The sequence below is a fragment of the Priestia sp. 10L35 genome (assembly GCF_056395685.1).
The window spans coordinates 115,344-157,936 of record NZ_JBFTKA010000008.1 but is presented as its reverse complement, the minus strand read 5'-3'; the positions used below and the strand labels follow the sequence as shown (position 1 = coordinate 157,936).

At 39.1% G+C, this 42,593-nt stretch carries 37 protein-coding genes, 1 rRNA gene and 1 riboswitch (1 of these 39 only partly in view); of the genes, 34 read left to right on the top strand and 4 right to left on the bottom strand.

What is annotated here, in order from left to right; all coding sequences use genetic code 11:
• Positions 1–33: 33 nt before the first annotated feature.
• The 14 genes from rrf (at position 34) to purD (ending at position 13,645) form a co-directional block, all read left to right on the top strand.
• Positions 34–149 (top strand): 5S ribosomal RNA (gene rrf / locus AC1DEF_RS24075).
• A gap of 166 nt (positions 150–315) precedes the next feature.
• Positions 316–516, top strand: a complete 201-nt coding sequence (locus AC1DEF_RS24070; RefSeq protein WP_014461942.1) for an NETI motif-containing protein — start codon at positions 316–318, stop codon at positions 514–516.
• Between the two features lie 84 nt (positions 517–600).
• Positions 601–702: riboswitch (purine riboswitch) on the top strand.
• A gap of 128 nt (positions 703–830) precedes the next feature.
• On the top strand, positions 831–1,319 hold the full coding sequence (gene purE, locus AC1DEF_RS24065; protein ID WP_097824730.1) for a 5-(carboxyamino)imidazole ribonucleotide mutase: 489 nt from the start codon (positions 831–833) through the stop codon (positions 1,317–1,319).
• Positions 1,312–2,457 carry a 5-(carboxyamino)imidazole ribonucleotide synthase gene (gene purK, locus AC1DEF_RS24060; RefSeq protein WP_013081438.1) on the top strand — a complete coding sequence of 382 codons (1,146 nt, stop codon included), beginning with the start codon at positions 1,312–1,314 and terminating at the stop codon, positions 2,455–2,457. The genes purE and purK overlap by 8 nt, the downstream gene beginning before the upstream one ends.
• Positions 2,454–3,746 carry an adenylosuccinate lyase gene (gene purB / locus AC1DEF_RS24055; protein ID WP_013055036.1) on the top strand — a complete coding sequence of 431 codons (1,293 nt, stop codon included), beginning with the start codon at positions 2,454–2,456 and terminating at the stop codon, positions 3,744–3,746. Before purK ends, purB begins: the two co-directional genes overlap by 4 nt.
• A 74-nt stretch (positions 3,747–3,820) precedes the next feature.
• Positions 3,821–4,528 (top strand): phosphoribosylaminoimidazolesuccinocarboxamide synthase, encoded by a 708-nt coding sequence (purC, locus tag AC1DEF_RS24050; RefSeq protein ID WP_013055037.1) that lies wholly within the window; start codon positions 3,821–3,823, stop codon positions 4,526–4,528.
• Positions 4,529–4,535: 7 nt separating this feature from the next.
• Positions 4,536–4,787: a phosphoribosylformylglycinamidine synthase subunit PurS gene (gene purS / locus AC1DEF_RS24045; RefSeq protein WP_013055038.1), complete on the top strand. Its 252-nt coding sequence runs from the start codon at positions 4,536–4,538 to the stop codon at positions 4,785–4,787.
• Positions 4,784–5,470 (top strand): phosphoribosylformylglycinamidine synthase subunit PurQ, encoded by a 687-nt coding sequence (gene purQ / locus AC1DEF_RS24040; RefSeq protein WP_013055039.1) that lies wholly within the window; start codon positions 4,784–4,786, stop codon positions 5,468–5,470. Before purS ends, purQ begins: the two co-directional genes overlap by 4 nt.
• Positions 5,454–7,685: a phosphoribosylformylglycinamidine synthase subunit PurL gene (purL, locus tag AC1DEF_RS24035; RefSeq protein ID WP_013055040.1), complete on the top strand. Its 2,232-nt coding sequence runs from the start codon at positions 5,454–5,456 to the stop codon at positions 7,683–7,685. The genes purQ and purL overlap by 17 nt, the downstream gene beginning before the upstream one ends.
• Positions 7,661–9,076: an amidophosphoribosyltransferase gene (gene purF, locus AC1DEF_RS24030; RefSeq protein WP_013055041.1), complete on the top strand. Its 1,416-nt coding sequence runs from the start codon at positions 7,661–7,663 to the stop codon at positions 9,074–9,076. Before purL ends, purF begins: the two co-directional genes overlap by 25 nt.
• Before the next feature lie 26 nt (positions 9,077–9,102).
• Positions 9,103–10,140 (top strand): phosphoribosylformylglycinamidine cyclo-ligase, encoded by a 1,038-nt coding sequence (gene purM / locus AC1DEF_RS24025; RefSeq protein ID WP_013081441.1) that lies wholly within the window; start codon positions 9,103–9,105, stop codon positions 10,138–10,140.
• Positions 10,137–10,715, top strand: coding sequence for a phosphoribosylglycinamide formyltransferase (gene purN / locus AC1DEF_RS24020; protein ID WP_014461934.1), 579 nt, complete (start codon positions 10,137–10,139; stop codon positions 10,713–10,715). Before purM ends, purN begins: the two co-directional genes overlap by 4 nt.
• A gap of 103 nt (positions 10,716–10,818) precedes the next feature.
• Positions 10,819–12,357 carry a bifunctional phosphoribosylaminoimidazolecarboxamide formyltransferase/IMP cyclohydrolase gene (gene purH, locus AC1DEF_RS24015; RefSeq protein ID WP_013081443.1) on the top strand — a complete coding sequence of 513 codons (1,539 nt, stop codon included), beginning with the start codon at positions 10,819–10,821 and terminating at the stop codon, positions 12,355–12,357.
• 13 nt (positions 12,358–12,370) lie between these two features.
• Entirely contained in the window at positions 12,371–13,645 is a 1,275-nt protein-coding gene (purD, locus tag AC1DEF_RS24010; RefSeq protein ID WP_477727569.1) for a phosphoribosylamine--glycine ligase, read from the top strand.
• A gap of 30 nt (positions 13,646–13,675) precedes the next feature.
• Here the strand turns inward: purD and AC1DEF_RS24005 are convergent, their stop codons facing one another.
• A complete protein-coding gene (locus AC1DEF_RS24005) occupies positions 13,676–13,933 on the bottom strand; it encodes a YgaP family membrane protein (RefSeq protein ID WP_016762773.1) in 258 nt (85 codons plus the stop codon).
• A 102-nt stretch (positions 13,934–14,035) separates the two neighbouring features.
• Between AC1DEF_RS24005 and AC1DEF_RS24000 the strand changes: the two genes are divergently transcribed.
• Positions 14,036–15,784 carry an adenine deaminase C-terminal domain-containing protein gene (locus AC1DEF_RS24000; protein WP_025752917.1) on the top strand — a complete coding sequence of 583 codons (1,749 nt, stop codon included), beginning with the start codon at positions 14,036–14,038 and terminating at the stop codon, positions 15,782–15,784.
• A 147-nt stretch (positions 15,785–15,931) separates the two neighbouring features.
• Entirely contained in the window at positions 15,932–16,237 is a 306-nt protein-coding gene (locus tag AC1DEF_RS23995) for a YerC/YecD family TrpR-related protein (RefSeq protein WP_013081447.1), read from the top strand.
• A gap of 37 nt (positions 16,238–16,274) precedes the next feature.
• On the opposite strand, the gene AC1DEF_RS23990 is transcribed toward AC1DEF_RS23995, so the two are convergent.
• Complete coding sequence (locus tag AC1DEF_RS23990; protein WP_013055049.1) at positions 16,275–17,657, bottom strand: glycine--tRNA ligase; 1,383 nt, start codon at positions 17,655–17,657, stop codon at positions 16,275–16,277.
• Between the two features lie 512 nt (positions 17,658–18,169).
• Between AC1DEF_RS23990 and pcrB the strand changes: the two genes are divergently transcribed.
• Genes pcrB through AC1DEF_RS23970 form a run of 4 tightly spaced genes read left to right on the top strand, consistent with a single transcriptional unit; the run spans position 18,170 to position 24,380 of the window.
• Positions 18,170–18,868 (top strand): heptaprenylglyceryl phosphate synthase, encoded by a 699-nt coding sequence (pcrB, locus tag AC1DEF_RS23985; RefSeq protein WP_097824731.1) that lies wholly within the window; start codon positions 18,170–18,172, stop codon positions 18,866–18,868.
• 28 nt (positions 18,869–18,896) lie between these two features.
• Positions 18,897–21,146 (top strand): DNA helicase PcrA, encoded by a 2,250-nt coding sequence (gene pcrA / locus AC1DEF_RS23980; RefSeq protein ID WP_013081449.1) that lies wholly within the window; start codon positions 18,897–18,899, stop codon positions 21,144–21,146.
• Between the two features lie 20 nt (positions 21,147–21,166).
• A complete protein-coding gene (gene ligA / locus AC1DEF_RS23975; RefSeq protein WP_097824732.1) occupies positions 21,167–23,173 on the top strand; it encodes an NAD-dependent DNA ligase LigA in 2,007 nt (668 codons plus the stop codon).
• Positions 23,174–23,186: 13 nt separating this feature from the next.
• On the top strand, positions 23,187–24,380 hold the full coding sequence (locus tag AC1DEF_RS23970) for a CamS family sex pheromone protein (RefSeq protein WP_014461929.1): 1,194 nt from the start codon (positions 23,187–23,189) through the stop codon (positions 24,378–24,380).
• Between the two features lie 55 nt (positions 24,381–24,435).
• Here AC1DEF_RS23970 and AC1DEF_RS23965 read toward each other — a convergent pair whose 3' ends face one another.
• Complete coding sequence (locus AC1DEF_RS23965) at positions 24,436–24,921, bottom strand: DUF3920 family protein (RefSeq protein ID WP_043975804.1); 486 nt, start codon at positions 24,919–24,921, stop codon at positions 24,436–24,438.
• Positions 24,922–25,286: 365 nt separating this feature from the next.
• On the opposite strand from AC1DEF_RS23965, the gene gatC reads away from it, so the two are divergent.
• From gatC to AC1DEF_RS23910, 11 genes are all read left to right on the top strand, one after another.
• Positions 25,287–25,577 carry an Asp-tRNA(Asn)/Glu-tRNA(Gln) amidotransferase subunit GatC gene (gatC, locus tag AC1DEF_RS23960; RefSeq protein ID WP_013055055.1) on the top strand — a complete coding sequence of 97 codons (291 nt, stop codon included), beginning with the start codon at positions 25,287–25,289 and terminating at the stop codon, positions 25,575–25,577.
• Positions 25,578–25,593: 16 nt separating this feature from the next.
• A complete protein-coding gene (gatA, locus tag AC1DEF_RS23955) occupies positions 25,594–27,051 on the top strand; it encodes an Asp-tRNA(Asn)/Glu-tRNA(Gln) amidotransferase subunit GatA (protein ID WP_013055056.1) in 1,458 nt (485 codons plus the stop codon).
• A 14-nt stretch (positions 27,052–27,065) separates the two neighbouring features.
• Positions 27,066–28,496: an Asp-tRNA(Asn)/Glu-tRNA(Gln) amidotransferase subunit GatB gene (gene gatB / locus AC1DEF_RS23950; RefSeq protein ID WP_013055057.1), complete on the top strand. Its 1,431-nt coding sequence runs from the start codon at positions 27,066–27,068 to the stop codon at positions 28,494–28,496.
• A 234-nt stretch (positions 28,497–28,730) separates the two neighbouring features.
• The gene (locus AC1DEF_RS23945) at positions 28,731–29,663 is read left to right on the top strand and encodes a diacylglycerol kinase (RefSeq protein WP_016762783.1); all 933 of its coding nucleotides are present in this window, start codon (positions 28,731–28,733) and stop codon (positions 29,661–29,663) included.
• Positions 29,664–29,758: 95 nt separating this feature from the next.
• Positions 29,759–31,132: a 23S rRNA (uracil(1939)-C(5))-methyltransferase RlmD gene (rlmD, locus tag AC1DEF_RS23940; RefSeq protein WP_097824733.1), complete on the top strand. Its 1,374-nt coding sequence runs from the start codon at positions 29,759–29,761 to the stop codon at positions 31,130–31,132.
• Between the two features lie 46 nt (positions 31,133–31,178).
• Positions 31,179–31,370 (top strand): hypothetical protein, encoded by a 192-nt coding sequence (locus AC1DEF_RS23935; protein ID WP_141425883.1) that lies wholly within the window; start codon positions 31,179–31,181, stop codon positions 31,368–31,370.
• Positions 31,371–31,410: 40 nt separating this feature from the next.
• A complete protein-coding gene (locus tag AC1DEF_RS23930; protein WP_013055060.1) occupies positions 31,411–32,226 on the top strand; it encodes a YitT family protein in 816 nt (271 codons plus the stop codon).
• A gap of 195 nt (positions 32,227–32,421) precedes the next feature.
• Positions 32,422–35,160, top strand: coding sequence for a GTPase domain-containing protein (locus tag AC1DEF_RS23925; RefSeq protein ID WP_097824734.1), 2,739 nt, complete (start codon positions 32,422–32,424; stop codon positions 35,158–35,160).
• Between the two features lie 13 nt (positions 35,161–35,173).
• Entirely contained in the window at positions 35,174–35,404 is a 231-nt protein-coding gene (locus AC1DEF_RS23920) for a helix-turn-helix domain-containing protein (protein ID WP_013055062.1), read from the top strand.
• A 172-nt stretch (positions 35,405–35,576) separates the two neighbouring features.
• On the top strand, positions 35,577–36,560 hold the full coding sequence (locus AC1DEF_RS23915; RefSeq protein WP_097824735.1) for a BMP family ABC transporter substrate-binding protein: 984 nt from the start codon (positions 35,577–35,579) through the stop codon (positions 36,558–36,560).
• A 23-nt stretch (positions 36,561–36,583) separates the two neighbouring features.
• Complete coding sequence (locus tag AC1DEF_RS23910) at positions 36,584–38,389, top strand: ATP-binding protein (RefSeq protein WP_097824736.1); 1,806 nt, start codon at positions 36,584–36,586, stop codon at positions 38,387–38,389.
• Positions 38,390–38,416: 27 nt separating this feature from the next.
• Here AC1DEF_RS23910 and map read toward each other — a convergent pair whose 3' ends face one another.
• Positions 38,417–39,163 carry a type I methionyl aminopeptidase gene (gene map, locus AC1DEF_RS23905; RefSeq protein WP_025752900.1) on the bottom strand — a complete coding sequence of 249 codons (747 nt, stop codon included), beginning with the start codon at positions 39,161–39,163 and terminating at the stop codon, positions 38,417–38,419.
• Between the two features lie 333 nt (positions 39,164–39,496).
• On the opposite strand from map, the gene AC1DEF_RS23900 reads away from it, so the two are divergent.
• The 3 genes from AC1DEF_RS23900 to AC1DEF_RS23890 form a co-directional block, all read left to right on the top strand.
• Complete coding sequence (locus AC1DEF_RS23900) at positions 39,497–40,561, top strand: lactonase family protein (protein ID WP_025752899.1); 1,065 nt, start codon at positions 39,497–39,499, stop codon at positions 40,559–40,561.
• Between the two features lie 251 nt (positions 40,562–40,812).
• A complete protein-coding gene (locus AC1DEF_RS23895; protein WP_097824737.1) occupies positions 40,813–41,826 on the top strand; it encodes a nitronate monooxygenase in 1,014 nt (337 codons plus the stop codon).
• Positions 41,827–41,889: 63 nt separating this feature from the next.
• A protein-coding gene (locus AC1DEF_RS23890; protein ID WP_097824738.1) for a MerR family transcriptional regulator crosses the window boundary here: on the top strand, positions 41,890–42,593 show its 5' portion. 118 nt of this gene lie beyond the right edge of the window; 704 of the gene's 822 nt are visible here — the first part of the coding sequence; its start codon is at positions 41,890–41,892; its stop codon lies beyond the right edge, outside the window.

Genomic DNA, 42,593 nt, shown 5'->3' with positions numbered 1-42,593 from the left:
ACTGTTATCTAGTTTTGAGAGAGCAATCTCTTGTCTGGTGGCGATAGCGAAGAGGTCACACCCGTTCCCATACCGAACACGGAAGTTAAGCTCTTTAGCGCCAATGGTAGTTGGGACTTTGTCCCTGTGAGAGTAGGACGTTGCCAGGCCAATAAAAAGACTAGTCATTCAATGACTAGTCTTTTTTGTTTCTAAAAATTACAGAGTGAATTTAACTTTTAAATTATGTTACACTATAGTGGATTCATTTAATTTTTTATTATAAAAGTTCTTTTTGACGTTGTAAGAAACTTCTTTCAAACTGGAGGCTGCATTTTGGGTAAGAAATCAAAAAAAGTACTATACGAATTACAGGAAAATGAAACAATCGCAAGTTGTTTAGATCGAATGAAAAAAGATGGGTATATGCCCGTTCGACGCATGGAAAAGCCTATCTTTGAAGAAAAAGAAATAAATGGTAAAAAAGAGTATGTTCCGGTAAAGCAACAGATTGTTTTCGAAGGGAAAAGTCTCTAAATACGAACATTTTAATGATAAAAATAGTAAATATTCGATTTTTGGGTTGACTTTTTTCTGGTTTGGCTGTTATTATTAAGTTGTCAATTGAGATATCCGAAACCTCATATAATAGTGGGAATATGGCCCACGAGTTTCTACCCGATGACCGTAAATCATTGGACTATGAGGAGAGTACAATTACTAAATAGGTAAACATGATTCCTTTTCAAAAGGAATGTTGATACATGAAACCTAGGGTAGTTGTGGCTTTCCTTTAGTGAGCCATAACGTACCCTAGGTTTTTTTATAACGTGAAAAAGGAGCTTTTATTCATGAATGTAAAAGTTGCTGTTGTAATGGGCAGTCAGTCAGACTGGAGCACTATGAAATATGTGTGTGACATTTTAGATGAATTAAATATTGTATATGAAAAGAAAGTTGTATCAGCACATCGAACGCCGGATTATATGTTTGAGTACGCTGAAACTGCTAAAGAACGAGGGATTAAAGTTATTATTGCTGGCGCTGGTGGCGCTGCTCACTTACCTGGTATGATTGCTGCAAAAACAATTTTACCTGTAATAGGTGTACCGGTTAAATCAAGTAACTTAAACGGTTTAGATTCACTTTTATCGATTGTTCAAATGCCGGGCGGCGTACCGGTAGCTACAGTAGCTATTGGAAAAGCTGGTTCTACGAACGCTGGCCTGCTAGCAGCACAAATCTTAGCAACACAGGATCCAACATTAAGTGATCAACTTGAAAATCGTAGAGAGTCTATTAAATCATCCGTGTTAGAAAGTAGTGATCAACTTGTCTAATTTACTTATACCTCCTGGTAAAACAATTGGAATCGTAGGCGGTGGACAGCTAGGAAGAATGATTGCACTATCTGCTAAAGAAATGGGTTATTACATTGCAGTGCTTGAACCAACAGAAGATTCTCCTTGCGGTCAAGTAGCAGATATTAAAGTCATTGGCAACTATGATGATAGAAAAGCGGTTGAACAGCTTGCTGAAGTGTCAGATGTCATCACCTATGAATTTGAAAACGTTGATGTTGAGATGATGAAATGGCTAGAAACAAAATGCTACGTGCCACAAGGCAGTCATTTACTAGCCGTTACACAAAATCGTCGTTTAGAAAAAGAAATGATTACAAAGCTTAATCTAGACGTTCCTGATTACGCAATCGTTACGACTGAAGAAGAACTTTTAAAAGCTGTCGAAACAATTGGTTATCCATGTGTCGTAAAAACTTGCCGAGGCGGATATGACGGTAAAGGGCAAGTTCTAGTGAAAAATGAGAATAATATTCGTGAAGCAGCTGAGCTATTAGCACAGTCGGAATGCATTGTAGAACAGTGGATGAACTTAGATAAAGAAGTATCAGTTATTGTACACCGCAATGCAAAAGGCGAAACGGTATGTTTACCAGTAGCTGAGAACATTCATAAGCATCATATTTTGCACCAAACGATTGTTCCGGCACGTATTACAGCAGATCAAGAAGCGAAAGCTCTTCAATATGCGCAAGAAATAGCAAAAGGATTAGATTTAGTTGGTACATTAGCAGTTGAGATGTTCCTAACTGAAGAAGGTCAGCTTTATATAAATGAAATGGCACCTAGACCTCATAATTCAGGTCATTATTCAATCAATGCTTGTGATCTTTCTCAATTTCAGCAGCATGTAAGAGCCATTTGTAACTGGACCCTAGCACAGCCGACTTTATTAAAACCTGCTGTTATGGTTAACCTATTAGGGGAACATATTGAGAACACAATGGCAAAAATCGAATGTTTAGATGATATGCACTTGCATTTGTACGGAAAAAAAGTTGCAAAAGAGAAGAGAAAAATGGGACATATCACGGTATTAGCTGATAAGATAGATGAGGCGATAGAAAAAGCCGAATCTCTAGGAATTTGGGAAAGAACGGAGGAAGTAACAACATGATTGAACGTTATACAAGACCAGAAATGGCAGCTATTTGGACAGAAGAAAATAAATTTAAAGCTTGGTTAGAAGTTGAAATTCTAGCTTGCGAAGCATGGTCAGAATTAGGACATATTCCGAAAGAAGATGTGAAGTTAATTCGTCAAAATGCATCCTTTGATATTAACCGCATCAATGAAATTGAATTAGAAACGCGTCATGACGTAGTAGCTTTCACTCGTGCAGTATCTGAAACGCTTGGTGAAGAGCGCAAGTGGGTACACTACGGTTTGACTTCAACTGACGTAGTTGATACAGCTCTATCTTATTTATTAAAGCAAGCTAATGAAATCTTGCTAAGTGACGTAGAGCGCTTTGTAGAAGTACTAAAGGAAAAAGCTCAAGAACATAAGTATACGGTTATGATGGGACGTACGCACGGTGTACACGCTGAGCCAACGACATTTGGTTTGAAAATGGGATTATGGTACGAAGAAATGAAGCGTAACCTAGAGCGTTTAAAACGTGCTGCAGCTGAAGTGGAATTCGGTAAAATGTCAGGAGCAGTTGGAACGTTCGCTAACATCGATCCTTTTGTTGAAAAATACGTATGTGAGAAGTTAGGAATTTCACCAGCACCAATCTCTACGCAAACATTACAGCGTGACCGTCATGCACACTATATGTCAGTACTAGCGTTAATTGCGACATCTATTGAGAAATTTGCAGTAGAAGTTCGCGGTCTTCAAAAGAGTGAAACACGTGAGGTTGAAGAGTACTTTGCAAAAGGTCAAAAAGGATCATCTGCAATGCCTCATAAACGTAATCCAATCGGTTCTGAGAACGTAACGGGACTTGCTCGCTTAATTCGCGGCTATATGGTTACAGCTTATGATAATGTACCGCTTTGGCATGAGCGTGACATCTCTCATTCATCGGCAGAGCGTGTCATCTTACCTGATGCAACGATTGCTTTAAATTACATGTTAAATCGTTTTGCAAACATTGTTAAAAACTTAACAGTATTCCCTGACAATATGAAGCGCAACATGGATCGTACACTAGGATTAATTTACTCACAGCGTGTACTGTTAACACTAATCAATAAAGGCATGGTACGCGAAGAAGCATACGACTTAGTACAGCCAAAAGCAATGGAAGCATGGGAAACGCAAGTTCCTTTCCGTTCTTTAATTGAAGGCGAAGAGCGCATTACTCGCCACTTATCACCAGAAGAGATTGAAGATTGCTTCGATCATAAGCACCATTTAAAAAATGTAGATATGATCTTTGAACGTTTAGGTCTTTAATAAAAAAGGCAAGGCACGTCCTTGCCTTTATCTAAGAAAGTGTATCTGAATATTCTGTATGTAGAGGTGACAGCATGGAAAAGCAAGAGTTACTTTATGAAGGAAAAGCGAAAAAAATTTACGCTACTGATGAGCAAGATGTATTGTGGGTTGCTTATAAAAATGAAGCTACAGCATTCAACGGTCAGAAAAAAGCGGAGATTAGCGGAAAAGCACAGTTGAACAATCAAATTAGTAGTTTACTATTTTCAATGTTACATGAGCAAGGGATTACAACTCACTTTGTGAAGCAGCTTTCAGATCATGAACAAGCGGTTAAGAAAGTAGAAATTGTCCCGCTTGAAGTTGTTGTACGAAATGCTACAGCAGGAAGCCTTGCGAAGCGAATTGGCGTAGAAGAAGGTATTCGTTTTGAACAGCCAATCGTTGAACTTTATTACAAAGACGATGCGCTTGGTGATCCATTAATTCTTGCAGAACATGCGATTTTCCTTAAGGCTGCAACTCAAGAAGAGATTGATAGTTTAAAGGCACAAGCACTTCAAATCAACGAAATATTATCGAAATTTTTCAAAGATAAAGATATTTTCTTAGTAGATTTTAAATTAGAATTCGGCCGTACTTCTCAAGGCGACATTATTTTAGCGGATGAAATTTCACCTGACACTTGCCGCTTCTGGGATGTTCATACGAACGAAAAATTAGATAAAGATGTATTCCGCAGAGATTTAGGCGGTTTAACAGAAGCATACGAAAAAATCTTACAGCGAATCGGAGGATAACCCAACCATGTATAAAGTAAAAGTATTTGTCACATTAAGAGAAAGTGTATTAGACCCTCAAGGAGTAGCCGTTAAAAATTCATTGCACCGTATGTCTTATGAAGAAGTAGAAGAAGTACGCATAGGTAAATTTTTAGAGCTAACAATCGACAGCACAGATTCATTAGATGAACGCGTAAAAGAAATGTGTGAAAAGCTTTTAGTTAATACAGTAATTGAAGATTACCGTTACGAGGTTGAGGAGGTTGTCGTACAGTGAAATTTGCTGTAATTGTTTTTCCAGGATCAAACTGTGACGTCGATATGTATCATGCTATCAAAGATGAGCTTGGTGAAGAAGTAGATTACGTTTGGCACGATACAGAATCATTAGATCAATATGATGGTATCTTGCTTCCAGGTGGTTTCTCATATGGAGATTACCTTCGTTCAGGTGCTATCGCTCGTTTCTCAAATGTAATGGACGCTGTAAAAAAAGCAGCAAGCCAAGGAAAGCCAGTACTAGGTGTATGTAATGGATTCCAAATTTTATTAGAAGCAGGATTACTGCCAGGTGCTATGCGCCGTAATGAAAACTTAAAATTCATCTGTAAAACAGTGAATTTGAAAGTAGCTAATAACGAAACAATGTTTACAAATGCTTATGGCAAAGATGAAGTAATTGCTATTCCAGTGGCACACGGTGAAGGCAACTACTATTGTGATGAACACACGTTACAAAAATTGATTGAAAACAACCAGATTCTTTTCCAATACGCAGGTGATAATCCAAACGGAAGTCTTCAAGATATTGCAGGGATTACGAACGAAACAGGCAACGTATTAGGAATGATGCCTCACCCAGAAAGAGCGGTAAGCGATCTTTTAGGAAGCGCGGACGGACTTAAATTATTTCAATCAATCGTAAAGCAGTGGAGGGAACAAAATGTCGTTACTTCTTGAACCAAATGTAGAGCAAATTAAAGAACAAAAGTTATATCGAGACATGGGATTAACAGACGAAGAGTTTGCGAATGTAGAGCAACTGCTTGGTCGTACTCCTAATTATACAGAAACAGGCTTATTCTCTGTTATGTGGTCAGAGCACTGCAGTTATAAAAACTCTAAGCCTGTACTGAAAAAATTCCCTATCACGGGTGAAAAAGTATTACAAGGTCCTGGTGAAGGAGCTGGTATCGTTGATATTGGTGACAACCAAGCCGTTGTATTTAAAATCGAAAGTCATAACCATCCATCAGCGATTGAACCTTATCAAGGAGCAGCAACTGGTGTAGGTGGTATCATTCGTGACGTCTTTTCAATGGGAGCAAGACCGATTGCACTTTTAAACTCTTTGCGTTTTGGTGAATTAACATCTCCAAAGGTTCGTCATTTGTTTGAGGAAGTAGTAGCGGGAATCGCAGGTTACGGTAACTGTGTAGGAATCCCAACAGTAGGCGGAGAAATTCAGTTTGAAGCTTCATATGAAGGAAATCCGCTTGTTAACGCTATGTGTGTGGGTTTAATTAATCACGAAGACATTCAAAAAGGTCAAGCTAAAGGCGTTGGCAACACGGTTATGTACGTAGGAGCAAAAACAGGCCGCGACGGCATCCACGGCGCAACATTTGCTTCTGAAGAACTATCTGATCAGTCAGATGAAAAACGTCCTGCTGTACAAGTAGGAGATCCATTTATGGAAAAACTTCTTCTTGAAGCTTGCTTAGAACTTATCAAGTGTGACGCTTTAGTCGGTATTCAAGATATGGGTGCTGCGGGCTTAACAAGTTCTTCAGCAGAGATGGCAAGTAAAGCGGGTTCTGGTATTGAAATGAACCTTGATCTTGTACCTCAGCGTGAAACAGGTATGACACCATATGAAATGATGCTTTCAGAATCTCAAGAGCGCATGCTCATCGTTGTTGAAAAAGGCCGTGAAAATGAAATCGTAGAAATCGTAGAAAAATACGGATTAGAAGCTGTTTCAGTTGGTCACGTAACCGACGATAAGCGCCTTCGTTTAACTCATAACGGAGAAGTAGTAGCAGATGTTCCTGTAGATGCATTAGCAGAAGATGCACCGGTATACCACAAGCCATCTCAAGAGCCAGCATACTATCGTGAGTTCCAAGAGCAATCAGCATATGCTCCTACTGTTGAAAATCACAGTGATATGTTAGTAACACTTTTAAAACAGCCTACTATTGCAAACAAAGAGTGGGTTTACAACCAATATGACTATCAAGTACGTACAAACACAGTTGTATCTCCTGGATCTGACGCGGCGGTTGTTCGTGTACGTGATACAAATAAAGCATTAGCGATGACAACAGACTGTAACTCTCGCTATTTATACCTAGACCCAGAAGTAGGCGGCCGTATTGCAGTAGCAGAAGCTGCTCGTAACCTTGTATGTTCAGGTGCACAGCCTCTTGCAATTACAGACTGCTTAAACTTCGGTAACCCTGAAAAACCAGAAATCTTCTGGCAAATTGAAAAAGCAACAGACGGTATGAGCGACGCTTGCCGTGAGCTATCGACTCCGGTTATCGGCGGTAACGTATCTCTTTACAATGAAACAAAAGGTGAAGCAATTTACCCAACTCCTGTTATCGGAATGGTTGGTTTGATCGACGATATCAACCATATTACAACTCAATATGCGAAGCAAAAAGATGACTTAATCTATGTGATTGGTAAAGCTGAAGCAGAATTCGCAGGTACTGAGCTTCAAAAAGTACTAGAAAACGGTACGGTATTTGGGCATTCACCTAAATTAGATTTAGCAGTTGAAAAAACACGTCAAGATCAGCTTCTTCAAGCAATTCGTGAAGGTGCAGTTCAATCTGCTCACGATATTGCAGAAGGAGGATTCGCGGTAGCCCTAGCTGAAAAAGTGATGAACGGCAGCGGATTAGGTGTGGACGTAACGGTAGACGGCGAAGCAACAGCAGAGCTATTCAGTGAAACACAATCGCGTTTTATCGTAACGGTTTCTCCAGAGAATAAAGAAAAATTCGAAATGCTTGTACAAGATGTAACATTAGTAGGACGCGTAACAGAAGACGCAACATTAACTGTTAAACATCAAGAAAATGTTCTTGTTCAATTATCAGTTGAAGAATTAACTACTGCTTGGAAAGGAGCGCTTCCATGCTTGCTGAAATCAAAGGCTTAAACGAAGAATGTGGCGTATTCGGTGTATGGGGACATGAAAATGCAAGCCAGATTGCTTATTACGGTTTGCATAGCTTGCAGCACCGCGGACAAGAAGGCGCTGGTATTGCTGTAACAGACGGAGAAAAAGTGACAGTAATGAAAGGCGTCGGTCTTGTTAACGAAGTATTTGGCCACGGAGAGTTAGAGCAACTAAACGGTAAAGCAGCAATTGGACACGTTCGTTATGCAACAGCTGGAGGCGGAGGGTTTGAAAATGTTCAACCCCTTCACTTCCGCTCTCATAGCGGAAGCCTTGCGTTAGCTCATAATGGAAACTTGGTTAATGCAAATGCATTAAAGCATCAGCTGGAAAACCAAGGGAGTATTTTTCAATCAACATCGGATACAGAAGTACTTGCTCATTTAATTAAACGAAGCGGCTATGAAGATATGAAAGATAAAGTAAAAAATGCTTTATCAATGGTTAAAGGCGCATACGCATTCGTTATCTTAACAGAAGATACGATGATGGTTGCACTTGACCCTCACGGATTGCGTCCGTTATCAATTGGACGATTAGGTGATGCTTATGTAGTAGCTTCTGAAACATGTGCGTTCGATATCGTTGGAGCAGTTCATGAGCGTGATGTAGAGCCGGGTGAATTACTCATTATTAACGATGAAGGTATTCAATCAGAACGTTTCACATTAAATGTAAATCGCGCAATTTGCAGTATGGAATATATTTATTTCTCAAGACCAGATAGCAATATTGATGGAATCAATGTTCACTCTGCTCGTAAAAACCTTGGGAAACAACTTGCAGTTGAGTCACCGATTGAGGCAGACGTTGTAACAGGCGTTCCTGATTCAAGTATTTCAGCAGCGATCGGTTTTGCAGAACAGTCAGGAATTCCATACGAATTAGGTTTAATTAAGAATCGATACGTAGGCCGTACATTCATTCAGCCTTCACAAGAATTGCGTGAACAAGGTGTAAAAATGAAGCTGTCTCCTGTACGTAAAATTGTAGAGGGTAAACGTGTTGTCATGGTAGATGATTCTATCGTTCGCGGCACAACAAGCCGTCGCATTGTTCGTATGCTTCGAGAAGCAGGAGCAACTGAAGTACATGTACGCATCAGTTCACCCCCTATCAAAAATCCATGTTTTTATGGAATTGACACGTCGTCATCCTCTGAGCTAATTGCTGCTACGCGCTCTGTTGAAGAAATTCGTGAATTGATTGAAGCTGATTCACTTGTTTTCTTAAGCAACGAAGGGTTAGTAGATGCAATCGGCAGACAGTATGAAGGCAACGGCGGACAGTGTATGGCATGTTTCACTGGAAAGTATCCAACTGAAATTTATCCAGATACTGTACACCCTCATGAAAAGGTAACTTGTTAGTTTTAACGTAAAAAAGGAGTGACAACATGTCATATTCATATAAACAAGCTGGAGTTGACTTAGAAGCAGGATATGAAGCTGTTTCACGTATTAAAAAGCACGTAGAACGCACTGCTCGTGCAGGTATTATGGGAACAGTCGGCGGCTTTGGCGGAATGTTCGATTTATCTACATTGAATTTAAAAGAGCCTGTTCTTGTTTCTGGTACCGATGGAGTAGGAACAAAATTGAAACTTGCTTTTCAGATGGATAAGCATGACACAATCGGTGTGGATGCAGTGGCCATGTGTGTAAACGACGTTTTAGCACAAGGAGCAGAGCCTCTTTACTTCTTAGATTATATTGCTTGCGGGAAAGCAGTTCCTGAAAAAATTGAATCGATTGTAAAAGGAATTGCAGACGGCTGTGAACAATCTAACTGTGCGTTAATTGGCGGAGAAACAGCTGAAATGCCAGGTTTATACGAAGAAGATGAATATGATCTTGCTGGGTTTACAGTAGGAGCAGTAGAAAAGTCAGAAATTATTACTGGAGATGAGATTAAAGCTGGACAGCTGTTGATCGGTATTTCATCTAGCGGTATTCACAGCAATGGCTACTCTCTTGTACGTAAAATCGTTGATGATCAAGGATTAAATCTTCAAGAAACTTACGCTGGTTTTAACGAAAAGCTTGGAGTTGAGTTATTAACGCCAACAAAAATATACGTGAAGCCGGTCCTAAAAGCATTACATGCAGCTAAGATTGCAGGTATGGCTCATATTACTGGAGGCGGGTTTGTTGAAAATATCCCTCGTATGCTTCCTGAAGGTTTAGGTGTAGAAATCGATTACGGTTCTTGGCCAATTCCATACGTGTTTGATTTCCTTGAAGAGCAAGGCAAGCTAGACCGTAAAGAAATGTTCGAAGTATTCAACATGGGAATCGGATTTGTTTTAGCTGTTGAACCTGAAGATATGAATAAAGTCATTGAAGCAATTGAAAACGAAGGCGAAAAAGCATTTGTTATCGGACGTGTAAAAGAAGGAACAGGTGTTGAATTTGCTGGAGGGACGTTTGCATGATAAATATTGCAGTGTTTGCTTCTGGAAACGGCAGTAACTTTCAATCCATCTACGAAGCAACTCAGTCAGGTCGATTAAAAGCAAATATTGCGCTTGTTGTTTGCAATAAACCCGATGCATACGTAATTGAACGAGCAAAAGCATGTGGAATACCATGCTTTGTTTGTTCGCCTAAAAACTATGAAAATAAAGAAGCGTATGAAGCAGCAATTCTTGCAGAGCTTACATCAGCTAAAGTAGAATTTCTTGTTTTAGCAGGATATATGCGATTAGTTGGTTCGACGTTGCTTAAGCCATACAAAAATCGTATTGTTAATATTCATCCGTCGCTTTTACCTGCATTTCCTGGGATTGATGCTATTGGTCAAGCTTTTGATGCAGGAGTAAAAGTGATTGGAATTACCGTGCATTTTGTAGATGAAGGAATGGATACAGGACCAATTATTGATCAGCAGGCTATTCGCATTGAAAAAGGCGATACAAGAGAAACCGTTGAGGCCCGCATTCATGAAATTGAACATCAATTTTATCCCGCGGTACTAAATGAATTATTTGAACAAGCCGCAGTTAAATAAATAGGATGTAACCTTGTCAAAAAAGTTTTAATCCTTTACTATGGTAGAGTAGTAGTGAAAGAAAGATTTTAAATGAGAGATCGGATCAGGAGGAGTTTACAAAATGACAGCAAAACGCGCGCTTATTAGCGTATCTGATAAAGAAGGTATTGTTTCATTTGCACAAGAATTAAAGGACTTAGGAGTAGAAATTATTTCAACTGGCGGTACAAAACGTACGCTAGAAGAAAATGGCATTGACGTTATCGGAATTTCTGAAGTAACTGATTTTCCAGAAATTTTAGACGGTCGTTTAAAAACATTGCATCCTAACGTTCACGGTGCTTTATTAGCGTTACGCGATAACGAAGAGCATCAAGCACAAATGAAAGAGCATAATATCTCGCCAATCGACTTTGTAGTTGTAAACTTATATCCATTTAAAAAGACAATTGAAAAAGAGGATGTAACGCTTGCTGAAGCGATTGAGAATATTGACATCGGTGGACCTACAATGCTTCGTTCAGCTGCGAAAAACTATCGTTCTGTCTCAGTTGTAGTAGATCCAAGCGATTACGCAACCGTAGTAGAAGAGTTAAAAGCTGATGGCAATGTTTCATTTGAAACCAATCAACGATTAGCAGCAAAAGTATTCCGTCATACGGCAGCTTATGATGCATTAATCGCTGAATACTTAACAAACATTACAGGTGAAACAACTCCTGAGAAATTAACAGTAACGTATGAGCGTGTTCAAGGCTTACGATACGGAGAAAATCCTCACCAACAAGCTTCTTTCTATAAAAAGCCGTTAACACAAAAAGGTTCTATTGCAACAGCTACGCAGCTGCATGGAAAAGAGTTATCATACAATAATATCAACGATGCAAATGCAGCTCTTCAAATCGTAAAAGAATTCAAAGAGCCGGCTATCGTAGCGATCAAACATATGAATCCTTGCGGTGTAGGTGTGGGTGAAACAATTGCTCAAGCTTATCAAAAAGCATACGAAGCGGATCCTACATCTATCTTTGGCGGTATCGTAGCAGCTAACCGTCCTATCGACCGTGAAACGGCTATTCAGTTAAAAGAAATTTTCTTAGAAATCATCATTGCGCCTGCGTTCGATCAAGAAGCATTAGATGTATTAACAGCTAAGAAAAACCTTCGTTTACTAACGATAGAGCTTGATGAAAAAGCAGAAAAAGAAGCTTTCTTAACATCTGTAAAAGGCGGCGTTCTTGTTCAGGATGAAGATGTGTTCGGATTTGATGATGCAACGATTACTGTTCCAACGAAACGCGAGCCAACAGAAAAAGAGTGGGCAGATTTAAAATTAGCATGGAAAGTTGTTAAAAATGTTAAGTCTAATGCTATTGTACTTGCAAAAGATGACATGACAATTGGCGTAGGGGCTGGTCAAATGAATCGTGTAGGCGCTGCAAAAATTGCGATTGAACAAGCTGGTGAAAAAGCACAAGGTTCAGCTTTAGGTTCAGATGCGTTCTTCCCAATGGGCGATACAGTAGAAGCAGCAGCTAAAGCAGGAATTACAGCGATTATTCAGCCAGGCGGATCAATTCGTGATGAAGAGTCAATTGCAAAAGCAGATGAATACGGCATTGCAATGGTATTTACAGGCGTAAGACATTTTAAACATTAATGAGGTGAAGAACGTGAATGTTTTAGTTATTGGAAAAGGCGGAAGAGAGCATACAATTGCATGGAAAGCTTCAAAAAGTCTACTTGTTAACGAAGTGTTTGTAGCACCAGGAAATCCGGGCATGAGAGATGTGGCAACGATTGTACCAATCGATGAAAGCAGCCAAGAAGAGCTTGTGCTATTTGCAAAAGAAAACAAGATTGGATTAACAATTGTTGGACCAGAAAATCCGCTAATTGAAGGCATTGTTGATCGATTTGAACAAGAAGGTCTTCCAGTCTTTGGACCGCGCAAACAAGCAGCGATGATTGAAGGAAGCAAAAGCTTTGCAAAAGAGCTCATGAAAAAGTATGATATTCCAACCGCAGCGTATGAAACATTTACGTCTTACGAGGAAGCAAAAGCATATGTGGAAAAGCAAGGCGCTCCAATTGTTATTAAAGCAGACGGCTTAGCGGCTGGTAAAGGTGTAACTGTTGCTTTAACAGTGGAAGAAGCTGTAGATACATTACGTGATTTTCTAGTTGACCAAAAATTTAAAGAAGCAAGTGCAAAAGTAGTTGTAGAAGAATTTTTGGATGGTGAAGAATTTTCATTAATGGCATTTGTACGCGGTACAAATGTATATCCAATGGTAATTGCACAAGATCATAAGCGTGCTTTTGACGGCGATCAAGGACCAAACACAGGAGGCATGGGAGCTTACTCTCCTGTTCCGCAAATCAGTGATGCAGAAGTACAAGAGGCTGTAGAAAACATCTTACTTCCAATGGCTAAAGGATTAGCTGAAGAAGGCTGTGAGTATACAGGAATTCTATATGCTGGTCTGATTCAAACACAAAAAGGACCAAAAGTTATTGAATTTAATGCGCGTTTTGGAGATCCGGAAACCCAGGTTGTACTGCCGCGTATGAAAAGCGATTTAGTCGATGTGCTTCTTCGTATTTTGAAAGAAGAAAAAGTAGAAATTGAATGGGATGATGAAGCGGCTATCGGAATCGTATTAGCAGCAGCAGGCTACCCAGAAGATTATCAAAAGGGTGCGCCAATTAACGGATTGGATGCGATTAGTGAAGACGCGCTTGTTTTCCACGCTGGTACAGCTTTAGAAAACGACACATACGTTTCAAACGGCGGCCGTGTTCTATTAGTAGGTGCTAAAGGAGCAACTCTTCAAGAAGCGCAGCAAGAAGTATACAAGCAAATGGCTCATATCGATGTGGAAAAAGGCTTTTTCTATCGTAAAGACATCGGCCATCGTGCATTAACAAAAGCAGCTTTAAAATAAAAAAGGAGAGCTCCGGCTCTCCTTTTTACCTTATGAAGGATTATACGTTTCTTCATTTCCATTTGGATGGTGTTCATGTTCATCATGTTTTTGACATGAATCATATGCGTACGTAAGAGGGCAAAAACGCGTGATGCCTTCTGCCACTTTTAAAGCTCCCATTAACCCTAAGAAGATGTATGAATCTTTGTACGGTCTGCGAGATAAACGAGATGTTGTCCAAGAAAGAAGGGTAAAGCCCAGTGTAAGTCGAATTAATGCGTTAACAATACCGATATTTGGTTTCATGTTTTATCACCTTTATTCATAAAATTAATAACAGTTTCTGAATGCGTTTACATCACGGATGTGTTACGATAAAAATACATAGTAAATTAGGGGGAATTTAGCATGCCGGAACAAAGATACCGCTGGAAAAGCAAACATATTAGACAGCAGCTCTTAGTATTAAACGGTCAAAAAGCACCAACTATTGTCTTAAAAGATGCAACATATTTGAACGCTCGAATGAAGCAGTGGAAAAAAGCACATATTTGGGTTTACCAAGACCGTATTGTATACGTCGGCTCAGAGATGCCTAAGCACACAGACGCTTCTACAGAGATTATAGACTGCAGTGAGAAATATGTGGTTCCTGGGTATATTGAGCCGCATGTTCACCCGTTTCAGTTATATAATCCCCAGACTTTTTCCCAATATGCAGCCAAGCACGGAACAACGACTTTATTTAATGATAATTTAATTCTCGCTTTACAGCTCGAGCAAAAAACGGCGTTTTCATTGATTGAAGAAATGAAAACGTTACCACAATCGCTTTATTGGTGGTGCAGATTTGATTCGCAGACGGAAATTGATGAAGAGGCTGACATCTTCTCACATACGAACATTACTTCTTGGCTACAAAATGAAGCTGTCTTACAAGGAGGCGAACTGACAAGTTGGCCGAAGCTTTTAGACGGAGATGATTTAATGCTTCACTGGGTTCAAGAGACAAAACGGATGAGAAAGCACATTGAAGGACATTTTCCAGGGGCGTCAGCATTTACCTTGGCAAAAATGAAATTGCTCGGAGCAGACAGCGATCATGAGTCTATGACGGGGGAAGATGTTGTTGCTCGGTTAACACAAGGCTATGACGTTGCTTTGCGCCACTCTTCAATTCGGCCGGATTTGCCAAAATTGCTGCAGGAGTTAAAAGAGCTGCAGGTAGATTACTTTGACCATATTACGATGAATACAGACGGTTCTCCGCCTTCTTTTTACCAAAATGGCGTGTCAGATATGTTAATTACATTAGCTATTTCAGAAGGGGTTCCCGTGTTAGATGCTTATAATATGGTATCTGTAAATATCGCTCGCTATTATAACATGGAACATTTGCACGGGCATGTAGCAACAGGCTGTGTGGCTAATATTAATATTTTAGAAGATCCTATGCGGCCTACTCCGGTCTCTGTGCTAGCAAAAGGAAAGTGGATGAAAAAAGAAGGCAAAGAACAAGCATTAGCCTCAGTAGAATTTCCTTGGGAAAAGTTTGGTTTTTCACCGTTAAAGTTGGACTTTGATTTAACAATGGACGATTTTCAATTTTCAATGCCAGTAGGCGTAAAAATGAAAAATGCTGTTATTATGGAGCCGTATTCAATTCACTTGAATGTGAGCGGAGATGTATTAGCCTCTGATCATGATGAAAGTTTTTTAGTGCTGGTGGACCGAGAAGGCAAGTGGCGGATCAATACGCTGTTAAAAGGATTTGCGACAAATGTATCGGGACTGGCGAGTTCATTTTCAAATACAGGTGATTTTATTTTAATTGGAAAATCGAAAAAAGATATGATGTGTGCATTTAAACGTATGAAAGAAATTGGAGGCGGTATTGTCATTACAGAAGATGAGAAAGTAGTATACGAACTGGATCTTCCGTTAAAAGGAGTCATGTCGAATCTGCCGATGGAGGAGTTAAGTAAACGAGAGGTAGAACTCAAGAAAGTGCTGGGTGAGCGAGGATACAAGCACGATGATCCCGTCTATTCACTGCTGTTCTTTTCGTCTACACATTTGCCCTATATTCGTATCACGCCAGTAGGAATTTATGATGTTATGAATAAAAAAGTACTTTTTCCGTCTATAATGCGTTAAAATATAAAAGTATCAAAGGAATTTGAAATTTGTATGAAATTGGCTGTCTTCATACAGAATGAATGTATGTGCAAATAAATATAGAAACTGTATTTTATAGATAGAAACAACCAGTAAAGAAAGCCAATGATAAAGGAGTTCGATACGATGCAAATCAACAAACTACGAGGAAAAGAATTAGATCAGCTATTTCAAGCGATTTTATCATTAGAAAACCTTGAAGAATGCTATCAATTTTTTGATGACCTATGTACAGTTAATGAAATTCAATCATTAGCACAGCGCTTAGAAGTAGCAAGAATGCTGAGAGAAGGCAACACGTACCATAAAATTGAGACGGAAACTGGAGCAAGCACAGCGACTATTTCCCGTGTTAAACGCTGCTTGAATTATGGAAGCGATGCGTATCAAATGGTGTTAGAACGCCTTCAAGAAGATTCAAATCAAAAGTAAAGCGTATGGCTGAAGCAGCCATACGCTTATTTTTTAATTAAAATTGAGTTGCTTCTTCAATGATATTTTTAAGGTCGCTAATTGCTACACGTTTTTGTTCCATTGTGTCGCGGTTACGGATTGTTACTTGATTGTCCTCTAATGAATCGAAATCGAATGTAATACAGAACGGCGTACCGATTTCATCATGGCGACGGTAACGTTTACCGATTGAACCAGCATCATCATAGTCAATCATAAAGTATTTTGCTAAATCTTCAAAGACAGCGCGAGCTTCGTTAGAAAGCTTTTTAGAAAGTGGCAATACAGCAGCTTTAAATGGTGCTAAAGCAGGGTGAAGCTGCATAACTGTACGAGAAGAGCCATCTTCTAACGTTTCTTCTTCATATGCATCAATCATATAAGCTAATGTTACACGGTCAGCGCCTAAAGAAGGCTCGATGCAGTAAGGTACATAGCGTTCGTTTGTTTCTTGATCAACATATTGGAAGTCTTCTCCAGAGTGTTCCATATGCTGCTTTAAGTCATAGTCTGTACGAGAAGCTACGCCCCATAGTTCTCCCCAGCCGAATGGGAACTTGTATTCAAAGTCTGTTGTTGCATTACTGTAGTGAGAAAGTTCATCATCATCATGATCGCGAAGACGAACGTTTTCTTCTTTCATACCAAGAGAAAGAAGCCATTTGTTACATGTTTCTTTCCAGTAGTTAAACCACTCTAATTCAGTGCCTGGTTTACAGAAGAATTCAAGTTCCATTTGTTCAAATTCACGCGTACGGAATGTGAAGTTACCAGGTGTAATTTCGTTACGGAAGCTTTTACCCACTTGGCCGATACCGAACGGAAGCTTTTTACGCATTGAGCGCTGAACGTTTTTAAAGTTTACGAAAATACCTTGAGCTGTTTCAGGACGAAGGTAAATTTCATTTGTTGATGTTTCAGTTACACCTTGGTGCGTTTTGAACATTAAGTTAAATTGACGAATTTCAGTGAAGTTAGCTGAACCACACTCAGGACATGTAATTTCATGTTCTTTAATTAAGTCAGCCATTGCATCAAATGAAAGGCCGTCTACGATCATTTCAATGCCTTTTTCTTGAAGTTTTTCTTCAATTAATTTATCGGCACGATGACGGGCTTTACAATCCTTACAGTCGATCATTGGGTCATTAAAGTTTCCTAAGTGACCAGAAGCTTCCCATGTTTTTGGATTCATTAAAATCGCAGCGTCTAAACCAACGTTGTATGGAGATTCTTGAATGAATTTTTTCCACCATGCTTTTTTAATATTGTTTTTTAATTCTACGCCAAGCGGGCCGTAATCCCATGTATTTGCAAGACCGCCGTAAATTTCAGATCCTTGAAATACAAAGCCGCGGTGTTTAGCGTGAGATACGATTTGATCCATTGTTTTTGACATTCTAATTCCTCCTGTAAATGGTAGTGATTCAAGCGAAACAAAAAGAGCGGGTACAAAAAAACTCTCGTCCCTGGGCATATCAACAATATGCCCAGGGACGAGAGTTTTTCCCGCGGTTCCACCCTGGTTGATACAAAATGTATCCACCTTCGTCTGTATATACTCCAGATTGCCTTTTCCTTAAACCATTCTCTAGGCTCCCACCGTCCCTAGTTCGCTTTGTGAAGAGGATTTAAGTACTATTGATCCTTCAGCGTATATCATATGAATTTTAGTAGCTATATATTAGCATATCCTATGCAGAGAAACAATAACCTTGTGCAAAATGGGCTTTTTTTGTGATGTTTTCTTCGGGGATTTGAGGATAAAACCATATCTTTTATACATATTTTTTGAAAACAAAAAACGTGATGAAAAGTTCAGTTTTCCTTTCATTTCACCCCCTTAGTTTTGTTATAATGAACAAATGGACAAGCGCGAACTTTTAAGTGTAAAGAAATGGAGGAACATATATGTATGATATTAAAGAGTGGAGACATGTCTTTAAATTAGATCCTAATAAAGAGATTTCAGATGCAGATTTAGAGAAAATTTGCGAATCCGGCACGGATGCGGTTCTTGTCGGAGGATCTGATGGAGTGACTCTAGACAATGTACTGCAGCTGTTAATGCGTATTCGCCGCTACACGGTGCCGTGTGCGCTTGAAGTATCAACAATTGACTCTGTAACACCTGGGTTTGATTCTTATTTTATTCCGACCGTTTTAAACAGCAAGGATCCAAAGTGGATTGTTGATTTACATCACGCAGCTATGAAGGAATACGGAGAGATCATGGACTGGGATGAAATTTTTGTAGAAGGATACTGCGTACTTAACCCCGAAGCAAAAGTAGCTGCGCTAACGGAAGCGAAAACAGATTTGGATGCAGAAGACGTTGTAGCGTATGCTCGTATGGCTGAACGCATGTTTCATTTGCCCGTTTTCTATCTAGAATACAGCGGAACGTATGGAGATCCTGAATTAGTGGCAGAAGTGAAAAATTCACTAAATGGGACGAAATTATTTTACGGCGGAGGTATTGAGACAAAAGAGCAAGCGAGTGAGATGGGAGAGCTAGCCGATACGGTTATTGTAGGAAATGTTATTTATACAAATTTATCGGAAGCGTTAAAAACTGTAAAAGCAGTAAAAAAGAATATTGCACAGTGAAAAATAAATAAAGTAGAATAGAGAATATATGTTCGATATAGGCGGTGAAAACGTGAATTTTTTAAGTGAAAAATTATTAACAGGATTAAACCCTCAGCAACAAGAGGCAGTTAAAACGACAGACGGACCACTATTACTTATGGCCGGTGCAGGAAGTGGGAAAACACGTGTATTAACGCATCGAATTGCGTTTTTAATGGCAGAAAAAGAAGTTGCACCTTGGAATATTTTAGCCATTACTTTTACAAACAAAGCAGCTCGTGAAATGAGAGAGCGTGTTTCAAATATCGTTGGCGGAGTGGCAGAAGATATCTGGATTTCAACGTTCCACTCGATGTGCGTGCGTATTTTACGAAGAGATATTGATCGTATTGGCTTTAATCGTAACTTTACGATTTTAGATTCAACGGATCAGCTGTCCGTTATTAAAAATATTTTAAAAGATCAAAACATCGATCCAAAAAAATTCGATCCGCGCTCGTTATTAGGAAGCATTAGTTCAGCTAAAAATGAACTGAAAGTAGCGGAAGAATTTGATAAAACAGCAGCGGGACCGTATGAAGAAGTTGTAAGCAAAGTCTACAAAGAGTATGAAAAGCGTTTAAAGAAAAACCAAGCGCTCGATTTTGATGATTTGATTATGACAACGATTCAGCTATTTAAACGAGTTCCTGAAGTGTTAACTTACTATCAGCGCAAGTTTCAATATATTCATGTGGACGAGTATCAAGATACAAACCATGCACAGTATATGCTGGTTCGCTTGCTAGCTGCAAGATTTGAAAATGTATGCGTAGTAGGGGATTCAGATCAGTCTATTTACCGCTGGCGCGGGGCTGATATTACAAATATCTTGTCATTTGAAAAAGATTACCCAAAAGCCAAAACTATTTTGCTTGAACAAAATTATCGTTCAACTAAAACGATTTTGGCTGCGGCAAACGGCGTCATTGCAAACAATATGAATCGTAAAGTGAAAAACTTATGGACGGAAAACGATGAAGGTCAGAAGATTTATCATTACCAAGCAATGAGTGAGCATGATGAGGCACAGTTTGTAGCACGTAAAATTAAAGAAGCAGTAGACAGCGGAAAGCGTAAATACAGTGATTTTGCCATTTTGTATCGTACAAATGCACAGTCTCGTGTGATGGAGGAAGTGCTGTTAAAATCCAATATTAATTATACAATTGTCGGCGGCATTAAGTTCTACGACCGCAAAGAGATTAAAGATTTGCTTGCGTACTTGCGCTTAATTGCCAACCAAGATGATGACATTAGCTTAGCTCGTATTGTGAACGTTCCAAAGCGCGGAGTGGGAGCTACTTCAGTCGATAAAGTGGCCAATTATGGAAACGTTCATGACATTTCTATTTTCAAAGCGCTGGATGAAGTAGAATTAATGGGGTTAACAGGCAAAGCAACAAAAGCCCTTCGTGATTTCCAATCGATGATTTCGAACTTAGCTCAAATGCAAGACTATATGTCTGTTACAGAGCTTGTGGAACAAGTATTAGAAAGAACAGGATACCGTGAAGCGCTTAAAGTGGAAAAAACAATTGAAGCACAAAGCCGTTTAGAGAATATTGATGAGTTTTTATCTGTCACAAAAACGTTTGAAGAAGCAAGTGAAGATAAAAGCTTAGTAGCATTTTTAACCGATTTAGCACTTGTTGCTGATATCGATAAGCTTGACGACGAGGAAGAAGAAGAGAACGAACAAGTGATTCTGATGACGCTTCACTCGGCAAAAGGTCTAGAGTTCCCGGTTGTTTTTCTAATGGGTATGGAAGAAGGCGTATTCCCTCATAGCCGATCATTATTCGAAGATAATGAAATGGAAGAGGAACGACGCTTAGCCTACGTAGGGATTACGCGTGCTGAACAAGAATTGTATTTATTAAATGCTCAAATGCGCACACTATTTGGTAAAACAAACGTTAATCCAAAATCCCGCTTCATTGGAGAAATCCCAAGCGAGCTTGTGGAATCTTTAAATGAAGCAATGCGCAAACCTGCTGCTGGCCGTTCAGGGGCTTCAGCTTCGCCTTTTGCAGCGCGCCGACAAGCGGCCGTGGCAAAAACGAAGCTTGTGTCAACAGGCAGTGAATCAATTGGATGGAGCGTTGGAGACAAGGCCGAGCATAAAAAATGGGGAATTGGTACAGTTGTAAGTGTAAAAGGAGAAGGAGATTCAAAAGAATTAGACATTGCTTTTCCTAGTCCTACAGGTGTAAAAAGACTGCTTGCTAAATTTGCCCCGGTTACGAAAGTGTAATCGTGAAAAGGAGCTAGAATATGGAGTTTGAGACAGCAAAATCCCGCGTTCAAGAATTACGCGACTTATTAAATCAATATGGCTATGAATATTATGTGTTAGATCAGCCATCTGTTCCAGATGCAGAATACGATAAATTAATGAATGAGTTAATTGAGATAGAAGAATCATTTCCAGAATTAAAAACAGCTGACTCACCTACTCAGCGCATCGGCGGCCAAGTGCTCGATGCGTTTGAGAAGGTTCAGCATCAAACGTCTATGCTAAGTTTAGGAAATGCATTTAATGAAGAAGACCTTCGGGATTTTGATCGCCGAGTGCGCCAAGCCGTTGGAGATGAGTTTTCTTATGTATGCGAACTTAAAATTGACGGCCTTGCTGTATCTCTTCGCTATGAAGATGGATACTTAGTGCTGGGAGCTACGCGCGGAGACGGTACAACTGGTGAAAATATTACTGAAAACTTGAAAACAATTCGCTCTATTCCACTGCGAATTAAAGAACCATTATCAATGGAAGTTCGCGGAGAAGCATTTATGCCGAGAAAATCATTCAAAGCACTTAATGAAGCAAAAATGGAAAGGGATGAAGTTCCGTTTGCTAACCCGCGTAACGCAGCTGCAGGCTCACTGCGTCAGCTAGATCCTAAAATTGCGGCAAAACGTAATTTAGATATCTTTGTATATGCCATGACTGATACAGGAGAATTAGAAATCGACTCTCACAGCGAAAGTTTGAATTTACTCGATGAGCTTGGTTTTAAAACAAATAAGGAAAGACAGACGTGTGAAACCATTGATGATGTGATTGCTTACATCGAAAGCTGGCAAACGCAACGTCCAGAACTATCTTATGATATTGATGGCATTGTTGTAAAAGTAGATTCATTTGATCAGCAGGCTGAGCTTGGAACAACGGCCAAAAGTCCACGTTGGGCTATTGCTTATAAGTTTCCTGCTGAAGAAGTCGTAACCAAGCTTGTAAATATTGAGCTGACGGTAGGCCGTACAGGTGTCATTACGCCAACAGCTATTTTGGAGCCTGTTCAAGTAGCAGGTACGACGGTACAGCGTGCGTCTCTTCACAATGAAGATTTGATTCGTGAAAAAGACATTCGCATCGGAGATTATGTCGTAGTGAAAAAAGCAGGAGATATTATTCCTGAGGTAGTGAATGTGATTGAGGAGAAGCGAACGGGAGAAGAGCAAGAGTTTACGATGCCCACTCACTGTCCGGAATGTGAAAGTGAACTGGTGCGTTTAGAAGGAGAAGTTGCGCTTCGCTGCATTAATCCAAGCTGTCCTGCTCAAATTCGTGAAGGACTTATTCATTTCGTGTCCCGCAATGCGATGAACATTGATGGACTTGGTGAAAAAGTTATATCGCAATTATTTCGCGAACAGTTAATTAAAGACGTAGCGGATATTTATACGCTGACAAAACAGCAGTTAATCGAGCTTGAGCGCATGGGTGAGAAATCTGCTGATAATTTGATTGCAGCCATCGAAGCATCGAAAGAAAATTCGCTTGAGCGTTTGCTTTTTGGTTTGGGCATTCGCCATGTAGGAGCAAAAGCTGCAAAGACGTTAGCTCAGCACTTTGAAACCATAGACAAGTTAACAAAAGCAACGTATGATGAATTAGTGGCAATTAATGAAATTGGTGCCAAAATGGCTGATGCTATTGTCGCTTACTTTACACAAGAAGAGGTTCAAGAACTTATACATGAATTAAAAGAGTATGGAGTAAACCTTACATACAAAGGACCCAAGCTTGTAAGTGTAGAAAATGTAGATTCTGTTTTTGCTGGTAAAACCGTTGTATTAACAGGTAAGCTTGAACAGCTATCTCGCAATGAGGCAAAAGCACAAATTGAAGCACTTGGCGGTAAAGTCACAGGAAGCGTAAGTAAAAAGACAGACCTTGTTGTGGCAGGGGAAGAGGCTGGTTCCAAACTGACAAAAGCTAACGAGCTTGAAATTGAAGTATGGGATGAGGCAAGGCTACTTACGGAATTAAATAAATAAGAGGTGTGTGTAGTTGAAAAAGATATTGTTACTTTCTCTTGCGGTCATGCTTGTAACTTCAGCGTGTGCACCGAACCTTTCGGACGATAAAGAGACTGTTCAACAAACCAACAACAAGAAAGAAAAAGCAGTTATTCCGAAGTATAGTATTTCAGATGATTATTACCGAACAATTCTTCCATTTAAAGCGGGAGTGGCAAGAGGCTTAGTAGCAGCAAACTTAAACAACCGCTTGGATGCGCAAGAATTTGAAACAGGCTTAATGCGCTTATCGACAGATAGCTATTCTCCGAAAAAATATGTGTATCAAGAAGGCCAGTACCTTGATAAAGATACTATTCGCTCATGGTTAAGCCGTAAGCTGAGCGATAAACAGTTTAAAGATCTTCAAAGCAAAACAAAAGATGATACGGCGAAAAAGAAGCTTAAAAACAATGGATTAAACCCAATCGATACAGAAAAAGGCGATTTGAAAACTCGTAATGAAACAAGTCCAATGTACTTAGCGAACATTACTGAGCAAGACTACCTTATTCAAGACGGAGACGACAAGGTAAAACTTGGAGGCGTCACAATTGGCCTGGCGATGAATTCCGTTCATTATTATACAGAAGAAAATGGTTATGCTCGTGAAGTGAAGCTTACAAATAAAGAGATTGAAGCCCAAGGAAAGCAAATGGCAGATGAGATTGTTAAGCGTATGCGCAACATCAAAGGCTTAGAAAATGTGCCAGTTCGAGTAGCATTATTCAAACAAAGTGCTAAGTCCTCTTTAACACCGGGTAACTTTATAGCTGTCGGAAATGCAGGTTCAAATGATACGGCCGTTGGCAGCTGGGATAATTTAGACGAGCAATATTATTTATTCCCATCATCAGATGCAACAAAAGATCACCGAGATGATGCGATGAAATTTGATGAGTTTAAAGCGCAAATCGAAGACTATTTCCCGAACTTTACAAGCGTAGTAGGGAAAGGGTATTACAAAGATGGACAGCTTCAAAAAATGACGATTGATATTCCCGTACAATTTTACGGAAAAGGTGAAATTGTAGGATTTACTCAGTACGTTGCTGGTTTAATGCTTGATCATTTCCCTTCATATATGGAAACGAGTATCTCTATTAACTCAGTAAGCGGACCGGAAGCGCTCATTGTTAGAAAAGCAGATGAAGACAAGCCTTTCGTTCATATTTACGAAGAGTAAGCAAAAAAAGACACTGCTCAAGCAGTGTCTTTTTTCAATTCTATGAAATTGCCTCCTATGAAGAAATGGCGTGAGAATTTTGTCTCGTAAACTTAGCAAGATAATAAGCAGCAAATGCAAACGCATCTTGTTCGGTTGTCCGCTCTTCATACGGGCGCTTTTTATCCAGCTCAAATTCTTTCTGATAATAAGGGATGTGATCTTGAATATAGTGGCGCAGCTCGTGAAAGATCGTTTCAATAAGCGGAAGATAGTCATCAAATTTAAAAATAAATATAATGCCGACTTCTCGCCAGTAAACGCCTGATGCAAACTGCAGGTATTCTGCTTCTTCTTCTCCAAGAGCAGAGACAATTTTATTGGCTTCGCATGAATCACAAAAAATGATAGGAATATGAAAGGCTTTATTTAAACAAGCAAAAACATCTTTTTGCAAGGTGGGCAAATCCCACTTGAATTCTTCATCTAATACAAACCATCTTCCGCTTTGCTGATACACAGGGCGCTGGTGGATGACTGACTGTATAAGTATTTTATTCAATTTTTATAGCACCTCTTTTACGGTAAAGTAGTTATTCGTTTTCTTTACTTTCCCAAAGACTAGTGAAATTAAAACATGGTGGTGTGTTCATCTGAAGCATGTTTCTCTTTCTATCTATCTTTTCTAAAAAGAAGGTTATTTTATACCTATGCAAGAGAGAAATATTTTATGACGAAGGAAAAGTATGGAATGTTGTTTGAGTGAAATAGATTTGGTATAAAATAGAAGTGACAAATGTAAGCCCTGTCTTGCCTGGCGGGGTTTTTAATATTTTAGGAACTAGTCTCAGAAATGTTGCCTGTTGCTAGTGAAGTTTGGTATTATCAGTATATTGTAGTGGGACGAATATTCGGAGGTGAAGGAACATGTCAAGAATTTCTGTTGATCAAGTAAAACACGTTGCAAACTTAGCGAGACTTGCGGTGACGGATGACGAAGCAGAACTATTTACAAAACAATTAGATGCTATTATTACATATGCAGAACAATTAGATGAGTTAGATACTACAAATGTAAAACCAACTTCTCACGTATTGGATATGAAAAACGTAATGCGTGAAGATAAGCCAGCTAAAGGTTTACCAATTGAAGACGTAGTAAAAAATGCGCCAGACCACAAGGATGGCTACATTCGAGTGCCAACTATTTTAGAATAAGGAAGGAGGCTTTACGATGTCTTTATTCGATCGTAAACTTTCAGAACTACATAGCCTTTTACACAAGAAAGAAGTACGTGTACAAGATTTAGTAGACGAATCATATAAACGTATTAATGAAGTAGATGATAAAGTAGGTGCGTTCTTAGCGCTTAATGAAGACAATGCTCGTGCTTATGCAAAAGAGCTAGATGAAGCACTACAAACAAAAGATGAATTTGGCCTATTATTTGGTATGCCAATCGGTGTAAAAGATAATATTGTCACAAAAGATTTGCGTACAACTTGCTCTAGTAAAATTCTAGCAAACTTTGATCCGATTTATGATGCAACAGTTGTTCAAAAATTGCAGGCAGCTGAAGCGGTAACAATCGGTAAATTAAATATGGATGAATTCGCAATGGGTTCTTCAACTGAAAACTCAGGTCTTCAGTTAACGCGCAACCCATGGAATTTAGATTACGTACCAGGTGGATCTAGCGGTGGTTCAGCTGCAGCTGTAGCAGCAGGAGAAGTTCCGTTTTCTTTAGGTTCTGATACAGGTGGTTCAATTCGTCAGCCAGCTGCTTATTGCGGTGTTGTCGGATTAAAACCAACGTATGGTCGCGTATCTCGTTACGGATTAGTGGCATTTGCATCTTCTTTAGATCAAATCGGACCAATCACAAATTCTGTTGAAGATAATGCATACTTACTTCAAGCAATTTCAGGCGTAGACCCAATGGATTCTACTTCCGCTAATGTTGATGTACCGGATTATGTATCTGCTTTAACAGGTGACGTAAAAGGTCTTAAAATTGCTGTTCCGAAAGAATACTTAGGCGAAGGTGTGGGCGAAGAAGCTCGCCAGTCTGTTTTAGATGCACTAAAAGTGTTAGAAGGACTAGGCGCAACTTGGGAAGAAGTATCACTTCCACACTCTAAATACGCATTAGCTACGTATTATCTATTATCTTCTTCTGAAGCGTCTGCTAACTTATCTCGTTTTGACGGCGTTCGCTACGGATATCGTACAGATAATGCTGAGAACTTAATTGAAATGTACAAGCAGTCTCGAAGCGAAGGCTTTGGAAACGAAGTAAAACGCCGTATCATGCTTGGAACATTTGCGTTAAGCTCTGGTTATTATGATGCTTACTACAAAAAAGCACAGCAAGTACGTACGTTAATCAAGCAAGACTTTGAGTCTGTATTTGAAAACTATGACGTTATCATTGGGCCAACTACGCCAACTCCATCATTCAAAATTGGTGAGAAAACAGATGATCCATTAACAATGTATGCAAACGATATTTTAACAATCCCAGTAAACCTTGCTGGAGTACCTGGTATTTCTGTGCCTTGCGGCTTATCAAATGGATTGCCATTAGGGTTACAAATTATCGGTAAGCATTTCGACGAAAGCACAATCTATCGTGTTGCTCATGCATTCGAACAAGCAACTGAGCATCATAAAGCGAAACCAGCACTGTAAGGGGTGAGATAAAGATGAACTTTGAAACGATTATTGGTCTTGAAGTACACGTTGAGCTTAAGACAAAATCTAAAATTTTCTCAGCAAGTCCAAACGCATTTGGTGCGGCTCCAAATGCTAACACAAGTGTAATTGACTTAGGTTATCCTGGCGTGTTACCTGTGTTAAACAAAGAAGCAGTTGATTTTGCAATGAAAGCAGCGCTTGCGCTAAACTGTGAAATCGCAACAGATACAAAGTTTGACCGTAAAAACTATTTCTATCCGGATAACCCAAAAGCTTATCAAATCTCTCAATTTGATAAACCAATTGGCGAGAACGGTTGGATTGAAGTAGAAGTTAAAGGTGAAACGAAGCGTATTCGTATCAACCGACTTCATTTAGAAGAAGATGCTGGTAAGCTAACACATACAGGCGATGGCTATTCACTAGTAGACTTCAACCGTCAAGGTACACCTCTAATTGAGATTGTATCAGAAGCAGATATGCGTTCTCCTGAAGAAGCATATGCTTATTTAGAAAAATTAAAATCAATTATTCAATATACAGGCGTATCTGATTGTAAAATGGAAGAAGGTTCACTTCGCTGTGATGCCAATATTTCTTTACGTCCAGTTGGACAAGAAGAGTTCGGTACAAAAGCTGAGTTAAAGAACTTAAACTCATTTAACTATGTGCGCCGCGGTCTTGAACACGAAGAAATTCGTCAAGAAAAAGTGTTATTGTCTGGTGGCTTAATCGAGCAAGAAACACGCCGGTTTGACGAGTCTACGGGCGAAACAATTCTAATGCGTGTAAAAGAAGGATCTGACGACTACCGCTACTTCCCAGAGCCTGACTTATTAGAATTACACATCGACGAAGAGTGGAAAGAACGCGTTCGTGCTTCGATTCCTGAACTTCCAGATGCTCGTAAAAAGCGCTATGTAGAAGAGCTTGGCTTACCTGCTTATGATGCAATGGTATTAACGCTAACAAAAGAAATGTCTGATTTCTTTGAAGCAACGCTTGCTGCGGGCGGAGATGCGAAGCTATCTTCTAACTGGTTAATGGGTGAAGTTTCTGCTTACTTAAACTCAAACCAAAAAGAACTTTCAGATGTAGCCTTAACACCTGAAGGTCTAGCTGGTATGATTCAATTAATTCAAGAAGGTACAATTTCGTCTAAAATTGCGAAAAAAGTATTCAAAGAATTAATTGAAAATGGCGGAGATGCAAAGAAAATTGTAAAAGAAAAAGGTCTTGTACAAATTTCTGATGATGCAACTTTACGTAAATTCGTAACAGATGCATTAGATGCAAACCCTCAATCTATTGAAGATTTCAAAAACGGTAAGGATCGTGCAATTGGCTTCTTAGTTGGTCAAATTATGAAAGCCTCAAAAGGCCAAGCGAACCCACCGATGGTTAATAAAATTCTTTTAGAAGAAATTAATAAACGCTAAATTTGATAACTAAATGTGAGGTGGATATCCATCTCACATTTATTATGAGTAAGGGCGATCGCGCTGAAGGTATGAATAAAAACCGAAACGTGAATATTGTATATCAAGGTTAATTTCTTTATAATATGTTTGTTCATGCCCCCTCTTGTTGATGATGTAATGTGAGGGGGCATTCTTTCACTGATAAAAGTAGGCAAAGATTTGTGACAAATTATCATTATTAGGATGATGAATATGAAAAGAGCGAGAATTATTTATAACCCGACATCGGGCCGTGAAATTTTTAAGAAAAACTTACCGGAAGTCTTGCAAAAGCTAGAGCAAGCAGGCTACGAAACATCTTGTCATGCTACAACTTGCGCTGGTGATGCAACAGAAGCTGCTAAAGTAGCAGTAGAACGTCGTTTTGACGTTGTAATTGCAGCCGGTGGAGACGGTACCATCAATGAAGTCGTAAACGGTATCGCTGGACAAGACTATCGTCCGCAACTAGGTATTATTCCTGTTGGAACAACCAACGACTTTGCTCGTGCCATTAATGTGCCGCGTACGATTGAAGGCGCTATTGATGTCATTGTAGAAGGCGTAACAAAGCCAATTGACTTGGGCTGTGTAACAAACGACGGAGAAACGCATTACTTTGTAAATATCGCCGGAGGCGGCCGTTTAACTGAATTAACATATGAAGTGCCAAGCAAGTTAAAAACAATGCTTGGACAGCTAGCTTACTATTTAAAAGGCATGGAAATGCTTCCTTCTATTAAACCAACATCTGTTGAAATTGAGTATGACGGAAAATTCTTTGGCGGCGAGATTATGTTCTTCCTCGTTTCCTTAACGAACTCAGTCGGCGGTTTTGAAAAGCTGGCACCAGATTCTTCTTTAGATGACGGCATGTTTGATTTAATTATTTTAAAGAAAGCAAATTTAGCTGAATTTATTCGAATTGCGACACTTGCGCTGCGAGGAGAACACATCAATGATCCTCATATTATCTACACAAAAGCGAACCGTGTTAAAATTCATACAAATGATAAAATGCAGTTAAATCTAGATGGCGAGTACGGCGGATTATTGCCTGGGGAATTTGTAAACTTATATCGCCATGTAGAAATCTTTGTTCCAAAAGCAACAGCTGAATTGATGGAAAAAAATGAGATCGCCTAATTGCGATCTTTTTTCATGCTTTTCTTTGTTTGGCTTTGGCTCTTATGGTACAATCAGTTCAGCATTTTCAAATGACTAAAAGGATGTAACGATAAATGGAAAAATTAAAACCACCTGTAGAAAAAAATGAATATATAGATGTTGCGTTTGAAGATTTAACGCATGACGGAGCGGGTGTAGCGAAAGTGAACGGATTTCCTGTTTTCGTTCAAAATGCGCTGCCCGGCGAAAGCGGCCAAGTAAAAGTCATTAAAGTAAAAAAAGGCTATGCGTTTGGCAAGCTTATCAAGCACCATACAATTAGTGAACAGCGTGTTGAAGCACCCTGTCCGGTCTACAAGCAGTGCGGAGGCTGTCAGCTGCAGCATGTAAGCTATGAAGGACAGCTGCAATTTAAACAAAAGCAAGTAAAAGACGTCATGGCGCGAATTGGCCATTTACCTGACGTTCCGGTACATTCGACCCTAGGAATGAACGATCCTTGGCGCTATCGAAACAAAGCTCAAGTTCCCGTAGCAGAACGAGAAGGCGGTTTGGTCGCTGGGTTTTATCAGCAGCGAAGCCACGACATCATTAACATGGATGCCTGTTTGATTCAGCAGCAGGCAAATGATGATGTTGTTCAAGCTGTCAAATCAATCTGTGAAAAGCATGGCGTTTCTGCTTATCAAGAACAAAAACATAAAGGCTCACTTCGTCATATCATGGCGCGCTACGGACTTGTAACGGGTGAAATCATGGTTGTCATTGTGACTCGTACAGCTGAGCTGCCAAACAAAAAGCGTATTATAGAAGACATTATCGAAGCCGTGCCGAACGTGAAATCAATTGTTCAAAACGTAAACAGCAAGCGCACAAACGTCATTTTAGGGAACCAAACGAACGTACTTTGGGGAGAAGAATATATTTACGATTATATCGGCGACGTTAAATTTGCCATTTCAGCAAAATCATTTTACCAAGTAAACCCTGAGCAAACGAAAGTGCTTTATGACAAAGCGCTTGAGTATGCAGATTTAACAGGAGAAGAAACGGTAATTGACGCCTACTGTGGAATCGGAACAATCTCGTTATTTCTCGCTCAAAAAGCGAAAAAAGTATATGGCGTTGAAATCGTGCCTGAAGCAATTGAAGATGCAAAGCGCAACGCTGAGCTAAACGGTATTCACAACGCTGAATTTGAAGTAGGCCAAGCAGAAGTCGTCATTCCAAACTGGTACAAACAAGGCATCAAAGCGGACGTCATCGTCGTAGATCCGCCGCGAAAAGGATGCGACGAAGCTCTTTTGAATACCATCATTGACATGAAGCCGAAAAAAGTTGTCTATGTTTCATGCGGACCAGCAACTCTCGCACGTGACCTAGCTATTTTAGAAAAAGGCGGATATGAGACGGTTGAAGTTCAGCCTGTTGATATGTTTCCGCATACGACGCATGTGGAGAATGTGGCTGTATTAAAATTAAAATAACTCTTCATCAAAGCTGCTATCTTAGTAAAGAAAGCAGCTTTTTATTTTGAATAAGCAAGAAAAAGACAAAGTTAGAGTGGCTCATACAAAAAAGCAGATAAAGCTCGATATAAAAGCACTAATTGCCGTTATGTCCGTTTTATTTTGCCATTTGTCCACCTCACCAACACAGCAAATTTCTGAATATACTTTTTTTAAGGTTTTCAATATTTTAGGAATTATAATAAAGAAGCAATAAATGAAAACATTATATTTGTGGTAAGAGGTGAAGGGACATCATGTATAGAGCAATTGCTATTATAGCAGGTTCTGTGTTAATTGGATTTGCATACAATTGGTTTTTAATCCCCCATAAAGTGCTAAGCAGCGGTATTAGCGGTATTGCTATGATTATAGGAATTTTAACGCCTGCAAGCACGGGAACAATGAATTTTTTGTTGAATTTACCCCTTTTAATTATTGGTTTTATGAAGTTAGGAAAGCGGTTTGTTTTACATACCCTGCTGTCCGTTGTGGCTTTATCAATTGCTTTATACGTGATTCCCTTGAGAGCTGTTAGTACAGATCCTATTCTGTCAGCTGTTTTTGGAGGAGTTTTAACTGGAATTGGCGTAGGGTTTGTTTTTCGTCAGTCAGCTTCGACAGGTGGATTTGATATCATTGCGATGCTTCTTACGCATAAAAAAGAATTTCCGCTTGGCGCTATATTATCAGCGATGAATGCCGTGGTCGTATTTGTTTCAGGCTTTTTTGTGAACTGGGACGCGGCTTTATATACGATGCTTTCGATTTTCGTCACAGGAAAAGTAGTGGATGCGATTCATACTCGCCACATTAAGCTCACGTTAACCATTATTACGAGAAAAGGCGAAGAAATGAAGCAGCAGCTTCTTACGAATTTGGTGCGCGGCGTGACGTTAATGAACGGTGAAGGAGCTTATTCAAGAGAAGATCGTAAAATATTAATGACGGTGATTTCACGCTATGAGCTTGCAAACCTCAAGCAGTTAATTCAATCGGTGGATCCCGAAGCTTTCGTAAATATTACGGAAACGGTAGAAGTAATGGGGCTGTTTCGACGGGATGCCTATTAATCTATTTGTTATTTCAGCGCCCATTTATGATAAATAGCCATTTTTATAGTATAAAAGTTATAAAAAAAGCCTTAAGAGTAGTTCTTGAGGCTTTTTTTGCGTAAAATATGAGTAAGAAAATATCGTGTATGAAAAGTATAAAAAAGGGAATTTGATAGAGTACATAAAATATTGACACCAAAAAGGAGAGACTATATGACGGTAGAATATCAGTTAACGAAAAAGAAATATTACGAAACGTTTATGCAAGAAAATGAAAATCAGCCGCCTGTAAAGGTCCTTGGACAAGCTTATTACGAAGAGCAGCAAAAAGAGTGGTACGACTTATCGCTCATTCGCTTAGCTCAGGGAGAAGTGTACTTCCACAATCAAGATTTTGAATCCGCGATTTTTAAGTGGGAGAATGTAAATGGCGAGTTTAAGCTGTGGGCGAAGAAAAATACAGCCGACGCACATTATGAATTGGGGTTGTCTACGCTCGCTGAAGAGCTTTACCTATCCATCGAAACGGATTCAAAAGTATTAAAAGCTGAAATAGCGCTAAAGCTGTTTTCGCTTTATACGGACCATAACAATATTGAACGAGCTTATGAAGTTATTAACGAGCTGGTTGCTTCTCAGCCGGATTATCCAAACGTCACGGCGATTGCACGCAGATTTTATGAAGAGCAAGAAGACTTTAACAGCGCAGTAGAGCTTGCGGTAGATGAGTGTATTCGAACGGAATCGTTAAATTGGTTTGCGGTATTAAAGACTTACGTAGATAAAGGATATACAGCAAACTTTATCCCTAACTATTTTTATCAAGTGATGATTGCATTTTACAAAGTGGATCAAGTGTATTTCAAACAGCTTGTCTCAGCTTTATGGAAACAATATAAGAGTCAGCCTCCTTATCTTGCTTGGATTAAAACCATCAATGATATTTTCTTGAATATTGAAGTGGGCCTCTATGATTATTGGCAAGAGATTTCAACTCTTTATCAAGAGACGTATACCGACTTGATGGAAAGTGATCATTCTGTAAAGGAATTGCATGAAGTCATTCCGAACGTATTAACAAACTGGCTTAAAATTACCAATAAGTCACGTGCGTTATTTCCGTCTGCGGCCGTGCTTTCATGGAATGAAAAGTTTCCGTCAACTATTGATACCATTACAATCGAAAATGCAGGCAGATTAATTTTTGAGGCGCGTAACGACATTGATGGTCTTGAATATCACTATAAGCTTTGCCATGGCATTATTAAATGGGCTAATGAAAATGGTTTAGAAGTGGGGCACACCTTTAAATGGTGGGTAGATTTCTTATTAGATGCTCATACGACACACTTATTAATTACAGGAACAAATGCTGCAACGTCTTCATTTGTGGGATCGATTACGGAAGAAAAGGTACCGCAAAATCACGAAACAACCTTTGTGTTCATTCATGATGAGGAAGAATCTATCCAGCAAATCGCTGATCAAGAAATCATTCCGATGGAAACGATTGACGGAGCGGAGCAATCTCCTCACCAGGCGCTTGTAGAAGTGAAAAAACCTTTTGCGTTCCTTGATAAGCATAATTGTTCATGCATTGTTACGCCAAGCTTTACAGAACAAGAGGCACGTGAACAGGATGCATTTAAATATGCTCCTTTAGCAGATGGTTTACTGTTTGTGCTTGATGCAAAAGAATCGCTGCTTGATGAAGAAAGAGAATTATTGCTAGAGATCAAAGAGCATGCGCCAAATACGCCAGTTCATTTTGTCATCAACAATATGGACAGTCTTTATAATCAAGCAACGATTGAGCGAATTACAAAAGAATTTGAAGCAAGCATTGGAGCTGATTTCCCGCAGGCACATGTATTAGCCTATACGCCTCACTACGTATCGAGTCAGCACCACGGAGACTTGGCTCAGTTTATTAAAGCTAATTTCTATTACGATCCAAACGACGTTGGAGTAGAAGAGCGTGCGCGCAGACTGCTGTTCTTCATTCAAAGCATGCTAAAGAGCTTAGTGGAGAAGAGAAATCAAACAGAAAATCATTTGATTGAAAGCATTAAATGGAACGAAGATATGCTTGTGCGATTAAATGGCTTCTTGCATCGAGTAGATGACTTAGAACAAGAAAAAGCGAGTAGTATTGTTTCGGCTTATCACGGAATCAAAGAGGATATTAGCAAAAAGCTAAAAAATAAAATTCCTCGTTTACTCAAAAAGTCTTCAGAATTAGTGAAGGAAGACAGCGATTTTAGTACGGTTCATATTGAGCTGAATAAACAAATGAATATGCGCGTGGAAGAGCACTTGCAGCAAGATGTCCTGCCCAAGTTCCGCATTTCTTTAAAGGACTGGATTGCTACATCAAATGAAGAGCTGATTGCGAGTCAAGTAGACATTGAAGAAGTAGCAGAGTCATTAAATAAGATGTACAATGAGCAAAAATTAACGTTAGCCTGCGATTTTAAAGTGCTGGACGACTGGCGCCGCGACGTTAATCGTATGGCTAATCGGGTTCAGCTGGATGAAGAAAATATTTTACTTCGCGTTAATCCAACGCAGCTCTTGTTAAAAGGAGCGGGAAAACTGTTTTCTTCTATTCTTCAAAACCAAACGCTGCTTTATAATCAATATAAAAAGTACATTGAAAGTCAAGACTATCAAGATATCACAGAATCAATGCTGGCAAAGTTTTTTATGCAATTTAATTTATTTGAGAAAAATTTAGAAGTTGATATTGAACTATTCTTTGAAAAGCCAAAAGAGGTTTTAAAAGAAACGATTGAAGAAACACAGGCGCATATTAATGAAAATCAAGACGTGTTAAGTCATATGAAAGCCAATCCTGAAGCTTACTATGATCCTTTAACATTATTCCAGCTGAGCTTGCGTCAGTATGAGTTAATGGTTAAAGCTACAGAAGAAGTACACTACAACGTATAAAAGGTGGAGCAGGATGTATTTAACGATAAAAGAAGCAGCAGAGTATTTATCTTTTCCTGAAGAATATGTGCAGAAATTGATTCAAGAAGGAAAAGTACGAGCTATATTTGATGGTGAAAACTACTTATTAAATAAAGAGCAGTTTAACACCCATTTAGAGCAAATGGAAAAGTACAAAAAACAAATTGAAGAATACCTAAATGAGCCTATCCCTGAAGATATGGACGTAAAAGATGAAGATTGAAGGCAGAAGCAGAAAACAGATGTTTTCTGCTTTTTTCTTTTGGAGTGAAAGTGTTAAAAAAGGTAAGATATGAAAGAAATGTCGAAAAAAGTTGGAATTTCGTTAAAGATGTAGTCTTTTTAGATGCTTTTTTTATATAATGAAAGTATGCTAAACAAAAAGGAGAAGGTTTATGCAACGATCAAGACAGTTAAGGCTGATTTTATTGCTTGCCCTGATTGTTGTCGCTTCGTTTTTAATTATTATTATTTCGAAAACACAAGGGATTATAAGTCAGCAAACGACAAAAAAAGTAGAAAACACAAGCGTTGCAATTCTCACCTCTGATGTACTGACAGATCAAAGCTGGGGCAGTCTAGCTTATAAAGGAAAAATCAACATCGAGCAGCAGTATCCTATTTCGGCTCAAGTTATTAGCGAAGTAAATACGAACCAAAAAATGAAGGAAGCTTCTGAAAAAGTTATTCAAAATGGAACAAAAGTCGTAATTGGACATGGAAGAGAATTTTCTACCGTTTTTACAGAACTCGCTCCTAAGTATCCTCATGTTCATTTCGTCACCATCCACGGTACTTCAACTTATAAAAACCAAACGGTATATACATTTGATCAAACAAAAATAGAGCACCTGGCAGGCACGGCAGCTGCCATGAAGACACAAACGAAAAAAATTGGATTACTCGATACATTTGCAAAAGAAAAAAATCCAGGATTTGAACAAGGCATAAAAGCGTACGATTCATCGATTGCTTTTTATTATCGAGTTGTAAACAGCCGAGACGATGGAGTAAAAGCAGTAAAGCTGCTCCGTGAGTTAAAAGATGAAGGCGTCGATATCGTTTATGCTAAAGGAAATGCGTATAATCAAGAAGTTATTCAAGAAGCGAAAGCACAAGGAATGTACGTAATAGGATATTTAGATGATCAGGCGTACATGGGTAGGTCTGTTATTTTAACCAGCGTGATCAACGATGTTCCTCAAGCTTACAACGTGATTATGAAAGACTATTTCAGTAAAAAAGGTCTTCCATCTGGAGAAGTCAAACTTGACGCCAGGGACGGTGTTTATAAGCTTGCGCCTTTTGGGCCGATGTACAGTAAACGGGAAAAACAAATTTTATATTCGAAAGTTAGAATGTCTACACAGCCGAAGTAACTATGAAAAAGAAAGAGATGATTATGAATCAATTATTTCGCAACATGTCATTCCGTAGCCAAATATTAACGATTCTTCTTTTGATTACATTCATGTTAAGCGGGTTCTCTTTAGTTTTAGTGCATGCCGTTGATAAAATGAATCATGTAAGCAACGAAATTAAAAATGAAGATGTTCCTCAAATGGTGTGGCTTTCTTATTGGGAAGAGCAGCTGAACATAAAAGAATACATTGTGAAAAATAATCTAAAGAACCCCACTGTCTCTTTGATAGAAGAATATCAATCATATGATACACGAGTTATCGAAAATAATGAAAGATATAAGCAGCCTGTGCCAAAATCGTTGATTCCACTGAAGGAAAAAATTGAGCTGCTGGATTTTAAGATTTCTAATAACGTACAAGGACTGCTGAAGTATGGAGATATAGAGGGAGCAAAAGAGTATCTTAAGGAAAATTATTTGCCGGATTTGCATCAGATAAAAGAAGATATTAATAGTTCAAAAGAAGAGACGGTTGATTCACTTGATATACTATCAGATACACTGTCTGTTATTATTAAAGATTCATTAATTTTACTATTAATTTTAACAGTAAGTGCTATTGTGGCTTCTCTTTATGTTTCTTATCGCATGAGTGCGAGCCTTACGAAACCAATTGAACAAATGATTGAAAAAGTGAATGACATTGCAGACGGAGAATACGGTCTTGTTCTTCAAGACACAAAGCAAATCGAGCTGAAGCAGCTTTCGGCTTCTATTAATCAAATGTCGGTTAGTTTAGAAGATTCATTTTGGAAAATCATTAAAGATAAAGCGTATCGTCAGCAGATCTTAAATTCACTGCCTGTTGGAATTATTACAGTGGAAGATGAGACAAATAGTATATTTGCCAATACCTCAGCAAAGCAGTTTTTAGATCTCGACGAAAAGGATATTTGCGGGTATATGGAAGAATGTCCGGAATATAATACTGAATTTTGGAGCATGTTGAATTCGGGAGAAATTCACGAAAATAAAAAAGTATTATTTGGAACGAAAGAGACGTGCTATTGCTTTTTAGCCTCTCAAACGCAGCTGTTTAACGAGCAGAACGAAAGCATCGGAAGAATTTTTTATTTCATTGATATATCGGATACCGAAGAATTAGAAAAGCGAATGCATCAGTCTGAGAAACTCGCTCTAGTTGGAGAAGTGGCAGCCGGAGCTGCTCATGAGATTCGTAATCCTCTTGCCGTGATTCATGGATTTATATCTCTTATGAATCAGTCTCTTTCTGATGAGGAGAAAAAGCGTTTTTACCTACCTCTGCTTATGAAAGAGCTAGAGAGGATTAACTACATCATTGAAGAAATGCTGTTGTTATCAAAACCAGGGACTCCAGTGATGAAAAAAGTCAGCATGCAGGAGATTATTAATGAGCTATTGCCTTTGATTACTCACTCAAGCAAATTCACAGAAAAAGATAAGCTTATCTTCGATGTGAAACTGCAGCCGTATATATTAAAGGTAGATGAAAAACAAATCAAACAAGTTCTTCATAATTTAATTCGAAACAGTATGGAAGCCATGGATGGAGAAGGAGTCATTACAATCTACTCGCAGGTTCATGAAGATAGCTACTGTCTATACATTGAAGATACTGGAAAAGGAATTCCTTTGCATATGCAGCATTCTCTGTATCAGCCGTTTTCCACTTCAAAAGATAGCGGAACAGGCCTTGGTCTGCCCATTGCTCAGCGTATTCTAGAAAGCCACGGAGGACAGATTAAATTATTATCTACTTCTTCCCGCGGCACAGTTTTTGTTATTAAATTTCCTCTACATTAAGAAAACAGCCTCAAAAGGGCTGTTTTTTTAATGTGCGGTTAAAATAAGAGGACCGTTTTTCGTAATCGCAAGTGTATGTTCAAATTGAGCGGATAATTTACCGTCTGTTGTACGAGCCGTCCAACCGTTTTTATCCATTTTAGAATGCCATGTACCAGCGTTTACCATTGGCTCAATTGTAATAACCATACCTTCTTTTAAACGTGTACCTTTGCCAGCTTTTCCGTAGTGAAGAATTGTAGGCGCTTCGTGCATGGTATTTCCAATTCCGTGTCCTGTGAAGTCGCGTACCACAGAGAATTTTTCGCCTTCTACATAGCTTTGAATAGCGTGGCCAATGTCACCTGTGCGATTTCCTGGCTGTGCTTGCTCGATTCCTTTTAAAAGCGCTTCGTATGTAACATCTACTAGACGCTGCGCTTCGTCTGAAATGTCTCCAACGGTATGAGTCCATGCGGAATCTGCTAAGCCTCCGTTTAAATTTACAACCATATCAATGGTTACGATATCACCGTCTTTTAACGGTTTAGTTGTTGGAAAACCGTGGCAAATTTCATCATTTAAAGAAGCGCACGTTGCATATTGATATCCTTTGTATCCTTTTTGTTCCGGCGTTGCTCCGTGCTTTGCTAAGTACTCTTCAACAAATTTATCAATTTGCATTGTTGTTATGCCTGGTTTGATCATTTTAGCAATTTCTTTATGACAAGAAGCTAATAATTTACCTGCTTCGTGCATTAAATTAATTTCGCGTTCACTTTTTAATGTGATCATTGTTGTTCACTCCTTTTTTGATGTAACTTTACGAAAAAAGTTAAGCAGCGGTTATAGCGATGAAAGTAGACTATTCATTAGTTCATTCTTCTTTATTTGAAAATCCAAGAAATACAGAAGCCGTCTGCTATGGGGCGATATAAAATCATCCTTAATCATAACGCCCAATGGTAGGAAAATGCAAGATGCAGGCTTAAAAAGGAAGGGTTTGACGATAGGCATGTAGGGAAAACTGATAAATGAACATTGAATTGGAGCATTCTCTATAACAAATGCGGTATGATATAGTAAAATAAATGAAACAAAACAATTCTTTAGGAGGGGTATAGGAAAATGAGTGAACATGGAAAATTTATTGGATTTGCAGGTACATATACAAAAGCAGGCAGTGAAGGTGTCTATACATTTACGTTAGATACGAAGGCTAAAAAGATTGTAGAAGTAAAAGCCGTGGCTAAAATTGAAAATCCTACATACTTAAATGCAAGCAAAGACAACGAACATCTTTATACAGTTATTAAAGAAGGAGAAAAAGGCGGAGTAGCTGCTTTTAAGATTGATCCAAACACAGGGCAATTGAAATTTGTAAATAAACAGCTGCTAGACGGCGCGCCTCCTTGCTATGTTTCAGTGAATGAAGATAATACGCTTGTTTTATCTGCTAATTTTCATAAAGGGAGCGTTGAGACGTATTCTGTTAATGAAGAAACAGGAGAAATTGAATATGTAGCATCCGTAGTGGAACATCCTCATTCAGACCTCAAAAAAGGACAAAAAGGAAAACCACACGTACACTATGCCGATTTTACTCCTGGAGAAAAGCACGTGGCCGTTGTGGACTTAGGTATTGATGAAATCGTGACATATGAAGTGGAAGAGAATAAATTGAAGGAAGTCAACAGTCTTTCTACATCTGTTGGTTCGGGCCCTAGACATTTAACGTTCCACCCAAATGGCCGCTATGCCTATGCAATGACAGAATTCAGCTCTGAAGTTTTATTTTTAACTTATGACGAAAGTAAAGGAAGCTTTACTCAACAACAAGCTACTTTAGCGATCCCGGCTGATTTTACAGAAAATAATCAAGGGAGTGCGATCCACATTTCTTCAGATGGCCGCTTTGTCTATGCAGGAAACCGCGGACATAACTCGATTGCAACATTCAAAGTAGATCAGGATTCTGGACAGTTAACATTCGTAGAATGGACAGGCACTGAAGGCGACTGGCCGCGCGATTTTGTTTTGGATCCAACGGAACAATTTATTGTAGCGTCTAATCAAGAAACAGGAAATTTGGTACTGTTTGAAAGAGACCAAGAAAGTGGAAAGCTAACGCTTCTTCAATCTAATGTTACGGTTCCAGAAGCTGTGTGCGTAAAGTTCCTCCACTATAAGTAATCGATGTAGAAAGCCAGACCTGATCAAAGAACAATCAGGTCTGGCTTTCAAATCTAAGCGGCTGTCACTTCCCTTGAGGGGTTAGTGTCATCCGCATAGGTGAATCTTTGAGGGAATAGTCAGGTAGTGTGCGTTTTTTAGCATCATTTATAATCTATCTATATATGGAAGAAAAGCCCTTTTGGAGGGCTTTTTTTTCTGGGATTATAGTAGAATGAAGAGAGAACGCATGAAAGGCTGAGGTGATAAGTGTGGAAAATATATGTGAGTATCCAATTGTACAAGCTCCCATGGCAGGAGGAGTTTCGACGCCTAAACTAGCTGCAGCAGTATCTAATAGTGGAGGGCTAGGGTTTTTAGCTGCGGGATATAAAAGTGCGCGTGAATTGGAGCAGGAAATTATAGAGATGCACTCACTTACGAAAAAACCTTTTGGAGTGAATCTGTTCGTTCCGACAAATGAAAAAATAGCAATTGATGCACTTGATTGTTACCAAAAAGAACTGTCAAAAGCAGCTGAATATTTAGAGTGTCAAGTTGGTATACCAAAGAATGATGATGATGAATGGAATGCCAAGCTCGACATCATTCAAAAACATCGAGTACCTGCTGTGAGCTTTACATTTGGGTGCCCGGATCGAGAGATTGTAGCAAGTTTAAAAGGAATTGGAAGCCGTGTTTTCGTTACGATTACAACACCTCAAGAAGCCGAAGTAGCTTTGAGAGCAGGAGCGGATGCGCTATGTTTGCAAGGCATTGAAGCCGGCGGCCATCGATCTACTTTTTTAGAGGGTTCGGTGGACTATCCGCTTATGAATTTGCTAAAAGAAGTTCGCTCAATCACTAAAAAGCCATTGATTGCTGCTGGAGGGTTGATGACGAGATCTGACATCAAACGTGTGTTACAAGAAGGAGCTTCTGCCGCTCAGTTAGGTACGGCTTTTATTTGTTGTTCAGAAAGCGGAGCGAGTGCTCTTCACAAAGAAAGCATTCTTCAAAAACGTTTTAATGAAACAGGTGTCACACGAGCTTTCACAGGGAAACGTGCTAGAGGATTTGTGAATGCCTTTTTTATTTCCTATGATAAATCAGCACCATCCGCCTACCCTCATATTCATTACATGACAAAGCCTATTCGAGCAAAAGCTACACAAATGAAGAATCCAGAGTACGCTTCTTTGTGGGCAGGAACTGGATTTACGCTGGCAAAAGAACTGCCTGCACATCTTATTGTGGAAGAGCTTGTACAAGAACTAAATGAATGATGAGAATTACGCTGTTGCTTGCTTTAAGTGCAAGCAGCTTTACATAAAGAAGGTGGACTTATAGTGCAAAACAAATTTACGATTGGACAAATGGCCAGACTGCATGATATTCCGGTTAAAACACTTCGCTATTATGATGAAATTGGTCTATTTGAGCCTTACGAAGTTGATCCACAAACCGGATATCGTTACTATACGTTAGAACAATTTAAGAAATTAGACATCATTGTTTATTTAAAGCTGATGGGAGTTCCGTTAAAAGAAATTAAAAGAAAGATGGAGCACAGCAGCTTGGATGAATTTATTGAAACTTTAGCGGAATATCAGAAGGTAACAAAAGAAAAAATTCGTCACCTTCAAAGAGTGAATGCACAGTTAACAACTCGAATGAAGGAATTAGAGCAGACGAGACATATTAACCAAATAGGAGCCCCGTTCATCAAACACCTTTCTTCTCGTGAGGTTGTTCAAGTAAAAGCGGAGGTAGGCACGTTAGACGGGACTGAAAGTGTTCTGCGTGATTTAAAAAAGAAAATCAGCCATATTACCCCGATTATGATTGGGAAAGTAGGATTTATGCTATCGGTAGAAAACACGAAAAAACAACAATTTACAGATTACGATGGCATTTTTTTATTGGTGGAAAGTGATGTTTCTTTTCAGCATGAACTCGTTACGTTAATACCTGAAGGCGATTACGCATCTATTTATATGAGAGAAAAGAGAGATACCACAGGAGTCTATTACGATGCGTTACTGAACTTTAT

Excerpts from the sequence above, each read along its gene's own strand:
- purE (WP_097824730.1), top strand. The coding sequence starts at position 831 with ATGAATGTAAAAGTTGCTGTTGTAATGGGCAGTCAGTCAGACTGGAGC.
- purB (WP_013055036.1), top strand. The coding sequence starts at position 2,454 with ATGATTGAACGTTATACAAGACCAGAAATGGCAGCTATTTGGACAGAA.
- purC (WP_013055037.1), top strand. The coding sequence starts at position 3,821 with ATGGAAAAGCAAGAGTTACTTTATGAAGGAAAAGCGAAAAAAATTTAC.
- purS (WP_013055038.1), top strand. The coding sequence starts at position 4,536 with ATGTATAAAGTAAAAGTATTTGTCACATTAAGAGAAAGTGTATTAGAC.
- purL (WP_013055040.1), top strand. The coding sequence starts at position 5,454 with ATGTCGTTACTTCTTGAACCAAATGTAGAGCAAATTAAAGAACAAAAG.
- purF (WP_013055041.1), top strand. The coding sequence starts at position 7,661 with ATGCTTGCTGAAATCAAAGGCTTAAACGAAGAATGTGGCGTATTCGGT.
- purM (WP_013081441.1), top strand. The coding sequence starts at position 9,103 with ATGTCATATTCATATAAACAAGCTGGAGTTGACTTAGAAGCAGGATAT.
- purN (WP_014461934.1), top strand. The coding sequence starts at position 10,137 with ATGATAAATATTGCAGTGTTTGCTTCTGGAAACGGCAGTAACTTTCAA.
- purH (WP_013081443.1), top strand. The coding sequence starts at position 10,819 with ATGACAGCAAAACGCGCGCTTATTAGCGTATCTGATAAAGAAGGTATT.
- AC1DEF_RS24005 (WP_016762773.1), bottom strand. The coding sequence starts at position 13,933 with ATGAAACCAAATATCGGTATTGTTAACGCATTAATTCGACTTACACTG.
- AC1DEF_RS24000 (WP_025752917.1), top strand. The coding sequence starts at position 14,036 with ATGCCGGAACAAAGATACCGCTGGAAAAGCAAACATATTAGACAGCAG.
- AC1DEF_RS23995 (WP_013081447.1), top strand. The coding sequence starts at position 15,932 with ATGCAAATCAACAAACTACGAGGAAAAGAATTAGATCAGCTATTTCAA.
- AC1DEF_RS23990 (WP_013055049.1), bottom strand. The coding sequence starts at position 17,657 with ATGTCAAAAACAATGGATCAAATCGTATCTCACGCTAAACACCGCGGC.
- pcrB (WP_097824731.1), top strand. The coding sequence starts at position 18,170 with ATGTATGATATTAAAGAGTGGAGACATGTCTTTAAATTAGATCCTAAT.
- pcrA (WP_013081449.1), top strand. The coding sequence starts at position 18,897 with ATGTTCGATATAGGCGGTGAAAACGTGAATTTTTTAAGTGAAAAATTA.
- ligA (WP_097824732.1), top strand. The coding sequence starts at position 21,167 with ATGGAGTTTGAGACAGCAAAATCCCGCGTTCAAGAATTACGCGACTTA.
- gatC (WP_013055055.1), top strand. The coding sequence starts at position 25,287 with ATGTCAAGAATTTCTGTTGATCAAGTAAAACACGTTGCAAACTTAGCG.
- gatA (WP_013055056.1), top strand. The coding sequence starts at position 25,594 with ATGTCTTTATTCGATCGTAAACTTTCAGAACTACATAGCCTTTTACAC.
- gatB (WP_013055057.1), top strand. The coding sequence starts at position 27,066 with ATGAACTTTGAAACGATTATTGGTCTTGAAGTACACGTTGAGCTTAAG.
- AC1DEF_RS23945 (WP_016762783.1), top strand. The coding sequence starts at position 28,731 with ATGAAAAGAGCGAGAATTATTTATAACCCGACATCGGGCCGTGAAATT.
- rlmD (WP_097824733.1), top strand. The coding sequence starts at position 29,759 with ATGGAAAAATTAAAACCACCTGTAGAAAAAAATGAATATATAGATGTT.
- AC1DEF_RS23930 (WP_013055060.1), top strand. The coding sequence starts at position 31,411 with ATGTATAGAGCAATTGCTATTATAGCAGGTTCTGTGTTAATTGGATTT.
- AC1DEF_RS23925 (WP_097824734.1), top strand. The coding sequence starts at position 32,422 with ATGACGGTAGAATATCAGTTAACGAAAAAGAAATATTACGAAACGTTT.
- AC1DEF_RS23920 (WP_013055062.1), top strand. The coding sequence starts at position 35,174 with ATGTATTTAACGATAAAAGAAGCAGCAGAGTATTTATCTTTTCCTGAA.
- AC1DEF_RS23915 (WP_097824735.1), top strand. The coding sequence starts at position 35,577 with ATGCAACGATCAAGACAGTTAAGGCTGATTTTATTGCTTGCCCTGATT.
- AC1DEF_RS23910 (WP_097824736.1), top strand. The coding sequence starts at position 36,584 with ATGAATCAATTATTTCGCAACATGTCATTCCGTAGCCAAATATTAACG.
- map (WP_025752900.1), bottom strand. The coding sequence starts at position 39,163 with ATGATCACATTAAAAAGTGAACGCGAAATTAATTTAATGCACGAAGCA.
- AC1DEF_RS23900 (WP_025752899.1), top strand. The coding sequence starts at position 39,497 with ATGAGTGAACATGGAAAATTTATTGGATTTGCAGGTACATATACAAAA.